General features: G+C 72.4%; 35 protein-coding genes and 4 CRISPR repeat arrays (1 of these 39 running past the window's edge). Of the genes, 23 read left to right on the top strand and 12 right to left on the bottom strand.

What is annotated here, in order from left to right:
- The 8 genes in view from ACFWPI_RS24195 to ACFWPI_RS24160 are tightly spaced (at most 8 nt apart) and all read left to right on the top strand, a layout consistent with a single transcriptional unit that may run on beyond the window.
- Positions 1-2289 carry the 3' portion of a hypothetical protein gene (locus ACFWPI_RS24195; protein WP_380374255.1) on the top strand. Its footprint begins 228 nt before the window's first position, so only the last 2289 of its 2517 coding nucleotides appear in the window; its start codon lies beyond the left edge, outside the window; it ends in the stop codon at positions 2287-2289.
- On the top strand, positions 2286-4619 hold the full coding sequence (locus tag ACFWPI_RS24190) for a lantibiotic dehydratase (RefSeq protein WP_380374258.1): 2334 nt from the start codon (positions 2286-2288) through the stop codon (positions 4617-4619). Before ACFWPI_RS24195 ends, ACFWPI_RS24190 begins: the two co-directional genes overlap by 4 nt.
- Positions 4620-4627: 8 nt before the next feature.
- The gene (locus ACFWPI_RS24185) at positions 4628-6100 is read left to right on the top strand and encodes a hypothetical protein (RefSeq protein WP_380374262.1); all 1473 of its coding nucleotides are present in this window, start codon (positions 4628-4630) and stop codon (positions 6098-6100) included.
- Positions 6097-8430, top strand: a complete 2334-nt coding sequence (locus tag ACFWPI_RS24180) for a lantibiotic dehydratase (RefSeq protein WP_380374264.1) — start codon at positions 6097-6099, stop codon at positions 8428-8430. Before ACFWPI_RS24185 ends, ACFWPI_RS24180 begins: the two co-directional genes overlap by 4 nt.
- The gene (locus tag ACFWPI_RS24175) at positions 8427-9692 is read left to right on the top strand and encodes a metallopeptidase TldD-related protein (RefSeq protein WP_380374267.1); all 1266 of its coding nucleotides are present in this window, start codon (positions 8427-8429) and stop codon (positions 9690-9692) included. Before ACFWPI_RS24180 ends, ACFWPI_RS24175 begins: the two co-directional genes overlap by 4 nt.
- Positions 9685-10782 carry a hypothetical protein gene (locus ACFWPI_RS24170; RefSeq protein ID WP_380374270.1) on the top strand — a complete coding sequence of 366 codons (1098 nt, stop codon included), beginning with the start codon at positions 9685-9687 and terminating at the stop codon, positions 10780-10782. Before ACFWPI_RS24175 ends, ACFWPI_RS24170 begins: the two co-directional genes overlap by 8 nt.
- A complete protein-coding gene (locus ACFWPI_RS24165; protein ID WP_380374272.1) occupies positions 10754-11857 on the top strand; it encodes an NAD(P)/FAD-dependent oxidoreductase in 1104 nt (367 codons plus the stop codon). The genes ACFWPI_RS24170 and ACFWPI_RS24165 overlap by 29 nt, the downstream gene beginning before the upstream one ends.
- Positions 11857-12534 carry a VOC family protein gene (locus ACFWPI_RS24160; RefSeq protein WP_380374275.1) on the top strand — a complete coding sequence of 226 codons (678 nt, stop codon included), beginning with the start codon at positions 11857-11859 and terminating at the stop codon, positions 12532-12534. Before ACFWPI_RS24165 ends, ACFWPI_RS24160 begins: the two co-directional genes overlap by 1 nt.
- A 107-nt stretch (positions 12535-12641) precedes the next feature.
- Here the strand turns inward: ACFWPI_RS24160 and ACFWPI_RS24155 are convergent, their stop codons facing one another.
- On the bottom strand, positions 12642-13865 hold the full coding sequence (locus tag ACFWPI_RS24155) for a M20 family metallopeptidase (RefSeq protein WP_380374278.1): 1224 nt from the start codon (positions 13863-13865) through the stop codon (positions 12642-12644).
- Between the two features lie 188 nt (positions 13866-14053).
- On the opposite strand from ACFWPI_RS24155, the gene ACFWPI_RS24150 reads away from it, so the two are divergent.
- Genes ACFWPI_RS24150 through ACFWPI_RS24140 form a run of 3 tightly spaced genes read left to right on the top strand, consistent with a single transcriptional unit; the run spans position 14054 to position 24834 of the window.
- On the top strand, positions 14054-16561 hold the full coding sequence (locus tag ACFWPI_RS24150) for a lantibiotic dehydratase (protein ID WP_380374281.1): 2508 nt from the start codon (positions 14054-14056) through the stop codon (positions 16559-16561).
- On the top strand, positions 16558-17415 hold the full coding sequence (locus ACFWPI_RS24145) for a class I SAM-dependent methyltransferase (protein ID WP_380338709.1): 858 nt from the start codon (positions 16558-16560) through the stop codon (positions 17413-17415). Before ACFWPI_RS24150 ends, ACFWPI_RS24145 begins: the two co-directional genes overlap by 4 nt.
- Positions 17416-17472: 57 nt before the next feature.
- Positions 17473-24834, top strand: coding sequence for a thioester reductase domain-containing protein (locus ACFWPI_RS24140; RefSeq protein ID WP_380374285.1), 7362 nt, complete (start codon positions 17473-17475; stop codon positions 24832-24834).
- Positions 24835-24966: 132 nt separating this feature from the next.
- Here ACFWPI_RS24140 and ACFWPI_RS24135 read toward each other — a convergent pair whose 3' ends face one another.
- Positions 24967-25515 (bottom strand): flavoprotein, encoded by a 549-nt coding sequence (locus ACFWPI_RS24135; RefSeq protein WP_380374287.1) that lies wholly within the window; start codon positions 25513-25515, stop codon positions 24967-24969.
- Between the two features lie 117 nt (positions 25516-25632).
- Here ACFWPI_RS24135 and ACFWPI_RS24130 point away from each other — a divergent pair, with 117 nt between their 5' ends.
- The 7 genes from ACFWPI_RS24130 to ACFWPI_RS24100 all read left to right on the top strand — a co-directional run bounded on the left by ACFWPI_RS24130 (position 25633) and on the right by ACFWPI_RS24100 (position 32830).
- Complete coding sequence (locus ACFWPI_RS24130) at positions 25633-26817, top strand: helix-turn-helix domain-containing protein (RefSeq protein ID WP_380374289.1); 1185 nt, start codon at positions 25633-25635, stop codon at positions 26815-26817.
- A 117-nt stretch (positions 26818-26934) separates the two neighbouring features.
- Positions 26935-28329, top strand: a complete 1395-nt coding sequence (locus tag ACFWPI_RS24125; RefSeq protein ID WP_380374292.1) for a helix-turn-helix domain-containing protein — start codon at positions 26935-26937, stop codon at positions 28327-28329.
- A gap of 102 nt (positions 28330-28431) precedes the next feature.
- The gene (locus ACFWPI_RS24120; protein WP_380374294.1) at positions 28432-28638 is read left to right on the top strand and encodes a hypothetical protein; all 207 of its coding nucleotides are present in this window, start codon (positions 28432-28434) and stop codon (positions 28636-28638) included.
- 84 nt (positions 28639-28722) lie between these two features.
- Positions 28723-29436 (top strand): hypothetical protein, encoded by a 714-nt coding sequence (locus ACFWPI_RS24115; RefSeq protein ID WP_380374297.1) that lies wholly within the window; start codon positions 28723-28725, stop codon positions 29434-29436.
- A 2-nt stretch (positions 29437-29438) separates the two neighbouring features.
- Positions 29439-30743 (top strand): UDP-N-acetylglucosamine 1-carboxyvinyltransferase, encoded by a 1305-nt coding sequence (locus ACFWPI_RS24110; protein ID WP_380374300.1) that lies wholly within the window; start codon positions 29439-29441, stop codon positions 30741-30743.
- Positions 30740-31774: a serine hydrolase domain-containing protein gene (locus tag ACFWPI_RS24105; protein WP_380374303.1), complete on the top strand. Its 1035-nt coding sequence runs from the start codon at positions 30740-30742 to the stop codon at positions 31772-31774. The genes ACFWPI_RS24110 and ACFWPI_RS24105 overlap by 4 nt, the downstream gene beginning before the upstream one ends.
- A gap of 12 nt (positions 31775-31786) precedes the next feature.
- The gene (locus ACFWPI_RS24100) at positions 31787-32830 is read left to right on the top strand and encodes a UDP-N-acetylmuramate dehydrogenase (RefSeq protein WP_380374305.1); all 1044 of its coding nucleotides are present in this window, start codon (positions 31787-31789) and stop codon (positions 32828-32830) included.
- 377 nt (positions 32831-33207) lie between these two features.
- On the opposite strand, the gene ACFWPI_RS24095 is transcribed toward ACFWPI_RS24100, so the two are convergent.
- Positions 33208-34701: an MFS transporter gene (locus ACFWPI_RS24095; protein ID WP_380374307.1), complete on the bottom strand. Its 1494-nt coding sequence runs from the start codon at positions 34699-34701 to the stop codon at positions 33208-33210.
- An 87-nt stretch (positions 34702-34788) separates the two neighbouring features.
- Between ACFWPI_RS24095 and ACFWPI_RS24090 the strand changes: the two genes are divergently transcribed.
- From ACFWPI_RS24090 to ACFWPI_RS24075, 4 genes are all read left to right on the top strand, one after another.
- A complete protein-coding gene (locus tag ACFWPI_RS24090) occupies positions 34789-35409 on the top strand; it encodes a TetR/AcrR family transcriptional regulator (protein ID WP_063346306.1) in 621 nt (206 codons plus the stop codon).
- A 196-nt stretch (positions 35410-35605) separates the two neighbouring features.
- Positions 35606-35686, top strand: coding sequence for a tryptorubin family RiPP precursor (locus ACFWPI_RS24085; protein WP_224285092.1), 81 nt, complete (start codon positions 35606-35608; stop codon positions 35684-35686).
- A gap of 134 nt (positions 35687-35820) precedes the next feature.
- On the top strand, positions 35821-36879 hold the full coding sequence (locus tag ACFWPI_RS24080) for a cytochrome P450 (protein WP_063346307.1): 1059 nt from the start codon (positions 35821-35823) through the stop codon (positions 36877-36879).
- A gap of 4 nt (positions 36880-36883) precedes the next feature.
- Positions 36884-38203: a cytochrome P450 gene (locus ACFWPI_RS24075; protein WP_380374311.1), complete on the top strand. Its 1320-nt coding sequence runs from the start codon at positions 36884-36886 to the stop codon at positions 38201-38203.
- A 746-nt stretch (positions 38204-38949) separates the two neighbouring features.
- Positions 38950-40135: direct repeats of the CRISPR family, unit length 27 nt; unit sequence TCGGCCCCGCACCCGCGGGGATTGCTC.
- 682 nt (positions 40136-40817) lie between these two features.
- Positions 40818-41938: a CRISPR direct-repeat array (repeat unit 28 nt; unit sequence GTCGGCCCCGCACGCGCGGGGATTGCTC).
- 160 nt (positions 41939-42098) lie between these two features.
- Here ACFWPI_RS24075 and ACFWPI_RS24070 read toward each other — a convergent pair.
- Positions 42099-42857, bottom strand: coding sequence for a GntR family transcriptional regulator (locus tag ACFWPI_RS24070; protein WP_380374314.1), 759 nt, complete (start codon positions 42855-42857; stop codon positions 42099-42101).
- 667 nt (positions 42858-43524) lie between these two features.
- Between ACFWPI_RS24070 and ACFWPI_RS24065 the strand changes: the two genes are divergently transcribed.
- Positions 43525-44040, top strand: a complete 516-nt coding sequence (locus tag ACFWPI_RS24065; RefSeq protein ID WP_380374317.1) for a glycine-rich domain-containing protein — start codon at positions 43525-43527, stop codon at positions 44038-44040.
- A 204-nt stretch (positions 44041-44244) separates the two neighbouring features.
- Here the strand turns inward: ACFWPI_RS24065 and ACFWPI_RS24060 are convergent, their stop codons facing one another.
- The 8 genes from ACFWPI_RS24060 to ACFWPI_RS24025 all read right to left on the bottom strand — a co-directional run bounded on the left by ACFWPI_RS24060 (position 44245) and on the right by ACFWPI_RS24025 (position 57391).
- On the bottom strand, positions 44245-44517 hold the full coding sequence (locus ACFWPI_RS24060) for a helix-turn-helix domain-containing protein (RefSeq protein ID WP_380374319.1): 273 nt from the start codon (positions 44515-44517) through the stop codon (positions 44245-44247).
- 666 nt (positions 44518-45183) lie between these two features.
- Positions 45184-46187: a CRISPR direct-repeat array (repeat unit 28 nt; unit sequence ATCGGCCCCGCGCTCGCGGGGATCGCTC).
- A 1229-nt stretch (positions 46188-47416) separates the two neighbouring features.
- Positions 47417-47944: a hypothetical protein gene (locus ACFWPI_RS24055; protein WP_380374321.1), complete on the bottom strand. Its 528-nt coding sequence runs from the start codon at positions 47942-47944 to the stop codon at positions 47417-47419.
- Positions 47941-49098, bottom strand: coding sequence for a helix-turn-helix domain-containing protein (locus ACFWPI_RS24050; protein ID WP_380374324.1), 1158 nt, complete (start codon positions 49096-49098; stop codon positions 47941-47943). Before ACFWPI_RS24050 ends, ACFWPI_RS24055 begins: the two co-directional genes overlap by 4 nt.
- 775 nt (positions 49099-49873) lie before the next feature.
- Positions 49874-50765: a CRISPR direct-repeat array (repeat unit 29 nt; unit sequence GTCGGCCCCGCGCTCGCGGGGATTGCTCC).
- Positions 50766-51412: 647 nt separating this feature from the next.
- On the bottom strand, positions 51413-52183 hold the full coding sequence (locus tag ACFWPI_RS24045; RefSeq protein WP_380374326.1) for a ricin-type beta-trefoil lectin domain protein: 771 nt from the start codon (positions 52181-52183) through the stop codon (positions 51413-51415).
- Between the two features lie 250 nt (positions 52184-52433).
- Positions 52434-54263 carry a glycoside hydrolase family 15 protein gene (locus ACFWPI_RS24040; protein ID WP_380374329.1) on the bottom strand — a complete coding sequence of 610 codons (1830 nt, stop codon included), beginning with the start codon at positions 54261-54263 and terminating at the stop codon, positions 52434-52436.
- 248 nt (positions 54264-54511) lie between these two features.
- Positions 54512-55867, bottom strand: coding sequence for a M64 family metallopeptidase (locus tag ACFWPI_RS24035; protein WP_380374331.1), 1356 nt, complete (start codon positions 55865-55867; stop codon positions 54512-54514).
- A gap of 163 nt (positions 55868-56030) precedes the next feature.
- Positions 56031-56198: a hypothetical protein gene (locus ACFWPI_RS24030; protein WP_380374333.1), complete on the bottom strand. Its 168-nt coding sequence runs from the start codon at positions 56196-56198 to the stop codon at positions 56031-56033.
- Positions 56195-57391 (bottom strand): FAD-dependent monooxygenase, encoded by a 1197-nt coding sequence (locus ACFWPI_RS24025; RefSeq protein WP_380374335.1) that lies wholly within the window; start codon positions 57389-57391, stop codon positions 56195-56197. Before ACFWPI_RS24025 ends, ACFWPI_RS24030 begins: the two co-directional genes overlap by 4 nt.
- Positions 57392-57671: the final 280 nt, after the last annotated feature.

Below are 57671 nucleotides of genomic sequence, written 5' to 3'. Positions count from 1 at the left end.
GAGCGGGACCGGGCCGGACTGCGCGAACTGTCGAAGCTGCGCGGCCGGGTGGGCCGCCGGCTGCCGGTGGAGCACGACCCGCGCGGCGGCGACGTGGCATCGGCGGTGGCATCGGCGTTGGCGGTGGCATCGGCGGTCGACGGCTACCGCGCGGCGCACTCCGCTCAGCAGCAGGCGGGCGAGCGGCTGACCGCCGCGCTGGGTGAGGAGGTGCTGCGGCGGCCGGAGCGGGTCCGCGACGTGCTCCGCGACGAGCGGGTGTGCGACGCCCTGCTCCAGCTGTCGCCGTCCTTCCACACCGAGGCGGTGCGCTGGGTCGACGGCTGGCAGCAGCAGGACAGCGCGACGGGGCGCAACCGCGCCAAGGACCGGTCCTTCTACCGCCGCGTCTACCTGTACGGCCAGCGGCTCGGCGCGAAGAACGAGACGACCAGCTTCTTCGGTCCGCTGGTGCACGGCAGGGTCGACCGAGGGGCCGAGGGCACCGCACTCGGCCCCGAGACGGCCTGCGGCTACCACGTCCTGGAGGCGCAGACCGCGTTCTGGGCGGTGTGCGAGCTGGCCAAGCTCATCGGCACGGACCCGCAGGTCCGGGACCGCCCGCCGGTGGCCTGGATACCGTCCTGCCGCAGGACACCGAGCGGGGCACCGGGCGGGGCACCGGGGACGGCGCCGGGGTCGGGGACGATCCAGTCCGCCGACGGCCGCCGGATCACCCTGTCCGGGGTGCGCTGGCAGCTCGCCGAGGCCGTCGACGGGCGGCGTTCCCCCGCCGAACTGGCGGCGCTGGCGGGACTCGACCTCGCGCAGACGCGCCGGGTCCTGGACCGGCTGCGGCAGGCCGGGGCCGTCCGGCTCTGGCCCGAGCCGCCGTCCACCGCGGCGCGGCCGCTGGACTGGCTGGTCTCCTGGGCCGACCGCTACGCGCAGGACACCGCCTGGCCGGCACGGCTGCGGGAACTGCGCGACCTGGGCGACGCCTACGCGGCGGCCGACGGCCACCGTGCCCGGGCGGTCGCGCTGGAGCGCGTCGAGGAGTGCTTCACCCGGCTCACCGAGGTCGACGCACGTCGCGCCGGCGGCCGGATGTACGCGGACCGGCTGGTGGTGTCCCTGGACGCCAAGGGCGACCAGAGCCCGGTGGTGGTCGGTGGCGACGTGGCCGGGCGCTGGGAGTCCGAGCTCAGCCCGGTGCTGGACGTGGCCGCCCGCTACGGCGAGCTCCAGCAGCACGCGGCGGCCGAGCTGTGCGCGGGGATCCTGCGCGAGGCGGGCGGCGGCGCCATGCCGTACGACGAGCTGATCCGCCGGATGCGCGCCTCCGTCGAGGCGGGCGGTCTGGACCGGCTCGCCGGGCCGCTGATCGGGTTCAAGCGGGACTACGCGGCGCTGGTGGAGTCCGCCGTGCAGGGCCAGGAGGCCCGGCTCTCCCCCGCCGAGCTCGCGGGGTTCGCGCCCGAGCCCGGCCGGCCCCGTTTCGTCAGCCCGGATCTGATGCTGGAGAGCCGGGAGGACGGCGGCGAGCTGCTGGTGCTGGGCGAGCTGCACCCGTACGTCTTCGCCTGGGGTTCGCAGGGGCTGTTCAGCGACGAACAGGACCGGATGCTGGGCGACTTCGAGGCGGGTCTCGAACCGTGGGGCGGCCCCGAGCGGCTGGCCACGGTGATCCGCCGCAGGCGCCACAAGGGCCTGGTGGCCGACTGGTTCCCGGGCCGCTTCATCGAGATCACCTCGGTGGCCACCGACGACCGGGAGCGGACCGTGCCACTGACCGATCTGACCGTCGTCCTGGTGGACGGCACGCCCCGGCTGCGCACCCCGGACGGTGAACTGACCCTGTACGCAGGCGAGGACGACCATGTGCACCTGCGGGCCTTCGCCGCACCCGGGGTGGGGCTGCCGCTGGTGCGGATCGGGGACTTCGCGCCGAGGATCGTGGTCGGCGACCTGCTCGTGCAGCGGGCGCGCTGGTGGTTCGACCGGGCCGACCTCGGGGTCGACGCGGCGCGCGACCCCGCCGCCGCCTTCCTCGCCGTCCAGTCGCTGCGGGCCCGGCACGGAGTGCCCCGGTTCTGCTTCGCCTCCCTCGCGCACGAGCCGAAACCGGTCGGGATCGACCTGGACAGTCCGCTGGCCGTCGACGCACTGGTGGCGATGGTGCTGGCCGGTGACAGCGCGACGGTGTCGCTGGCCGAGATGAGGCCGGCGCCGGACGCGCTGTGGCTGCGCCACGGCGGGGCCCCCGTGACCTCGGAGTTCCGGATCGCCATGAAGCGAGCATCGTCATGACCCACCGATCCGACCGATCCGACCAAGCCGACCGATCCGAGCTGTCGCCACAGGAATCGACGGCGCGGCGGCACGGCTGGGAGCTGCTGCCCACGGTCGTCCTGCGCAGCGCCGGGTTCCCCTGGCAGATGGTCGAGCGACTGGCCTGTGAACGGACCCGTCTGCTCATCGAGGAGCTGTTCGCCCTGGAGGCCCGGTCGGCCGACGTGGCATCACGGCTGCACCCGGCGGGGCGGCTGTCCCGGGGCCAGCAGGCCAAGTTGCGCGGTCTGCGGCCGCTGCCCGCGTCGGACAACCTGCCCGCCGACTGGCTGGCCGAGTGGAACGCCGCGGCGGAGCGGGTGAGCGCGGTGCGGGAGCGGTTCGCCGCCACCGTCGAGGCCGACACGGCGGCGGTCGACGAGGCGCTCGCCGCCGTCCGCACCGATCCGCGGGTCAACGACGCCATCGTCTGCTCGTCGCCCGCCGTCCACCGCGATCTCGCGCGGGGTGCGGCCGGCGGCCGGATCCGGCGCCAACTCGCCTCCTACGCACAGCGGCTGGCGTCCAAGAGCGAGACGATGAGCTTCTTCGGGCCCATCAACTACGGCAGGCTCAGCCCCGGCTCCGACGCCGCCACGGCGCTGGACTGGGAGGGCCACACCGCGATCCCGGTCCGCCAGGCGCACACCGCGGCCCGGGTCAACGACGCCGTGCAAGGCCTGCTGCTGGGCGATCCGGCGCTGGCCGAGCGGCTGGCGCCGGTGCGCAAGACGATGACGGGGCCGCCCCGCGGCACGGGCGTCGGCGCGGCGCTGCTGCGGGAGGCCGACGGCGTACGGACGGTGGCCCGGATCGCGTCCGGGTGCGGCGCCGGCGCCCTGGAGGCGGTGGAGGCGTTCGCGGCCGCCGTGGCGAAGGGGACGCTGACGCACACCCTGTGCCCGCCGGCGACCGTGGTCGACCCGCTGCGCTGGACCCTGGAACGCATCGACGCCTCGGACACCGAGACGGCCGCCCGCGCGGCCGGGGTGCGGGCGCTGCTGGTGAAGGTGCTCGCACTGCTCGACGGCTACCCGTCGGCGCCGCCTGAGCGGAAGCTGACCGTCCAGGCCGAACTGGAGGCGCTGCTGCCCGTCGCCGACCGCTCGGCGGAACGCGGCCGCTTCTACAACGACCGGGTCATCATCCACGAGGCCGCCGTCGGCACAGCCCGGCTGGAGGTCCGCGGACCGCTGGCCCGCGACATGTGCGACGCCGTCGCGCCGGTGCTCGACCTGCTGGCCCACGAGGCCGAGGCGACCCGCGTACGCACCAACCGGGCGGTCGCGGCCCGGCTGGGAGCGGGACGCATCCCGCTGCTGCGGGCGCTGCGGGAGTGCGCGGACCTCGACATCGAGCCGGGCGGAGAGCTCGGCGCCGAACTGAGCCGGGTGATCGGGGCCGAAGGCGCGGACCGGGCCGAAATCGACGTGGCCGGGCTGCTCGCCGCACCGCCGCCGCCCGCCGCCCCGGTGCTGTGCTCCATCGACGTCCTGATCGCGGCTCCCGACCTGGCCGGATACCAGCCGGGGGTGACCCCGCTCATACTCGGCGACATCCACGACGCGGCGCTGCTCACCCCGTGGGCGCTGCAGTTCCATCCGGACGCCGCGGCGCTGCTCGCCGAGCGGGACGCCGGGGTGCGCCGGGCCCTGGGCGACCAGGTGGCCGTCAATGTGATCTCCCGTCGTACGACCGGGCTGCCGCCGCTGGAGTTCCCCGGGGTGGTGCTCGAACTGGGCGGCATCGCCGGCCCGGACCGGGAGCGGATCGGCCTGGACCAGCTGTGGCTGGAGAGCGACGGCGAACGGGTCGTCCTGCGCGGCGACACCCACCCCGGCCGGAGCCTGCTGTTCCACAACGGCGAGCTCGACACCGCCGTGCACACCGCGCTGGCACTGCCCCGGATCCGCCGCCCGGTGCTGCCGGACCTGCCGCACGTGCCGCGGCTGCGCTGGGGCAACGTCGTGTTCTCGCGGCGCCGCTGGGCGCTGCCGAGCGCGGCGCTGCTGGAGGCGCACGGCAGCCAGCGCGACGCCGAGCGGCTGCTCGCCACGGCCCGGCTGCTCCGGGAACGGGGCCTGCCCGACCGCTTCTTCGCGAAGTCACCGGCCGAACGCAAACCGGTGTACGTGGACACCGCGAGCCCCGAACTCCTCAAGGGCATGGCCCGGCTGGCGGGCACGGCGGAACAGCTCCTGCTGTCCGAGACGCTGCCCGCACCCGAGGACGCCTGGCTGCGGGACGGCGAGCTGCGCTTCGCCTCCGAGCTGCGCTGCGTGTATCTGCGGGGCGGTGGTGAGCGGTGACGCGCCGGGTGGTGCTCCCTCCCCTGTTCGATCCGAGTCTGGAACCGGAGCTCGGGCCGGACGACCAACTGATCGACGTGAACGCGCACTTCGTCGCACGCCTCGCGGACACCGGGGCACTCGCCGCGCTGGCCGACGACTACGACCTCGGCAGGCGCGGCGGGAGCGACCCTGCAGAGAACCGGACCAGGGCGCTGTTCGCTCGGGCCGCCGCGAGGGTCACCGCACGGGTCACCGCACGGGGCGGCCAGGCCGCGGGCCGGCTGCGGGCCATGGGCATGGCGCTACGGCTGGCGGGCGAGGCCGATCCGGCCCTGCGGCTGGCCGCGGACGACGTGGAACTCGTCGGCGGCACCACCGAGTGCGGGGCCGATGTGGTGCTGGCCGCGCAGCGGACCGAGCTGCTGGGGCCCGAGGCGCGGTGGACGCGTGCGGCGGCCCCGGACGGGCGGGTGCACCTGGTGATCGAGACCGACCAGCAACTCCCGGCGGCCGCGGTGCTCCTGGATGCGCTCGGCCCCGCACGGGTCGTGCTGTGCGGGCGTTTCGCCACCGCGCACCGGAAGGCGCTGCGCGCGCTCGCCCCGTTCTCGGCGGCGGCGGGCTTCGACGACTGGGCGCCGGCCTGGCGGCTGGGCAAGGAGTGGTCGGGGGACGGCACGCCGGTCCGCTGGGTCCGCCGCGCGGCCGACTGGCCGGCCGGCGCCCCCTGGGCGGGCTGGCTGGCCCCGGACGAGGCGGCGGCGCTGCCCGCCGGGGCGTGGCGCGAGTGCCGGGGCGCGGCGCTGACCGTGGCACGGCTGGAGTCCTGGGCCGAGGTGACGGGGGCGGACGGCCGCCGTACCGATCTGCGGACCGTCCTGGACGCGGTGGACGGGGCCCTGCTCCGGGTCGAACTGCTCGTCGGGGCGCCCGGGGTGAGTGCCGAGGAGACGGCCGGCACGGCGCGGAGCCTGCTGTCCGGGCCGGGGCCCCGGCTCGCGGGGCTCAGCCCGTTCCGGCTGCCGACGGCCCGGGGCGGCGCGGCACCGCAGGCCTGGGGCGGCGTGCCGCTGATCCGGCACACGACCCCGGGCAACGACCTGCCCCGCTGGGACCGGTTCAGCGGGCCCGGGACACTCGACGAAACGGCGCGCACCGCGGCGATCGGCGCACTCAACGCCGAACTCGGCGCCGTGGCCGACCTGTTCCCCGGCCGGTTCGCCTGCTGCGTGCTCGCCGCACCGGACGGGACGACGGTGTGGGAGCCGTCGGCCGCCGTCGTCGCCGGGGAGGGGCCCGGCCCGGACGGCCAGGGCCCGGGTTCATTCGTGGTGAACCTGCGGACGGGCAGCGCGTTCCGGCTGCATCCGAAGCTGACGCCGGTCGTGGAGCGGCTCTCGTCCGGCGACACCGCCGTCCTGGACCGGATCAGCGACGGTGCCCGAAGGAAACTGACCGACCGGCTGGTCCAGGCCGGTGTGATGCGGAGGAGCCAGTGAGCCGACAGTGGCGCATCGGGCGGGAGTTCATCCTGCGCCATGCGGGAATGCCGTTCGACTGGCTGGAGGAGCTGGGCGCGCCCCACTCCCTGCTGGAACTCGCGGACGAGCTGCTCGACCGCGAGCGGACCGTCCTGGAGTTGGTGGAGACGCAGTTCAGCGGGCCCCGCGCCGAGTCGCTGCGCTCCGACGTGCTGCGCGGACGGGCGCGGCAGCTGCCGGCGTCGTCCGGCGGGCCGCAGTGGAGCCGGGCGGTGAGCGCCTGGGCCGACGCCTGGGAACGCTACGCGCTCGCCTGCCGGCAGGCCGACGACGAGGCCGGAAAGCGACTGCGGGATCTGCTGGCGGATCCGGGGGTCTCCGAGGCCGTGTTCCTGTCCAACCCGGACGCGTACCGCAACATGCTGCTCCCGCTGCTGGCGTACGAAGGCCCGCTGACCTCGCGCTGGCGCCGGGTGCGCCGGCAGATGTTCACGTACGTGCAGCGGTTCTGCGCGAAGAACGAGACGGTGAGCTTCTTCGGGCCCATGGCGTACGGCACGGTGGGCGAGGGCGAGGGCGCCGTGCTGCGCGACGGCGTGCCCCGCGTCCGCCGGGTGTTCTTCTCGCACTGGGCGGCGCGTGCGCTGGCCACGGCGATCGCCCGGGACCCCAGGATCCTTCCGCACCTCGCGTTCCACTCCACCGGACGGGGTGACGCGGCGCGGGAGCCGCTGCTGCCGCTCGTGGCCCCGGACGGAACGGTGTTCCGCGACGTGGTGCGCGCCGCCGGGCAGCCGGCCCGCGACGTGGCCAGGACGCTGATGCGGCTGGTGGCCGAGGAGGCCGTCACCATCGGCCTCGGCGGCGGCGACTACGACCTGGAGCCCCTCACGACGCTGCGGGACCAGCTCTCCGCACTGCCCGCCTCACCGGCCCGCGAGCTGTGGCTCGACCGGGTGGCCGAACTCGCCTCCCTCATCGACGAGTTGGCGCAGGCGCCGCTGGAGCGCAAAGCGGCCGCCGTCGCCGCCCTGGAGGAACGGTTCACCGAGTTCACCGGCAGGCCGGCCAGGCGGGGCGCCGGTGCGGCGTACGCCGACCGCGCCGTGTTCTTCGAGGAGTGCGCGTCGCCCTTCGCGCTGACCCTCGGAGCCGGGCTGGTCGGCGACTGGGAACGGCAGCTCGCCCCCGTGCTGGAGGTGTGCGCCGCGCACGGGCAGGCCGCCCAGCGCGCCGCGGCGGCCGCAGTGCGCGACGCCTTCACGGACGGCGCCGCAGGAGCGGCGGGACCAGCCGGGGCACCGGCGGCCACGGAGTTGGACCTCCTCACGTACGCGACCCGAGCGGCCGCGAGCCGGTCCGACTCGACCAGCACCTTCCAGGCGGCCCACGCACCCGTCTACCCCGGCGCCGGCTGGCGGGCCGAGGTCGAGCGGCTGACCGAGGAGGCCGGGGCGCTGGACGGCGACCGGTACGCGGTCATCGACCTGTGCCCCGCGGCGCCGGACGCCGCCGGGCTCGGCGCGGACGCCCCGCTCGTCCTCTCCCGCGCCCACCACCACCTGCTGGTGCGCAGCTGGCTGGGCACGATGCACCCGGATCCGGACCGACTCGGCGCGGACGCCGCCGCCTGGACGGCCGCGCAGGACGGCACGGTCGTCGGCCTCGACTTCGGGCGCCGCAACAAGGGCTACTACCGCTTCCCCGGCCGTGAGGTCGCGATGCGCCCGCTGACCTGGACCGACCACGACCAGCCGGAGCTGCTGAAGCCGGAGGACCTCACCGTCCGCATCGGGCCGCACGACGTCACCCTGCACGATCCGGACGGCAAGACCGTCAGCGCGTACGTCCCGCTGAGCGACTTCGTCAAGTACGCCCCGATCGCCGCCCTTTCGCATCCGCAGGTGCTCCACCCCACCTTCACCACCGAGGACGCACAGCCCGAAGTGGCCCTGGGATCGGTCGTCCTGCAGCGGTCCCGGTGGCAGGTGCCCACCGCGGCGCTCGCGGCACCGGAGCCCGAGGCGCGGTTCCTCGCGCTGCGCAGGCTGGCCCGGGACACCGGAACGCGGTTCGTCTTCTGCCGCAGCGCCCATGAGCGCAAGCCGTACCTGATCGACCTGGCCTCACCGCTCGCGGCGGACCTGATCAGCCATGTGGCGCGCGGCGCCGAGCAGTTGGGCGTGGAGCGGATGGCACCGGGGCCGGACGAGCTGTGGCTGCGCGACGGCGAAGGCCGGCGCTACACCAGCGAGCTGCGGATGCAGATCATCGGCAGCGACGACAGCAGCAGCGGCAGCAGGAACAGCAACGGCAGCACCAACAGCGACGGGAGCAGCACGCGATGACGCACACCACGCTCTTCGCCGAGCACTCGCTGCGGATGCGGGCCGACGTGCTCCCGGACGGCACCGTCTCCACCGAGCGGACCTCGGTGCGCGGAATGAGCGTCGAACGGCACCTCGACCGGGGCTTCACCGAGCACCGCTTCGCCGACGGCGACGACCTGCTGGCCTCGGGCGCCGCCGGAGCGGCCCCGGAGGCCGCCGACGCGCTGCGCGAGGTGCAGGAACGGCCGCTGTTCGAGCTGACCCCCGAGCTGCGCGCCGAGCTCGCCGGGATCGCCGCCGAGACCGGCGCGGAGCTGACCCTGGGTGTGGCCCAGCAGCACGTCGCCGCCGGCGGCGCGGACCGCGTCGCCACCACCGAGCGGATCGTCACGACCCTGGAGACCAGGCTGACCGGTGACGACGGCACCGTCCACTCCCGGTCGCTGCTGTGCGCCCCTGCGGGGTCCGACCCGGGCGGGCTGCGGGACGCGGCCGTGCGGACGGCCGAGGCGGTGCGCGAACGCCTCGCACTGCCGCTCGCCACCGAACTCCCGGACGGCGCCGACCTCGTGCTGCTGCCCGGCCTCGCCGGGGCGTTCTTCCACGAGATCGTCGGGCACCCGATGGAGGCCGACGTGGTCGCGTCCGGAACGAGCTACCTCGGGGCGTGCGCCGGGCGGCCGGTCGCACCCGCGTGGCTGTCGGTGCTCGACGGCGGTGCGCACGACGGGCCGGGCTACCGCAGCCCGTTCGACGACGAGGGCACCCCGTGCCGCACCCTACGGCTGATCGACCGGGGCACGGTCGGGCGGCCGATGACCGACCGGGCGCTCGCCGCCCTGCTCGGCGGCGGCCCCGGCACGGGCCACGGGCGCAAACAGAACTACCGGCACCCGGCGATCCCCCGGATGACCCACACCGTGGCCCTGATCGAGCCCACGGCCGAGCCGGAGCCGCCCTCGGGCGACTGGATCGCCCCGTACGGGCTGCGGCTGGACATGATGAACATCGCCTCGGGCGCCTTCGTCTTCCACGCCCCGTTCTCCCTGCTGCACCGCGTCGACGGCAGCACCGCCCGGCTGGGCCCGCTGACGGTGACCGGTGACGGAGCGCGGGTGCTCGCAGGCCTGCGGCCCTACGAGCACCGGGTCGCCGCCTACCTGCGGGCCACCGGGGGCTGCGGGAAGCTGGGGCAGTACCCGGTGCCGGTGTCGTTCGCGAACGCCGGGTTCCGGCTGCCGGCCGGGCTCGTCGGGCTGCGGGCGGTGGCCCGTGGCTGAGACCAGGACCCGTGCCTCCGGAATCGTCACGCCCACCCGCGGCGCGCCGCGGCTGACCGTCTCGCTCGACACCCTGCGCCTCGAACGGGACGCGACGGGCCGGGTCACCGGCTCCCGGCGGGTCACCGGGTCGCCGGACCAGGACGCGGGCAAGGAGACCGGGCTGCTGCTCACCGAGGCGGCCGAACGGACGGCGTCGGCCGTCGCCGGGCTCCAGAGCGCGGTGGCGCAGATCCACGAGTGGCGTGACGGCGACGGCCTGCCGGTGTCCCGGCGGGCCGAGTTGCTGGCCCGCGTCGAGACCCCTGGCGGTCCCGTACTGCTCGGCACCAGCGGCCCGGGGGATCCGGCCGGGCTCGTGGACGCCCTGCCCTGGGACGAACTCGGGGCGCTCTCGGGGCCGTTCGTACCGGCCGACCCGCCGGGCGACTGGCGCGAGCGGCCGCTGCTGCTGCGGCCGTCCGCGGCGTCGGTGCTGGTGGCCGGTGCGGCCTTCTCGCTGACCTCGCGCGGGGGGCGCGCGACCGCCGCCCGGCTGGCGGGGCGGCGCATCCTGCCGCAGCTGACCCTGACCGATCTGCCGTCGGCGCTGGACGGGTCGGGGCAGGACGCTTCGGGGCTGGACGACCGGGGCGACCCGGCGCTGCCCACCCTCCTGGTGGACGGCGGCCGGATCTGCCCGCCGCCCCCGCTCGCCGAAGGCATCGCGCGCGGCCGGGCCGTGTGGGACCACGACACCGGCGGGTTCGGCCCGCCGCCGCTGGCCCGGCTCGAACTCGACGGGCCCCGGGCCGAGGTGCCCCCGGACGCGGTGGAACTCGTCTGGTGCGTGGAAGGCCTCCAGCGCTACCACGGCGACGGCACCGTCCGGCTCCAGTGCCTGGCCAGGGTCGCGGACCGGCCCGGCGGCTGGTTCCGCCTCGCCTTGCGGGGCAAACCCGTCCATCTGCTGCGCCAGGCCCGCGGCCTGGCCGGCCCACCCATGGCTGTCCACAGCGACAGCGACGTGACCACCCGCTCGCTGGTACTCGCCGGCGCGGCCGAAATGGAAGGTGCAGGACATGCCGTCGTCACCGTCATCACCCCCTGACTTCACGCTCATCGGCGGAGGGATCGTCGGCGCCTGCCTCGCCGAGGAGTTGAGCGACAGCGGGGCGTCCGTCCGGGTGCTCGACTCCGGTGCCGAACCCGGGCACTCGACCAACCGCGCGGCGGGGGTGGCGGTCCCCTCGCTGCGCTACCTCACCGACCGGGAGTTCTACGACTGGCTGCGGACCGCCAAGCGGGACCTGGACGCCGACGTCGCCCGGCTGGAGCCGGAGTACGGCGCGTTCAGCGTGGCCAGGCCCATCCTGCGCGCGCTGCGCGAGACGGACGTCGAGGCCCACGGCGACGTGCTGAGCGGGCTCGGCGTCGGCGACTGGGTGGAGGGCGACGCCCTCGCGCAGGCCGCGCCCGGGCTCAAGCTGCCGACCAGCAGGCGCTACCTCCTCGACCCGGACGGGCTGATGATCGACGGCCGCCGCTACCTGGACGCCGTACGGCGCCGGTGCCTGGCCCGGGGCGTCGACTGGCAACAGGGCGTCACGGTCCGGGAAGTACGCGAGGAGGGCGCGGCCGTCTCGGTGCTGACCTCCGACGGGACGCTCCGCGCGGACCGGGTGGTGATCACCGCCGGCGCCTGGAGCTCGGGCAAGGGCCTGGCCGAGGCGACCGGAGTCCGGCCGCAGCGCGGGCAGATGGCGGTGCTGCGGACCGGCGAGGAGCTGAACTGCATCCTGTCCTCCGCCTACTACCTCGCGCCCGGGGTCGGTGACGACGTGATCGTCGGTGCGACGGAGGAGGACACGGGGTTCGCCGAGCACGTGACCACCCAGGGCATCGCCAACCTGCTGCGGTTCGCCACGACCGTCATGCCGGGGCTCGCGGACTCGGTACCCGTGGAACTCCGCGCCGGACTGCGCCCGGTGTCCGGCACCGGACGGCCGCTGGCGGGCGCGCTGCCCGGCCACGAGCGGATCTTCCTGTCGGCCGGCCACGCCGGGCACGGGCTGCTCTCGGCGCGCGCCACCGGCAAGGGCATGGCGGCCGGCCTGGTCGGCGACGACTGGGAGACCCTGCCGTACAGCATGTGCCCCTCGCACGCCCTGGGCGGTGCCTCCTGATGCGCATCGACCACGTGATCCTCGGCGCGCGGACCATCGAGCCGCTGCGCGAACTGCTGTGGGACGAGTACGGGTTCGGCATCACCGACGGCAGCCCCAACCCGGACGGCACGGCGAGCTGGGTGGTGCCCTTCGACACGCCCGACGTGCAGTACCTGGAGCTGCTCGTCACCCACGACGAACGGCGGCTGGCGGGCGAGGACTTCGGCCGGCTGTTCCTGGAACGGACGGCGGACGGGCCGGACTTCCTCAACTGGGCGGCGCTGACCGACGACATCGAGTCCACCGCACGCGCGGTGGAGACGGTCACCGGAGCGGATCCGGACCTCTTCCGCGGCGAATCGGTCCGGGCCGACGGAGGGAGCGTGCCGTGGGCGGAGGCGGCGTTCGACCTGTCGTGGCGCAGCCGGGTGCTGCCGTTCTTCCTGAGCTACGGCGACCCGCAGGCGCGCGCGGCACGGGTGCCGGGCGATCTCAAGGCGGCCGGGCACCGGGTCTGCCCGACGTCGCTGCGGCGCCTTGAGACGGGCCCGGCGCGGGAGCCTGAGCGGGCTTGGGCGGACCGGTGGCCCGGACTCGCCGCGCTCGACGTCCTGGTCGACCCCGCGGCCGGTCCCCGCATCTCGGCGGTGCACATCGACACCGCCGAGGGCGAGACGGTGGTGCGGCTTCCGTGACCCCCGCACGCCCCGCACCCGCGGGGGCACCGGGCGGCCTTTGCCGCAGCACCGCCGCGGCCGGGGCGTCCGGGCCTGCCCGGCCGGGCAGGTCCGGACGGCGGCGGTCAGCCGGCCGTGCGGCCCGCGTCAAGACGAGCAGTGCGGCCCGCGTCCCGACGAGCCGCGTGGGCCGTGAGCAGCCGCTCCCGGGCCTGGTCGTCCTCGGCGGCCTGCACCGCCGTCCAGGCCAGCGCGACGGACGCCTGGAGCAGCGCCCGGTCGGCGGCCGGGGCCACGCAGGCCCGGGCGAACTCCGGCTGGTGGTTGACCGCACCGCCACTGTCGATGCCGATGCTGGGGTGCACGCTGGGCAGGACCCGGCTGACGTTGCCCATGTCGGTGCTGCCGGTGGGCATCGCGCGCTCCTCCTCCGGGGACACCAGGGGGCGGCCCAGTTCGGTCGCCGCCGCCCGGTAGGCCGCCACCAGGAACGGGTCGTGGGCCAGTTCGGCGTACGCGGGTGTCGAGCGGACCTCGTGGGTGCAGCCGGTGGCGACGGCGCCGCCTTCGAAGCAGGCTCTGACGCGTGCTTCGAGGCGCCCCAGGGACTCCATGTCGCCGGCCCGCAGGTTGTACAGGGCGCTGGTGTGCGCGGGGACGACGTTGGGCACCTCGCCGCCCCGGGTCACGATGCCGTGCACCTGCTGCCGCGGCTCGAAGTGCTGGCGGCCCACACCGACGGCGACCTCCGCCACGGTCAGGGCGTCGGCGGCGTTGACACCCAGGTGCGGGGCGAGTGCGGAGTGCGACTCCCGCCCGGTGTAGCGGACTTCGAGCTCGACCAGGGCGAGGGGGCGGGGAGCGCAGTTGTCCTCGGGGGCCGGGTGGACGAGCATCGCCATCGACACCTCGTCGAAGACGCCGGCCTCCAGCATGGCGATCTTGCCGCCGCCCTCCTCCTCGGCCGGGGTGCCCAGCACCATGACGGTAATGCCGAGGTCGTCGGCCACGTCCCTCAGCGCCAGGGCCGCGCCCACCGACGAGGCGGCGATGATGTTGTGGCCGCAGGCGTGGCCGAGGCCCGGCAGCGCGTCGTACTCCGCACACAGCCCGACCGTGAGCGGGCCGCTGCCGTAGCGGGCGGTGAACGCGGTGTCCAGGCCGCCGGCGCCGGGCACCACCTCGAATCCCTCGTCCCGCAGCAGGCCGCTCACCTTGGCGGCGCTGCGGTGCTCCTTGAACGCGGTCTCCGGCTCGGCGTGAATACTCCTGGACAGCGCGATCAGTTCGTGTTCGGCGCGTTCGACGCTTTCGCGACAACCGCGCATGATCCGAGACGAGATTCGCATCTTCTCTTTCCCCTCCGCATGACCGGGATCTCCGTCGGCCGGATGGCCGGACAATTCCCTGGCCTTTTCCTTCCTACCGGAGTCTCCGACGAAAAGCGAGACCAGTCTGGAGAATTGACATGGCGTCACCGACAGATTCACTGACAGATTCACTGAAAGACCCACTGACAGCGTCACTGACATGGAACGTGCGGGCGGGCAACGGGGAACTCTCGGTCGAGATGATGCCCTGGTCGCTGCTGCGCGCGACCGGCTTCCCCGCCGGGCTCCTGGACGGGCTCGCGTCCGAGGAACTGCTCGGCACCGCCGCCGGGGTGCTCGCGGCGGAGCAGGCGGTCGCCGCCGAACGTGCGCACTTCCTGGACGTGCTGTGGCCGGGGCTGCGGAAGGCCGTACGGACGGTCGAACCGCGCCAGCGGTCGCTGCGGGCCCTCCAGAGCTGCCGCCGGCTGGTGGACGGCGGCGCGCCCCTGGACGAGCGGTGCGCGGCGGTCCTCGCGGCGACCGGCGCGCCGGACTGGGCGCCCCACTGGAACGCCCTGGTCACCGCGCTCGACGAGCGGCTGGCCGCGGCCGAAGTCGAACTGGAGGCGGCCCTGCTGCGGGCCCGGCTGCACACCGCGCGGGCCGCCGACCGCGAGGACTTCGGGCACGCCGTGTTCGTGTCGAACCCCTCGTTCCACCACACCGCCCTGGAGACGCCGCCGCTGACGCACCCGGGCTGGGCGCGGGCGCGGGACGAGGGCGGCGCCCTGCCGCAGACCCTGCGTCGCCGGGTCGACACCCTGCACCGCTATCTGCGCCGGTTCGCCACCAAGTGCGAGACCGTCTCGTTCTTCGGCCCGGTGCTGTTCGGCCGTCTGGTGCCGGAGCAGGAGGAGACCCTGCTGGTCGGCGCGCCCGGCCGCGAGAGGGTCGTGGTGGAGGCGAGCGCCTGGCTGGTGGAGGAGCTGCGGGAGCAGGCCGCCCGCGAGGTGCCGCTGACGCGGCAGCGCGTGTGGCCCAGTCCGCTGTTCCGCCGGCCCGGCTCGTCCCCGGTGCTGGAACGGGCCGTGGACGGGCGCAGGTTCAAGGTCGCGGCGCCCGCGCTGGCGCTGTGGAATGCCGCCGCCGCGGCGCCGGGGAGCCGGCTCGACTCGCTCGTCAGCGCCGCCGGCCCCGTACCGCCCCCGCACCGGGCGGGGGCGGACGACGCGTACGCCGCCGGACTGGTGAAGGCACTCGGGCCGGCGCTGGTCGTCTCCCCCTGGCGGCTGCCGGCGACCGAACTGCACGCGCTGACCAGGCTCGCGGCCGAGCACCCCACGGACACGGCGGTGAACCTGGCCGAGGTCCGCGACACGTACGCGCGGGCGCCCTGGCCCGAGCGGGCGGCGCACCTCCTCGCCGTACGGGCGGCCCGCGCGGCGGACGGCGGGCGGGTCTCGCAGGACAGCGGACGGCACTACGCCGACCGCGAGCTGTTCCACGAGGACAGGTCGAGTCCACTGAGCGAGCGGGTCGGCTTCGGGGCGCCGGTCGTGGAGCGCATCCGGGAGGTCACCGAGGCGGTGTTCCCGCTGGTGTTCCTCGCGGCGCTGCTGGCCAGGGAGGACGCCCGCGACGCCCTGCGCGCCGAACTGGGGGGCGCCCCGGTGCCGCTCGCCGCACTGGCCGCACGGGAGATACCCGCTCGTTCACCGCGCCGCGACGGGCTGGACGCGGTGCTGCGCCGACTGGTCGGGCGGGCCGTGGAGGCCGCGGGAACGGCCGACGGCCGCCCCCCGGTCGTGGAACTGAGCCGCGGCGAACTGGCCGAGGCGCTGGCGCCGCTGTGGGACACCGTGACGTACGGCCCCGACGACGCCTGCCTGCCGAGCCCCGACCTGATGGTGGCGGGCCCCGACCCGGCCACCGCCGACTGGGTGCTCTCGGAGCTGCACGACGACTGCAGCTCGATCTTCGGGGGGCTGGAGCGTCCACTGCACAGCGACCCGGACGGGCTGTGGGCCGGCTTCACCGAGCGGGTGGCACGAGCCGTGCCGCCCGGGACCGCCGCGACCATCGTCTCGCGCCGGCGCAGCGCCCATGTGACCCCCGAACTCCCCGGTGCCGCCATCGAACTGAGCGGCCTCTCGGGCAAGGACCGGGCCGACGTGGTGCCGATCGCGGACGCCGTCGTGCCCGCTTCGGCCGACGCGGTGGTGGTGGGCGGCCGGCGGCGGCTGCTCTACCCCGGTGACCTGTCGTCGACGCTGCACCGCGCGGTGTCCAGGCCCGCGCTGGTCCCGGTGCCGGTCGACCTCGGCGCGTACACGCCCAGGATCGTGGTGGACGGTGTCGTGGTCCAGCGTGCCCGCTGGCGGCTGAGCATTCCGGAAAGGGCTCCGGAGAAGGCCGCGGACACCGTCGCCCAGTGGCTGTCCGTGCAGCGGCTGCGGGCCGCCCAGGGAATTCCGCGCCACGTCTACGTGAAGCATCCGGCCGAACCGAAGCCGTTGTACGTCGATTTCGCCGATCCGCTGTCGGTGATCGATATCGCGCGACTTCCCGAAGGGGAAGTCGTCGTGTCCGAAATGCTGCCCACCCCGGACCAGCTGTGGTGGCGCGTCGCGGACGAAACGCATTGTGCCGAATTCCGTCTCGGCTGCATCGTGCGGCCGGTGACATCCGACAATCCGCCGACCCCGGAACAACAGGAAGAGAGCGCGTCATGACCGAGGACCTCCGCATCACCTCACTGGTGAGGGACGCTTACGACAAGGCCGCCGAGCAGTACGATTCCGCAGGTCAGATGATCTTCCACCCGCTGGGGAAGATGATCGCCGACACCCTGGAGCTCTCGCCGGGCGAACGGGTGCTCGACATCGGCTGCGGGCGCGGCGCCTGCCTGTTCCCGATCGCCCACGCGGTGGGCCCGGAGGGCTTCGTGCTCGGCATCGACCAGGCCCAGGGCATGGTCGACGCCTGCACGGCCGACATCACGGCCCGCGGGGTCGCCGGCCGGGCCCGCGCGGAGCTGGGCAACGCCCAGGACTTCGCCTTCGCCGAGCCGTTCGACGCGGCGAGCGCCGGGATGGTCCTGTTCCTGCTGCCCGAGGCGGAGAAGGCGCTGTCCTGCGCCGCCGCGGCGCTGCGCCCCGGCGGCAGGTTCGCCGCGACCACCTTCCCCACCGAGAACGGCAGGCTGGCCGCCGGCTGGGAGTCCGCCGAGATCCTCTCCGGGGTGCTCGCCAAGTACCTCCCCGAGGGTGTGGACGACCCGTGGCAGGTGGTCCTGGGCCTCGGCGGCCCGCTGGCCGGTGAGGAGTCCACGGCCGCCGCCTTCCTCACCGCCGGCTTCAGCGATGTACGGATCCGCCACGTCCCGGCGGACTCCCGCTTCGAGACCATCGACGACTACCTGGCGTGGACCAGGACCGTGACCACCCGCGTGCAGTGGGACCTGGTGCCCGCGGAGCGGGTGGCCGAAGCTACCGACGAGGCGCGCGAGGCGCTGCGGGTGCTCGCGGGGCCGGACGGCTCCCTGGAGTTCTCCTGCCCGACCAGGACCGTGCTGGCCGTCCGCTGACGGCACGACCGCAACCGTCTACCAAGCGCTGAACACAGAGCCGAGAGGTGCGATGACATGGCTCCTGACACGACCCCTTCGCTGATCCGTCCGCTGTCCGAACTGCTCGGCGGACACGCCGCCCGGATCGGGGACAAGGTGGCCTTCGCCGACGCCCGGCGGGGCGTCGGCTACCGGGAACTGGATCTGCGGACCTCTCGGCTCGCCGGCCGGCTTGCCGCGCTGGGACTGGAGAAGGGCGGCCGCGCCGCCGTCCTCATGGGCAACAGCGTGGAGATGGTGGAGAGCTGCCTCGCCGTCATCCGGGCGGGCGGCATCACCGTGCCGCTGAATCCGCAGGCGTCCGAGGCCGAACTGGTCCACTTCCTGCGGGACTCCGGGGCGTCGGTGGTGCTGTGCGACCCGGCGCGGCTCGACGTGCTGCTGCGCGCGGTGGCCTCGTCCGGCCTGCCCCGGCCCTCGATCGTGCTCACCGGCGACTCCCCCATGGCACCGGCGGACGCCTCCGGCGCAACCGCGGACATCACCGCGTACGAGACGCTCGCGGCCACCCCCTACGACGGACCGGCGCCCGAGGAGAGCCCGCTCGACGCTCCGGCCTGGATGCTCTACACCTCGGGCACCACCGGCCGCCCCAAGGGAGTGCTCTACTCCCTGCGCAGCTCGCTGTGGCTGGTGGAGGCCTGCCACGTGGGCGTGCTCGGGATGACGCAGGACGACCGACTGCTGTGGCCGATGCCGCTGTTCCACGGCCTGGGCCAGAACCTGTGCGTCATGGCGGTCGTGGCCGTGGGCGCCGGAGCCCGGCTGATGAGCGGCTTCGCCCCTTCCGAGGTGCTGGACGCCCTGCGCAACGACGGGGTGACCTTCCTCGCCGGGGTGCCGACGACGTACCACTACCTGCTGGACCGTGCCCGCCAGGAGCACACCCGGCTGCCTTCGCTGCGGCTCGGGTTCGTCGCCGGTTCGGCCGGCGGCGCCTCCCTCGGCAGCCGTTTCGAGGAGGCGTTCGGGGTCCCGCTGGTGGACCAGTACGGATCGACCGAGACCGGCGCGATCACCTCGAACCGGCCGACGGGCGACCGGGTCGCCGGGGCGGCCGGGCCGCCCGTCCCGGGGGTGGACATCCGCCTGGTGGATGGCGGTTCCGGCGCCGAGGTGCCCGACGGCGAGCAGGGCGAGGTCTGGGTCAGCGGCCCCAACCTGATGCTGGGCTACCACGGGCAGCCCGACGCCACGGCGCAGGTGCTGCGGGACGGCTGGTACCGCACGGGCGACCTGGCCCGCCGGGACGCCCTCGGGCAGGTGACCCTGACCGGCCGTCTCAAGGAGCTGATCATCCGGGGCGGCGAGAACATCCACCCCGTCGAGATCGAGGACGTGGTGCGCACGGCGCCGGGCGTGGCCGACGCGGCGGTGGGCGGGGAGCCCCACGAGGTGCTCGGCGAGGTGCCCGTCGCGTACGTGGTGCCCGGTCCCGAAGGCGTCGACGTCCAGGCTCTGTTCGAGCACTGCCGGACGCGGCTGTCCTTCTTCAAGGTGCCGGAGAAGGTGTACGCCGTCGAGCACGTTCCGCGCACCGCGTCCGGGAAGGTCACCCGGCATCTGCTGGCGGACGCGGACCCCCGGTTGCTCGGCACAGCATCCACCGGCGGGCCCGGGGAGCGCGAGGGCCTCGGGGCCGAGCCCGACCGGGGCGAGTGGGCGGGCCGGCTCGCGGCGCTCACGGCGGCCGAGCGGGCCCGGACGGTACTGGACCTGGTCCGCGCCGAGGTGGCGCTCGCGCTCGGCGTCGAAGCCGAACGGGTAGCGCCCACACGGCCGTTCGTGGACCTCGGCCTCGGCTCCCTCGCCGTCGTGGCGGTCGGGCGGCGGCTGTGCGCGCTGGTCGGGCTGCGACTCCCGGCGACGGCGGTGTTCGACCACCCGACGCCCGCCGCGTTCGCGGACCGGCTGGTCGCGGAGCTGACGGACCTGACGGGGCTGACGGGGCTGACGGAGCCGTCGGACACCCGCGCGCTCTCCGAAGCGTTCCCGGCCGAGCGTACGGCCCCCGCGGGGCCCGACCCGGACGGCGCCGAGCCGATCGCCATCATCGGCATGGCCTGCCGCTTCCCCGGCGGGGTGGAGTCACCCGAACAGCTGTGGGACCTCGTCGCCGCAGGCCGGGACGCCACCTCGGACTTCCCCACCGACCGGGGCTGGGCACTGGACACCCTGTTCGACCCCGACCCCGACCACCCCGGCACCAGCTACGTCTCGCGCGGCGGCTTCCTGACCGACCCGTCCGCGTTCGACGCCGGATTCTTCGGCATAGCCCCGCGCGAGGCGACCGCGATGGACCCGCAGCAGCGGCTGATGCTGGAGATCGCGTGGGAGGTCTTCGAACGGGCGGGCCTCGACCCGACCCGCCTGGCCGGCTCGGAGACCGGCGTCTTCGTCGGCACCAAGGGACAGACGTACAGCACGCTCGCCGCGCCCGGGTCCGAGTACGAGGGCCATCTCGGCTTCGCCACCTCGGGCAGCGTGATGTCCGGCCGGGTGGCCTACACCCTCGGTCTGCACGGCCCCGCCGTCACCGTCGACACGGCCTGCTCCGCGTCCCTGGTCGCCCTCCACCTGGCCTGCGGCTCCCTGCGCTCCGGTGAGTCGCGGCTCGCGCTCGCGGGCGGGGTCACGGTGATGTCCACCCCGGACGACATGATCACCTTCAGCAGGCACCGGGGCCTCGCCCCGGACGGCCGGGTGAAGGCCTTCGCCGGCGCGGCGGACGGCACCGCCTTCGGCGAGGGCGCGGGGGTGCTGCTGCTCGAACGGCTCTCCGACGCGCAGCGGGCGGGCCACCGGGTGCTCGCCGTGATCCGGGGCAGCGCCGTGAACCAGGACGGCGCGTCCAACGGGCTCACCGCGCCCAACGGCCGGGCGCAGCAGCGGGTGATCCGCCGGGCGCTCGCCAACGCCCGGGTGGCCGCCCACGAGGTCGACCTGGTCGAGGCCCACGGCACGGGGACCATGCTCGGCGACCCGATCGAGGCCGAGGCGATCCTCGCCGCGTACGGGCGCGGCCGGGACCCTCAACGGCCGCTGTGGCTCGGCTCGGTGAAGTCCAACATCGCCCACACCCAGGCCGCCGCGGGCATGGCCGGTGTCATCAAGCTGGTGGAGGCGATGCGGCACGCCGTCCTCCCGGCGACCCTGCACGTGGACCGTCCGTCGCCGCACGTCGACTGGTCGTCGGGGAACGTACGGCTGCTCGACGAGGCGCGGCCGTGGACGGCCGCCGACGGACGGCCCCGGCGCGCCGGGGTGTCCTCCTTCGCCATCAGCGGCACCAACGCCCATGTCGTCCTGGAGGAGGCGCCGCACTCCCCCTCGCCCGAGGAAGCCCCGGCCTCGGGCTCGTCCGAGGAGGCCCCGGCCCCGGTCCGGGCGCTCACCGCCGTGCCGTGGCTGCTGTCCGCGAAGTCCCCGGCCGCGCTGCGCGACCAGGCCCGTCGGCTGGAGTCGTTCCTGCGCGCGGCGCCCGGGCGGGACGCCGTGGACGTGGGGCGCACCCTGGCACTGTCCCGGGCCGGGCTCGAACACCGGGCCGCCGTCGTCGCGGACCGCGGTCGCGGTGCGGACGGGGCGGACAGCGCGGAGGGTCTGCTGCGCGCACTCGGCGCGCTCGCGGAGGGCGAGCCCGCGGCCGGACTGACCACGGATCACGCCGGTGCCGCCCGGACCACGGCATTCCTCTTCACCGGCCAGGGCTCCCAGTGGGCGGGCATGGCCCGTGAACTGTACGAGGCGTTCCCGGTGTTCGCCGAAGCGCTGGACGCGGTGTGCGAGCATCTGGCGCCGCAGGTACGGCAGTTGCTCCTTGCCGCCGTCGGCGACGACGCGGCGGAGGACGGGCGCATCCACCGCACCGGTATCGCCCAACCCGCCCTGTTCGCACTGGAGGTCGCGCAGTTCGCGCTACTGCGGTCCTGGGGGGTGCGCCCCGACGCGCTCGCCGGCCACTCCCTCGGCGAACTGGCCGCCGCGCACGTCGCCGGGGTGTTCTCGCTGGCGGACGCGGCCCGGCTGGTCACCGCCCGGGGCGAGCTGATGCAGGCGCTGCCCGAAGGCGGCGCCATGATCGCACTGGAGGCCACGGAGGAGGAGGTCCTGCCACTGCTCACCGGCCGGGAGTCCCGGCTGGGGATCGCCGCCGTGAACGCGCCCCGCTCCGTCGTGGTCTCGGGCGACGAGGACGCCGTGGCGGAGGTCGCCCAGCTGGTGGCCGAACTGGGCTGCAGGACCAAGCGCCTGACGGTCAGTCATGCTTTCCACTCGCCCCGGATGGACGCGGTGCTGGAGGAGTTCGAGGCCGTGGCCCGGACCGTCACCTACCGTGCGCCGGACCTGCCGATCGTCTCCACGGTCACCGGCGCCCTCACCGGTGCGGAACTGCTGACACCCGCGTACTGGACCGGGCAGCTGCGCTCGGCCGTCCGGTTCGCCGCCGCGGTGCGGACCCTGCGGGAGCGGGGCACCGACACCTTCGTCGAACTCGGCCCGGACGCGTCCCTGACGGCCCTGGTGCGCCAGATCGCCGACGACGCCGACGCCGACGCCGACGCCGGCGGGGGTGACGGGGGTGACGACGCCGACGGGGGTGACCGGACGGGCGGCCACCGTGCGCTGCCGGTCTCCCGGCGCGACCGACCCGGTGCCGCGACCGCCGTCGCAGTCGCCGCCGCGCTGCACACCGCCGGTGTCCCGGTCGACTGGGCGGCGTTCTTCGACGGCACCGGCGCCCGCCACGTCACGCTGCCGACCTACGCCTTCCAGCGCAAGCGTTACTGGCTGCCCGCACTCGCCGGCCCCGCCCCCGCCCCGGCACCGACCGCGATCGCCGAGGCGGAGGCGGAGGCGGAGGCGGAGGCGGAGGCCGCAGCCGAGGAGGCGGCCCCGTCCGGGCGGGTGCTCAAGCCGGGTGAGCGCCCGGAGGTCGCCGCCCGCCTGGCCGGCGTGCTCGCCGGACTGGACGAGGAGAAGCAGCTCCTCCACATGATCGACCGGATCGCCACCCGGGTCGCGGCGGTGCTCGGCCACGACAGCGCGGACGCCATCGACCCCGACGTGCCGTTCCTCGAACTCGGCGTCGACTCCCTCATGGCCGTGGAGATGCGCAACCAGTTCAGCGACTTCTGCGGTGTGAGCCTGCGACCGACGCTCGTCTTCGAGCACCCGACCCCGGCGGTGCTCGCCGACCACCTGCTCGCGAAGGTGCTGGCCGCGGTGTCCGCCACGCCGGACGTCGACGAGGACGCGGTGGACTTCGCCGCCGAGGTCGTCCTGGCGGCGGACATCTCCCCCGCCGACGAGGTGATCCGGGTCGCGGACGACCCGCGGGAGGTGCTCCTCACCGGTGCGACCGGGTTCCTGGGCGCGTACCTGCTGCGCGATCTGCTGCGGACGACCCGTGCGACCGTGCACTGCCTGGTCCGCGGGGCCGACGAGGCGGACGCGTGGGCGCGGCTGCGCAAGAACCTTGAGTGGTACGAGTTCTGGGACGGCATCGACCCGGACCGGTTGTCCGTGGTCGTCGGCGATCTCGCCCGGCCGCTGCTGGGGCTGGTCCCCGAACGGTTCGACGCCCTCGCCCGCAGCGTGGACAGCGTCTACCACGCCGCCGCGACCGTCAACGGCCTCTACCCGTACTCGGCGTTGAAGGACGCGAACGTCACGGGCACCGCCGAGATCCTGCGCCTGGCCGCACGGCACCGCACCGTGCCCGTCCACCACGTCTCGTCCACCGGCGTGTTCGCCGCGGAGGCGGTCCCCGGGCAGGCGCTCCAGGTGACCGACCCGCCGGGCCCCGCCGAGGCACTGTCGTCCGGCTACCGGCAGACGAAGCTGGTGGCGGAGCAGATCATCGAACTCGCCAGGGGGCGGGGCCTGCCGGTCTCGGTCTACCGGGTGGACGAGATCTCCGGCGACTCGGAGCGCGGCTTCTGCCAGACCCACGACTTCGTCTGGCTGAGCATGAAGGGCATCGTGCAGGCCGGTGCCGTACCGCAGGATCCCGCCGGAATCTTCCACCTGGTGCCGGTCGACCACGTCAGCGCGGCGATCCTGCGGCTGTCCCGCGACGACCGGGCGGCGGGCCGCAACCATCACCTCGCCAACGGGACGCACCTCCCGTTCTCCGCGATGACGGAATCCCTCCGCTCCCTCGGCTACCGGCTGGACGAACTCCGCTGGGACGCCTGGGTGCGGCGCATCCGCGCCGACCGCGACAACGCGATGGTCCCGATGATCGACGCGTTCGAATCGACCATCTACAGCGGGCGCAACCACTACCTGTCCGTCGACACCTCGCGGACCCGCGAGCTGCTGGCCGGTACCGGCGTCGACTGCCCGCCGATGACGCGTGAACTCTTCGAGAAGTACGTCGGGTTCTTCGTCCGCGTCGGCTACTTCCCCGAGCCGGGCGCCGGCGCCGGGGGCGGCCTCGTCGACACCGGTGCGCAGGCCCTCCGGGTCCGGGAGGCGGCCTGGGAGGACCTTCCGGCGATGGCGGGCATCTGCTTCGAGGCCTTCAACACCCTCAACGCCTCGCTCGGCCTCGCCCCGGAGTGGTCGTCGGTGGACGAGGTGACGGAGATGTTCCGGGACCGGCTCGCGGCCCCGGGCTGCCTCGCCTACGTGGCGGTCGACGGCGCGGACTCCGTGACAGGCTCCAACTTCCTGGTCCTGGGCGAGTCCGTCGCCGCCTTCGGCCCGCTCAGCGTCGCGCCCGGCGCGCAGGGCGGCGGCGTGGGCCGGCTGCTGATGGACGAGGTGATCGGCGCGGCCGCCCGGCACGACCGCGGCTCGGTCCGGGCCGTCCAGGTGACCAACAACCTGGGCGCGTACCGGCTCTACTCCTCGCTCGGCTTCGTCCCGCACGAGCAGCTGTCCCTGGTCGCCGGGTACGCACCGCCCACCCCGGCGAACATGGCCGGCTTCACGGTGCGCGCGATGACCGAGGACGACGTACCCGCGTGTCAGAAGCTGTACCGCTCGGTCAACGGCCATGCACGGGACGGCGAGATCCACATGGCGGCCAAGCGGGCCTTCGGCTGGTCGCAGCCGTACGTGGTCCTGGACCGGTCGAGCGGTACGATCGCCGGCTACACCACGGGCCTGTCCGACCTGGGCCATCTGACGGCGGCCTCGGAGGCCGCGGCACGGGCGCTGTACACGGGCGCCGGCGAGCTGATGCGCCGGGCCGTCCCCGACGGCCCACCGCCCCGGCTGCGCATCCCGGGCCGACTGCTGCCCGAGACCCTGAGCTGGGCCTTCCACACCCGGGGCATCACCCTGGAGCGACTGGAGACGCTGGTGGCACGCGGCTCGTACACGGCGCCGCAGCAGGGGGTGTACTGCCCGGGGCTGTCCTACTGAGGCACCGCCGCAGGCGAGGGACGCGTTGGTCCAAGCCCTGTCGTCCCGACGCGAGTCGGAAGGCCGTTGGCCGGGAGAAATCTCTGGCCAACGGCCCCAGCGGTCACGGCGGCCGGGCTCCGCAGCCGGGTGTCACCGCCCGATGGACTCCTCGGCAGCCCCGAGTGCGGCCTCCCACGGGTAAGCCTCCGGTCTCCCCTGGCCCGGATCGTTCGGGACGAAGCCTCCTTCGCCGAGCAGCACGCGGACGCCGGAGTCACGCAGGGTGGCGACGCTCCGGGGGAACTGAGGGTGCCCGGTGAGCGCCGTGTTCGTACACGGCATCACCGACAGCGGGATTCCCTTGCCGATCGCCTCGGCCGCGAACCCTATGACCCAGGAGGTCGTGAGGCCGAGCGCCAGGCTGTTGATGCTGTTCATCGTCGCGGGAGCGAACAGAACCGCGTCGGCGGGCGGAAGCACGTCCGGCTCGCCCGGCCGACGGTACGTGGACTTCACCGGGTGGCCGGTCAGGCGGTTCAGCTTGGGAAGCTCGTCCTGGAGCCAGCTCGCCGCGGTCGGGGTGAGCCCGAGCGCGACCTCCCACCCCCTGAACTGGGCGTGGCGCACGACCTGCGCCATGTTCAGGACCGGCGGGGCGGCGGAGCCGAAGAGGTACAGGACCGGGCGCGTGGTGGACATGGCAGTCATCGAACCCCGTGGGGATGGCCGGCGGCAAACCCTGCCGAATTCGATGATGCGCCTGACTACTTGGCGCTACCGTCGGACCACCGGGCCGAACTCCTCAAGGAACGCGCCATGACCGACTTCACGCCTGACACCGTAGGCAAGCGGATCAAGCAGACCCGCAAGCTCCGACACATGACCCAGACCGAACTCGCCCTGAAGGCACGGATCTCGGCGTCCCACATGGCTCAGATCGAGCAGGGCAAGCGGCAGGCCGGCCCGGCTGTCCTCGCCTCCATCGCCAGGGCGCTGACCGTGCCCCCGGCCGATCTCGAAGGACGCCCGTACATCGAGGGGTTGCGGCGCGACCAGCTCGACGGGCTGATCCAGCCGATCCGGGAATCCCTCGACATCTTCGACCTCGGAGCCGACCCGGACGTGGCACCGCGTCCGACCGAGGAACTCGTCGACCACACCGACCGGGTCTGCCGCCTGATCCGGGCGTCGGATCTGCGGAGCGCGGCGGCCGAGCTGCCCGGCCTGATCACCGAGACCACGACCGCGGCGCACAGTAGCGGTGATCGACGTCTCTGGCAGGCCCTCGCCATGCAGTACCGCTCCGGCTACGACCTCGCGAGCAAGCTCGGGTTCCAGGACCTCGCGTCGATCTCCCTCGATCGCATGGGCTGGGCGGCGGAGCGGGCGTCCGACGCCGTGACCGCGGCGATCAGGCAGTACAGCCGGGCGCTGGCCTACCTGCGCGCCGGCCAGTACCGGACGGGCATCCGCATTGCTGAGCTTGCCCGCCAGGCGGCCGAGCAGGCCGATCCGGGCGTCGAGCGGGATGCCGTGACCGGCCAGGTACACCTCGGAATCGCGGTCCTTGCCGCCCGGAGTAGCGACACGGAGGCGGTCGACGGGAACCTCGCCACGGCCGAGAGGATCGCGGGGCGAACAGGTGAGGTGCCGGGGGTCTTCTGGTTGTCGTTCGGTCCGACCAACGTCGCGGCCCATCGGGCAAGCTGCCTGATCGATCAAGCGCTCTACCACGAGGCCTTGCAGGTCGCGCGGAGCATCGAGATCCCCGCGTCCTGGCCGGCCAGCCGCGCCGCGCACCACCACGCCGAAATCGCCCGAGCCCTCCTGTGGACCGGCAAGGGCGACGCCGCCTTCCGCCGTCTCCTCGACGCACGCCGCCTCGCCCCACAGCAGTCCCGCCACAGCCCCACCGTGCGCGAGACGATGGCCGGCCTACTCCGAGCGCAGCGGCGGCTCCCGGAGTCGATGTCCAACTTCGCCTCCTGGATCGGGATGTGACGACGAACTGACACAGAGTTGTGTGAGTTCTGGACTTGCGACGGCTCGACCTTGTTCATGACGGATTCACCGACATGACAGGAGCCTTCGCATGCCTCCCTCGCTCGGCACCAGCACATGGGCTCCGCCAGGAGCCCCCGGTTCCTCTGCCACGGGGACAACCCGCGGGTCCCGACTACGAGTACCGGGGGAACGGTGACCGACGGCAGCATCACGTTCGGTAGGTTCGTCTCGCTGCATCGCGCAGCGATGGGCTGGACGCAGCTGCGCCTGGCGACGGAGCTCAACCGCAGCGAGGACTGGATGTCGCAGGTCGAGCGGGACGTCCAGCAGGTCCAGGACGTGCAGCTCCTACGGCGGATGGCCTCGACCCTGGGCGTTGAGATCGACAGGCTGATGACCTTGCCGCAGCCCGCGGCCACGAAGCCGAGACCACCACGACGCCGTGTCAGCTCGGCTACGCTGGCGACGACTTCCGGTGCCGAGGAGGACGATGTGCGACGCCGCCCGTTCCTGTCCCTGGCGGTTGCCGCCTTCGTCACCCCGGCCACGGGTCAGCAGGTCGCGCACGCAGAGGCGGTATCGCCGTTGTCCGGCCTGGAGGACCTGCTGCTGTACGGGCCGGGCAGGGCCCCAGCTCCCCGTCGCGAGCCGACCCTGAAGTCCGTCGCCACTTCTCTCGTGTCCTCGCGCCAGGAGTTCAAGGCGGCCCGGTACGACACGCTCGCGCAGGCACTGCCCGGACGGCTCGCGGCTGCCGACATGGTCGGTACGGCGGAGGAACGTGCCCGAAACGTCGCCCGGTTCTACAACATCGCCACCAGGTTGACCATCAAGATCGGTGACAACAACCTGGTGGCCGTGACCTCGGACCGCGCCCTGACGGCCGCCCGTCTGGGCGGCGATCCGCTGACCACCGCGGAAGCCCAGCGGATGGTCTCCAGCTCGTGGCGCCGCCAGGGCAGCCTGGCTCGGGCGACCGACATCGTGGTGGTAGCCGCCGAAGACCTGCTCGCCGACACCTCGGTGGCCGAGGCCGCCCGTCTGGCCACGCGCGGAGACCTGTACGCCACCGCCGCGTACACCGCGGCCAAGTCCGGAGACCGGTCCTACGCGCACGCCCTCATCCGGGAGGCCGCAGCCAGCGCCGCGGCCGCAGGCCGGGCCTCCGGCCTGGTGGACGGCATCCAGGGTGTCGCCCTGCACGAGCTGTCGGTCCACTACGAGCTCGGAGACGCCGGCCGGGCGATCGAGCTGGCCAGGACGATCGACCCGAGCGCGCTGCCGACGGCCGAGCGGCAGGCCAGATTCTTCACGGACGTGGCCCGCGCGTTCGACCAGTGGGGCAAGCACGAGAACTGCTACCGGGCACTGCTCGCCGCCGAGGAGGCGGCCCCTCAGGAGATCCGTCGGGGCGCCGTCCGCGACCTCGCCGTAGGCCTTCTGCGGTACGACCGCCAGCTTCCGGGCGTTCGCGACTTCGCCGCCCGCGCAGGCGTACAAGGCATCTGATCCGTAGTCGGACTACGGCCCGTAGTCCGACTACGGATCACGGCAACGAGCCGGCAGTTCACTGGGACAGCCAACCCGTCCCTTCGCTGCGGAGGCTCTCACATGCCGACGTCCAGCACCTCGCCGTTCCCCGCCGGTCCCCGGCTCGCCGCCCCGCAGGACCGTGACCGGCTCGGCACCTTCCTGGCCGCCTCCTGGGCTGCCCTGCACCTGCCCGTGCTCGTCCTGCTGGGGTTCGCCGTCCAGCAGCAGGTCGACGCCCGGCCCGAGGCCGCAGTCGCCGCTGCCCCGGACCTGCCCATTCAGTAGGCATCTGGCTCATCACCGCCCCTCCTTCCACTCGCTCGCCCGAGAGGAGCCCCAGCCATGCACCGGCTACCCGAAGCTCCCACGATGAGTGCCGCGTTGGCGCGCATCGACTACCGCACCACCCCCGAGTACTACATCGACACCGAGCAGGTCGCCGACCCCGTCGTCGCGCGGCTGCTGAGCTGCTGCCCGACCGTCTTCGGGCTCAAGAAGGCCATCGTCGACCTGCTGGCCGGACGGTTGGACATCGAGCTGCCGGAGGGAGCCGGGGTCATCGAGCCCGGCGCCGTCGTCCGCGGCGAGGTGACCGTGGCGGCCGGCGCCGTCATCGCCGAGGGCGCGGTCGTCACCGGCCCGGTACTGGTCTGCCCCGGCTCGGTGGTCGACTCCGGAGCCCGCGTCCGGGACCACACCGTCATCGGTCCCGGCTGCCGGATCGGCTGGGGCGCCGAGGTCACCCGCTCGCTGCTCACCGGCGGGGTCTTCATGAAGCACACCAGCTTCGTCGGCGACTCCGTCCTCGGCCTGGGGGTCAACATCGGCGCGTTCGTGTCCACCACCGGCCTGCGTGTCTCCAGCGGCCCGGTCGTCGAGCCGGCCACCGAGGAGGTCTGCGCCCATCTCGACGGCCACCGCGTCGCCACCGGCCAGACCAAGTTCGGCGCGGTCATCGGCGACGGAGTGATCGTCCCCGCCGGCACCGTGCTCCAGCCCGCCACCCTCATCGGCGCCCACTCCACGCTCTACCCCCGCACCCAGATCGGCGGATTCTTCCCCGCCGGAAGCCAGGGAAGGTGACCATGACCGCCACCACGACCCCCGACCGGCTCACCCTCCGGATCACCGGCGGCCACCCGCTGCACGGTACGACGACCGTCCAGGGCAGCAAGAACATCGCCCTGCACCTGTACGCTGCCGCGATCCTCGCCGACCAGCCGCTCACCCTTACCGGCGCCCCCGCGATCCTCGACACCGGTGTGTGCGCGGAGATCCTTCACCGCACCGGCACCCGAGCCACCATCGCCGAGGGTGAGTTCGAGACCCGGCCCGCCGACTCCTACTTCCCGGTCATCCCCGACGACCTCGGACGGTACATCCGGACCACCGCGGTCATCGCCGCCGCCCTGCTGGCCCGCTCCGGCACGGTCACCTTCCCACTGCCCGGCGGCGACGCCTTCTGCGCCCGGTACATCGACCTGCACCTGGCCGCCATGGAAGCCGCCGGCGCCGACGTCGAGGTCAACCGGGGCCGTGTGCGCGCCCGCTTCACCGGAACGAAGCGCCTTCCGTTCATCACCAACGTCAGCACCAAGAAGTGGGGCCCGAGCCTGGGCGCAACGGTCACCGCGATGCTGCTGGCCGCCCGCACGCCCGGCACGTCGTCCATCCTCGGGCCGAGCATCGAGCCCGAGGTCACCGTATCCGCCGAACTCCTGGCTCGCTCCGGCGTCGGCATCACCTGGCAAGGCACGGACGCCCTGCACGTCACCGGCACCGACCACATCGCCGGCGGCGTCTTCCCGGTCCCGTCCGACCGGCTGGAGGCCGCCACACTGGCGCTCGCCGCCGCGATCACCGGCGGCACCGTCCACCTCGACGCCTTCCCGCCCTGCGGCTTCCCGCCAGGCCTGGTCTCGGTCTTCGCCGACACCGGGATCCTCCTGACCGCCGAGCGCGGCGGAACGACGGTCACCGTACCGGCCGGGCTGCATGCGGCGGAGATGGCCACCGGCCCCCACCCGGGTTACCCGACCGACGTCCAGCCCCAGCTGACCGCGGTCCTCACCCAGGCCGCCGGAACGTCCCGGATCGAGGAGCGGATCTACAGCCGGCGCGACACCCACCTCGCCGCGCTGCGCAAGTTCGGCGCGGTCGTCAACGCGGAGGGCCAGCTGATCACCGTCGAGGGGCCCTCCGGGCTCGCCGCCGCTGACGTGGCGGGCGAGGACATCCGGGCCGCGACCGCGCTCGTGCTCGCCGCGCTGGCGGCCGAGGGCACCTCTACGATCCGGGGCATGTACCACCTCCGGCGCGGCTACGGCGACCTGCTGCCCAAACTCGCCGCGCTCGGTGCCAGCCTGACGATCGACCGGGAGATGCCGTGACCAGCACCAAGCCGTTGAGCCCCGACACCGTCGCCGAGCTGCAGCAGTGCCTCGACCTGCTGGTCGACGACGGCGCCCTGCCCGGCGGCGTCCTCGCCCACGGCGCCCGGAACGGCCGGCCCGCGTTCGTCTCCTCCGGCGTCGTCGCGCCCGAGTGCGGGAACGCCGGGCCCGGCCCGGACACGCTCTACGACGCCGCGTCGCTGACCAAGGTGCTGGCCACCTGGCCGCTGATCGGGCTCACCGATGGCATCACCGCCGACACCACGGTGCGGGACCTGCTGCCCGACCTGCCGGACCAGGTGCCCGGCGCGAACGTCACGGTCGGGCAGATCCTCGCGCACACCTCCGGCCTGCGGCCCGAGACCCGCCTCGACCAGTACCGGGGCCGCACCGAACCCCTCGCGGAGCTGATCTGCGGCGAACCGCTGATCGCCGAACCCGGCGTCGGCCACCGGTACATCAACCGCGGGTTCATCCTCCTCGGCCTCGCGCTCGCCCACCTCCACGGCCGCCGCCTGGACGAGCTCGCCGCCGACCTCTGGCAGTCCCTCGGCATGCCCCACACCGCCTACGGACCCGTCAGCCGCTCCGCCGACGTCGCCCCGACCGAGCAGCGTCTCCCCGGCGGCCCGCGGCTGTGGGGCATCCCGCACGACGACAACGCCACCCTGCTCGGCGGCGTCGCCGGCCACGCCGGCGTCTTCACCACCCCGGCCGACCTGGCCACCTTCGCCGACCGGCTCCTCACCGCGTACACCTCCAGCCACGGACTGGGTGCCTGGCTCCGCACCAGCATGGAACCGAAGGCCGAGATCGAGCCCGGGCTCCACCGCGGCCTGGCCTGGATCCTCGCCGACGGCGGCCGGGTCGCCTACCACCACGGCTTCACCGGCACCAGCCTCTACCTCGCCCCGGACACCGGCCGCTACCTGGCCATCTGTACCAACGCCGTCTACCACCACCAGAACAACCGCACCCGGCTCGCCCCGCTCCGCAACCTCGCGCTCAAGGCCGTCGCCGCCGACTGAGAGGACCCTGCCGTGCCCCAGGCCACGCTCGCGTCGCTGACCACCCTCCGGCTCGGCGGGCCCGCCGGCGCCGTGCTCAACCTGTCCGACCCCGCGGACTGGCTCGACGCCGCCCGTGCGATCAGCGCCCAGGAGCAGAACGGTCCCGTCGTCCTGGGGCACGGCAGCAACGTGATCGCGGCGGATGCCGGCCACCCCGGCACCGTCGTGGTCATGAACACCCGCGGCATCACCGCCAAGAAGCTCGACGACACCACGGTGGCCGTCACCGTCCAGGCCGGCCAGCCGCTCACCGACCTCGTCCAATGGGCCGCTGCCGAACGGCTTGCCGGCATCGAGTGCCTGGCCGGGATCCCGGGCACCGTCGGCGCCGCGCCGGTCCAGAACGCCGGCGCATACGGCCAGCAGATCGCCGGCTCCCTCCACAGCGTCACGGTCTGGGACTGGGGCATGGGCTGCCTGCGGACCTTCCCGGCCCAGTCCTGCCGCCTGCGCTACCGCAGCAGCCGCTTCAAGCGAACCCCCGGCCGCTGGACCATCCTCGCCGCCTCGCTCCACCTGACCCACACGCCGGCGGCCCCGATCACCTACCAGCCGCTCGCGGACGAGCTCGGCGTGCCCGTCGGCGCGCGCCCGACCGTTCCGGAGGTCACCGCGGCCGTACTCGCCAACCGCCGTCGGCGCGGCCTCCTCCTCGACCCGAGCGACCAGGACTCCCGGCAGGTCGGATCCGTCTTCCTCAACCCTCGAATCACCACCGCCCAGGCCACGCGCTGGTCCGACCGCGGCTGCCCGGTCCACCAGGACAGCGATGGCGGCCTCCGAGCCAGCGCCGGGTGGCTCCTGGAGCATGTCGGCTGCCGGCCCGGCCAAGCCGTCGCCGACGGCGTGCGCTGCTCGGAACGCCGGACTCTCACGGTCACCGCTCAAGGAGAGGCCACAGCGGCAGCGTTCGTCCGGGCGCTCGCTGACCTCACCGCCCAGGTCGCAGCTGCAACCGGAATCATCCTCCAGCCCGAGCCGACGCGCGTCGGCCAGTGGGTCACCGGCCCCTGATCTCCCGCCGGCCTCAGCTACTTGCCACCTCCGCCACACGCCGGTCGATCAAGGTGGCTGGGCTGGCCGAGCGCACATTGCCGAACAGCTCTTGGCCCGCGAAATGAGGCAGTGCGATCCTCCACCGAGGGCTGGAATCTGATCAGCAGGCTTACCGTCAGCTACATCGTCCGAGTGTCCCGGTTGACCGAGGTCGCAGGCCGGATTGCTGCCCATCGGGGTGAAGGATCGACGAACAGGCTTTAGGCCTACAGCCTTTCGCTGACCTTCTTCACGACTGAGGAGTTGTCCCCCGGCTACGGGAAGTCCGCAGGGCGCTCACCCCGTGGCCGTGGAGGCGGGGTGAGCGCCGTGGCGAGTCCGGACGTCGCCGTTCGTCAGACCAGCGTGACCGGAAGGTCGTCGTGTGCGGGCCGTTCGCCCTTGGGTACGGCCAGCAGGGTGATCAGCACGCCGAGCACGGCGAAGCCCGCCCCGACGGCGAACGCGAGCCGGAAGCCCTCCGTCATCGCGCCGGCCATGGCCGGGCCACCGGCCTGCTTGCCCTCAAGGAGCTCCCTGATCCGGGCGTTGGCCACCGAGGAGAGCACGGCGAGCCCGAGCGCGCCGCCGATCTGCTGGGTGGTGTTGATGAGCCCGGAGGCGAGGCCCGACTCCTGCGGAGTCACACCGGAGACGGCGACGATGGTCACGGGCACGAACGAGAAGCCGAGCCCGAGCGCCGCGACCACCGAGGGCAGGAGCACGTCCCCGGCGAACGTGCCGTCGGCGGGGATGCGGGTGAACAGCAGGAGGCCCACCGCGGTGAGCGCCAGACCGCAGGCGAGGACGGGCCGGGGCCCGACCTTCGTCACCAGCTGGGAGGCGGCGCCGGCGGCGACGATGCTCGCCACCGAGAAGGGCAGGTAGGACAGTCCGGCCTCCAGTGCGGAGAAGCCGAGCACCTGCTGGAGGTAGAGGGAGATGAAGAAGAACATCGACAGCAGCGCGGCGCCCACCAGCAGGGACACCGCGTTGGCGCTGGAGAGGTTGCGGTTGCGGAAGATCCGCAACGGCATCACCGGGTGCTTGACGAGGCGCAGTTCGACCAGGGCGAAGACCAGCAGCAGGACGGCCGCGAGGCCCAGCAGCCCGATGGTCCTGGCCGAGCCCCAGCCCGCCCGCTCGGCGTCCACGAGCGCGTAGACCAGCACGCTGAGACCGCCGGTGACCAGTGCGGCACCGGCGAAGTCGATGCCGGTGCGTTCGTGGCCGCGGCTCTCCCGGACGAACCTCGGTGTGAGGACGGCGGCGACGACGCAGATCGGCACGTTGACGAACATCACCCACTCCCAGCCCGCCCACTGGGTGAGCACACCGCCGAGCAGCACGCCGATGGCCCCGCCCGCTCCGGCGAGCGCGCCCCAGATGCCGAGGGCCTTGTTGCGCTCGGCGCCTTCGGTGAAGGTCGTGGTGACGATGGACAGGGCGGCCGGCGCGATGATCGCGGCGCCGAGGCCCTGCCCGACCCGCGCGGCGATCAGCAGGCCCGCGGTCGGGGCGAGACCGCCGAGCAGTGACGTGGCGGCGAACAGGCCGAGCCCGGTCATGAACACCCGCCGCCGTCCGAGCAGATCGGCGGTCCGGCCGCCGAGCAGCAGGAAGCCGCCGAAGGCGAGTGCGTAGGCGTTGACGATCCACTGGACGTCGGAGTCGGCGAAGTGCAGGTCCCGCTGGATCGAGGGCAGCGCGACGTTCACGATCGAGGCGTCGAGCACCACCGTCAACTGGGCGACGGCCAGGACGACGAGCGCCTTCCAGCGGAGCGGATCCGGGGAGGAGGTCGAGGTCGAGGTCGAGGTCGATAAGGAGGAAGTGGGAGGCACGGCCATGGGAGGGATACGCTCCTGTGGGTTAAAGTGGTAACCGGAATCGGACTCACGGTTCCGGATGGCGACGATACGGAGGTGCGGTTCCCCTTGTCAAACACCCCTTCCCCTCCCCCTTCCCGCTCCAGCACACCCACCGGCGGCAAGCTGCGCTCCGACGCCGCCCGCAACCGGCTCAAGGTGCTCGACGCCGCCCGAGCCGCCTTCTCCGAGTCCGGGCGGGACGCCCAGATGGGCGACATCGCCCGCCGGGCCGGGGTGGGTGTCGGCACGGTGTACCGCCACTTCCCCACCAAGGAATCGCTGGCTGAAGCGATCGTGGAACACCGGTTCCAGCAGACCCTGGACTTCCTCAGGAACGAGGTGCTCCCCGACCCCGACCCCTGGCACGGCCTCGCCCGCTCCCTGGAGTTCTGCGGAATCATGCAGGAACAGGACCGGGGCTACGCGGAGACGGTCACCGCGATGGTCGGCGGCAGCACGTTCGACGCGGCGGCGATCGCCGAACTCAACGAGCTCACCGACAAGGTGCTCAAGCGCGCCCAGGCCGAGGGCTCGGTGCGAGAGGACCTGACCGTCGCGGACGTGTCACCGCTCTACATCGGCCTCTGCCACGTCGTACAGGCCGGGGTCACCGACTGGCGCCGCTACCTCGGCATCATCCTCGACGGGCTGCGCCCGCGGCGGTGCGCGGACTGCTCCCGCGACTGACACCGCCCATCGCCCGCCGCCGGGGGGCGAATCAGGAAATCCGCCGGCAAACCCCCCACCTCCCCAACTCCCTCGACAAGAACTCCCCCCAAAGGTGAACCCGATGGAGACCCGGCCGCGTGTCTACGTCTGTAGGGCGACTGCAGAGTGGCCTTACATTCGCTCAGCCACCTGGTAACGAAAGGGAGACCCAAAGATGAAGATCCTGTTCGCCATCCGTGACGCGTCCTTCGCCAAGAAGAGCCTGAAGGCCAGCGCTTGGTACATCTGGTACTAAGCCGGCTGATCGGTACCTCCGGTACCTGAACAGCTGATCCGCCCCCGCCCCTGCCCCCCCTCGCGGCCTCCGCCGGGAGATCGGGCCCGGGGCGGGGGCGGAGACCGGTCCCGGCAAAGTCTCGGAGACATCACATGGCCCTCTCCCCCGCCTCCGCCCGTTCGCGAACCACCGTGCTCTCGCCCCGACTTGAGGCCCTGCTCAGGGACCATCTGGGCAAGGACGCCGTCCGGCTCGAACCCGACACGATCGGGGTCGCCGGGCCCGAGCTCACCGACCGGATCCTCGCCGCCCGGCGCGCCACCGAGATCGAACGGCCCACCTTCAAACCGCTGCACGGACGTTCGATCACCCGCACCGAGGCATCCTCGGTGACGCGGACGATCGGCAGCGACGTGCGCGAGGCACTGAAGGCTCCGCTGCCGCCGAACATCGACCTGTCCGGTCCGTGGCCGCTCACCGGACACCTCTTCCTGCGCGACCTCATCCTCGGCCGGGACCCGCGCCGACTGCGGATCCTGATGAGCCGCAACCTCGAACTGACGCCCCTGCTCACCTGGTTGGTGATCTCGGCCGGCGCCGCACTGCCCGGCAGGCCCAAGCCCGGCGACGACCTCACCGAACTCGGCAAGCTCACCGCGAAGGCGGCCAACTACCAGGACCGACGGTACGCGCTCGGCATGTACCGCCGAGCCGCCGCACCGGTCTGCTTCACCATCTCCACCCTGGTCGCGAACGCGCTCTGGCTCGGCGCGCCGTTCGACGACAGCACGCCGAACCGGAACATCATCTTCGAGTCGCTGCGCCTGCTGCCGCCGTCCTGGAACATCCTGCGCCGCGCCTCGCCCGAGTACCCCGCAATCGACCCGCGGATCGGCGCCGGCGACGACGTCCTCGTCCTGCCGCTGCTCTCGCACCGCGACCCGGCCCTGTGGGAGGACCCGCACGAGTTCCGCCCGGAGCGCTGGGACCACCTCGACCCGGACAACACTCCCGGCTACCTGCCGTTCGGGCACACCTCCGAACGCTGCTGGGGGCGGCACATGGTGATGCCGCTCGCCGAGCTGCTGCTGGACCAGATCCGTACGGCCGGCCTGGTCGTCGACCCCGAGCAGCGGACCGCCAAGGTGCCACTGCTCGGCCTGCTCGGCGTCAGCGAGATCCGCGTCCTGAAGCCACGCGGTGCACACTGATCACATGCACGATGATCACATACAAACCGAGCACGGGGATTCCGAGCGCGGGGATACCGAGCCCGGGGCTACCGAACACAGCGCCGCCGAACCGGAGTTCGCCGACGGCCAGTTCTACGCCGACCCGCACGCCGCGTACCGCCGCTGGCGCACCGAGGGCGGCGCCCGCAAGGTCCGGTTCGGCGGCGCGGCCGGACTCGAAGGCTGGGTCGTCACCGGCCACGCCGAGTGCCGGGCCGCCCTCGCCGACCCCCGGCTGAGCAAGAAGGCCGTCACCGAGGCGTTCGCCCGACACGTCGGGAACTCCGAGGGCGGCCCGGGCCGCGACCTGATGACGCACATGCTCAACTCCGACCCCCCGGAGCACACCCGACTGCGCAAGCTGGTCCAACAGGCCTACACCGGGCGGCAGGTGGCGACCCTGCGACCGATGGTCGAGCGCCACGTCAACGCACTGCTCGACCAGCTCGACGGGCCCGACCCGGTCGAGCTGATCAGCGAGTTCGCACTGCCGCTGCCACTCGCGGTCGTCTTCGAACTGTTCGGCGCGCCGCAGGCCGAACGGGAGAACCTCCAAGTCCGGGGCAACGCCGTCGATGCCGACCCGGAGGACGACGGCGAGGCGGACGGCGCAGCAGACGGCGGAGCAGACGGCGAAGTCTCGGTGGAGACCGCCGAAGGCATGGCGGACTACCTGCGCGCCCTGGTCGACCACAAGCGCACCCACCCGGGCGACGACCTGATCTCCGAACTCCTCGCCGCCCAGGCGGACGGCGACCGGCTGACCGAGGCCGAGATCACCTCGATGGCGTTCCTGCTCGCGATCGCCGGCCACCAGAGCACCGTCAACCTGATCACCAACGGCATCCACGCGCTGCTCAGCCACCCCGAGCAACTCGCGGCGCTACGTGCGGATCCGGCACTGCTTCCCGGCACGATAGATGAAGTCCTGCGCTACGAGAGCCCGTTCAGCATCGCCTCGCTGCGCCGCACGACCGAGCCGGTGACCATCGCGGGCACCGCGATCCCGGCCGGCGAGTTCGTCCAGATCGCCCTGCTCGCCGCCAACCGCGACCCGGCCGTCTTCACCGACCCCGACCGCTTCGACATCACCCGCCCGGACGCCACCCGACACCTCGCATTCGGCCACGGCATCCACCACTGCCTCGGCGCACAACTGGGCCGCCTCCAGGCCGAGGTCGCATTCACCGAACTGCTGCGCCGCTTCCCCGCCCTACGCCTGGCCGAACCGGCCGAACCCGCGCAGTGGCAGGAGAACCCGAGGCACCGCGGGCTGCTCAACCTGCGAGTGCTGCTGCACTGACGCCGCCAGGCCCCCACCCACCCAAAGCCGGTGGGGGCCGAGCACATCACCTGCTCGGTCCGGACCCGCCCATCCGACGCACCACGTCGAGGACCAAATCCCGCGAACACCTGGGCCAGCCGGACAGCTGAAGCTGCACACAGCAGAACGGTCTCCACCACGGTAAGCGGCAACTCCCCCTGATAACCGTGCTCCCACGCGCCGACTTCCAGGACTCACTGCGGCTCTGAAGCTCTACGACCTTCCTCATGCCCGAGGCCAACTACCCCAAGGCCGGCAACACTCCGCGGCAACCGGCGACCAGCCCCCGCCCCACCTCGCTTCGCCCGGCAGCGCCCACCGCGCACCTGTCCCACATGAACACCACCCGGCGGACAACCTCCTCAGCCGCGCATCCCGCACAACCAGCCGAACAGACGCGGCCCCTAACTGCACCGCCCACAAGACCATCCAGACGGAGCCACGTCACCGGCGGCAGTCGGCGGCCCCGGACAGTCTCGGCCACTGCCTCAGTGTCCAGCATGTACGACAGCAACAGGCTGACCCTAACCTCGGACGGGTACCACTCCCGACGGTCCTCAACCTCCACGTGCGGGTACGCTTCGAGAACTCAGGCCACGACGCCGACAACCATCCCTGGGGCAAGGAGAGATGGCAACAGCGCATCGACTGTTCGACGGGACCCCTACCAATCGAACTGAATCAACCAAGCCCCTCGGCCACTAATCACCCCAGGTCAAAAAGCGTCGGCCCCGCACCCGCGGGGATTGCTCCCGCGGTTCGAGCGCCCGGCAGGACACCAGGGAGTCGGCCCCGCACCCGCGGGGATTGCTCCGAGGTCCGGGCCCGGCTTCTGGGGATCACCGAGTCGGCCCCGCACCCGCGGGGATTGCTCTCGGGCCCGGACGCGGAGGCCGGCCGGGGCATCGTCGGCCCCGCACCCGCGGGGATTGCTCTGCCCATCTCGTCCGCGTACTCGGTGGAGGTGGATCGGCCCCGCGCCCGCGGGGATTGCTCCAGCGACGACACCCTCGACGAGACCGGCGTCGGGTCGGCCCCGCACCCGCGGGGATTGCTCCACCGGCAGGAGCGTGCAGTGGCAGTTGTCGTGGTCGGCCCCGCACCCGCGGGGATTGCTCAAGTGGTACGACGCGGAGCCTTCTCCGGTTCTCATCGACCCCGCGCCCGCGGGGATTGCTCCCGGGCACCGCACCGAGACAAGGGCGGCGGGTAATCGGCCCCGCGCCCGCGGGGATTGCTCCTCGCCGAAGCTGTCTCCACCGGCGGCTCCCGGATCGGCCCCGCGCTCGCGGGGATTGCTCCCGTGCGCGCCAGGTGGTGCCGCGCTTCTCGGAATCGGCCCCGCACACGCGGGGGTTGTTCCCGCCGCTCGATGTCCTGCTCCGCCTTGTACGGGTTGGCCCCGCACACGCGGGGATTTCTCAATTCTGTGGGCGCATACCTTCGCGGCTGCCGCGTCGACCCCGCGCTCGCGGGGATCGCTCCCGCATCGAGCAGAAGGCCGCGCCGTGCAAGCTTTCGGCCCCGCACTCGCGGGGATCGCTCGAGGGACCAGCCGGCCATGCAGGCGGCGGCGGTATCGGCCCCGCGCTCGCGGGGATTGCTCCTCCGCTTCGCTGGCGCGTGGTTCGGATGCCCGGTCGGCCCCGCGCACGCGGGGATTGCTCCTCGCCTTCGTCATCGACGCCACCACCTTCGTAATCGGCCCCGCGCACGCGGGGATTGCCCCTACCTCGCGTTCTCGCTACATGAGGACGAGGAGTCGGCCCGGCGCTCGCGGGGATTGCTCCAGCGTTCCGCAGCGGTGCCAGCCGTACGCCTTGTCGGCCCCGCGCCCGCGGGGGTTGCTCGGGGCTCTTCACCAAGCAAATCGACGCCATGCTGTCGGCCCCGCGCTCGCGGGGATGGTTCAGGAGACCAGCCCGTCGCACCGGTGACCACCGGGAATTGGTCTCGTCGAGGGTGCGAGCAAGGCGGACACGAGCCTGCCAGGGCCGGTCGAAGACGGTGTCCAACCGCCTTCGACCGGCACGCGGGCCCGCGCCACTGGCAACACACCACGGTGCTGCCCGACGCCCGCCGCGACACCGTCGAGTTCGCCGAACCGTCTACCAACGCCCCGCAATCGTCACCTGCACCACCGACCGGAACGGCCTCCAGGACAGCGGACAACACCCCAGAACGCGGCACCGGGACGACGAGCGGCAAGCTGGCGGGCGGGAGGCTGCCGACGGACCTGCCGCTCGGCACCGCACCTCGACCCGAGCGAGAGCATCCAGACGCCCCGACGTCACCAGCGGCAGGAAGCGATCCCAAACGACCTCCATTACCACCACCACGGCACACAGCATCTGCGACAGCAATACGCCGCCCCCGCCCACCCAGCCGCCTCCTGGCCTCGGGCGGATACCAACGCCAGCCGCCCCCAAGCACCGCCCCGAACCTCCCCACACGAGTACGCTTCGGGAGCGCAAGACACAGCTGACAACTCCCCCACCCGCAAGAAGAAGCATGAACTCCTTCACAGACCGCCTGCCTAATCGAACTGAATCAACTGACGGCCCCTGACACGAATCACCGCAGGTCAGGAAGTGTCGGCCCCGCACGCGCGGGGATTGCTCCACGTTCAAGGGCGCGGTGCGGCAGGAGTTCGAGTCGGCCCCGCACGCGCGGGGATTGCTCCGGCAGGGCCGGGTGCTCCGCCAGGTCGAAGCCGTCGGCCCCGCACGCGCGGGGATTGCTCTCGCAGGTCGCCCCGGCAGGGTGCCCGGTCGGTATCGGCCCCGCGCTCGCGGGGGTTGCTCCCGCTGGTGGAGACCGCCGTCCAGGCCCTCGCCATCGGCCCCGCGCTCGCGGGGATTGCTCTGGGACGTCGGTCAGCCCCGATGTTGTTCGGGTATCGGCCCCGCGCTCGCGGGGATCGCTCCTGGCCGATGCTCTTCGGCGTCCGCAGGCGCGGGTCGGCTCCGCACACGCGTGGATTACTCCAGCACCGGCTCACCGGGGAACGGCACGGCCCAGTCGGCCCCGCGCCCGCAGGGATTGCTCCACCTTCGGCACCATCAAGGCGAAGGCCGCGGTGTCGGCCCCGCACACGCGGGGATTACTCCTCCAGACCGGAAGACGAATCCGGACGTGCTTGATCGGGCCCGCGCTCGCGGGGATTGCTCCGCCGGCACCGCCTTCCAGCAGATCGCGGGCATGTCGGCCCCGCGCTCGCGGGGATTGCTCCTTGCTGTGATCGGCCGGCGTGCACTCGGGGCGGTCGGCCCCGCGCTCGCGGGGATTGCTCCGAGCTGCGGAAGTCGACCGGCACCTTCCAGGGGTCGGCCCCGCGCTCGCGGGGATCGTTCCTTGTTCAGTGAAGCGCAGTTGAGCTCTGGAGTATCGGCCCCGCGCCCACAGGGATCGCTCCCGGGCAGCCCGGTGCAGCTTCGTCGACACTTGATCGGTCTCGCGCTCGTGGGGATCGCTCCCGGGATCCGCGCGATGGCGACGTCGATCTGCGATCAGCCACGCACACGCGGGGATTGCTCCCGCCGCTCGATGTCCTGCTCCACCTTGTACGGGTTGGCCCCGCACATGCGGGGATTGCTCCAGCACCGGCTCGCCGGGGAACAGCACGGCCCTATCGGCGCCGCGCTCGCGGGGATCGCTCTGTGGGACACTCCGGCATTTTCCTCGGCCGGGGATCGGCCCCGCGCTCGCGGGGATCGCTCCGCCCCCGCTCGGCTTCGGCCGGGCGGGGGCGCTTCGTCGTTACGGGGTGTCGTGCGTCCACCGCCACACGCTGTCCGCGTCCGGCTCGTACCAGGACCGTCCGTCGGCGTATCGGCCATGCCGCCATCGTGCGACCGGCATCGGACCATGCAGGTCAGGAACGTGGGGCGCGCCCGTACTCAGCAACCCAGCGCGAGGTGAGCACGATGTCTGCGGTCTCAACTGGGCGCCCGGTGGCCTGGTCGTAGAAGGTCCGTTCAATTGCCATCACCGGGACAGCGGGTGCAACGCCGAGGGCCTGAGCCTCAGGTCGCGTGGCAGCCCTGGCACTCACGCGCTCAACGGGCACGCCCACGTCGATGCCGATGATCGCCATGCGGTCGGCGACGCCGATACCAGCGTGTGGACCGGCCTCGGGCAGGACGATCAAGCTACCGCCAGTGGTGGCCATCGGTTCCCAGCTCTCTGCGAGCTGCACCGGGTCTCCGTCGGCCAGGTACACGTAGGTCGTGTGCATCACCGGATCGCCGGGCTGGATTTCCAGCCGGGCCGCGATGCGGGCCTCGGCGGCACGAGGCTGAGATTCGTGCCGCCAAGTACCGGCGACACCCTGTCTGGCGAGGGTGGCCTCCGTCGGGCTGCCGTCGCCGCGGGGTACGCGTTGACGGCGCACCAGGACGGTGGGCGGTTCCTGGCTGCGGACGTAGTAGCCGCGGCCATGGCGGGCGACGACCAGGCCCTCGGATTCGAGTAGCCGGTAGGCGTTCTGGCCGACGCCGTGGGAGTAGCCGAATTCCTCACGCAGTGCAGCGAGAGATGGCAACTGGGCTCCGGCTGCGAGCTGGCCGGTGAGGATCCGTTCGCGGATGTGGTCTGCGATGCGGAGGTAGGGGGATTCGGCGTCGCCTGCCATGCATGTCCTCCTACGTTCCGTGCTCGGTGGGTGACAGAGTATGCGGCCAGGCCCTACTGTATGTGTAGAGCTAATCCTTACATGTACTGGGGGATCGGTGCAGATCGGCATGTGCGCAGGAGCCGTGAAGGCTGCGCTCGGTCAGGCCACAGGCGCCCACGTACGCGTTACGCGCCCCAACGCTGGAGTAGTGCGCCTGAGCGTCCCCGCGCCTGTCGACGAATCAGTCGAACGCTGGGCTGATGTCCTGGCCATCGTGCAGTCCTGCACCTCATGGGGATCCACGGACGCAACTGGCGCGGTGGTCGTTTGGGCCGAACTGGAGGAGCCGCAATGATCTCCAGACCGGACGTCCCCTCCGGCATCGTCATCACTCTGGACACAGCCCAGGCCGGGTGCTACGTCAGCGCCGAGTGCCAACTCGACGCCCACCACGGGTGTCCCGGCGGCCTGTGGGACGAGTGCGGTGCTCGGGTGCTGGTATGCCTCTGCGGCCAGTCGGGGTGCCCCTGCGTTCGCAACCTGCCGAGCGGATCTCCCACCGGTGGCCCGAACCAGCCCCCTCGCGATCAGGTCGAAACGCCCTGATCAACCCTCCGTTTCCTCCCCGGGCCTGACGGTCGGCCCAGGAGGTTGCACCACTCGCCACACCGAGAGGAGCACTACCATGATCACTCCCGAACCCACCCCGGCACTGGCGCCGCCCCCGACCGCTCCGGACCAGTTCGTGAGCGCGGCGACGTTCGACTCCGTCATCTCCACCGTGCTCTCCAACAACGAGGGCATGGACGTCGCGATGGCCACCCGGATCACCCGGGAAGCCATCGCGTTCGTGGTCGTGGGCGCCCGCCGCCCGCACCTGGCCATGGCGCCGTCCAGGATCGTGGACGAGGGCTGGCACGCGTTCCTCGTCCACACCGAGGCGTACGCCGAGTTGTGCGAGCGCGAGGGCCGGTTCGTGCACCACAGCCCGGGATTCGACCCGGGCAACTTCGACCAGGACATCATGGAGCAGACCCAGGCTGCCATCCGGGAGGCGGGCTTCGAGGTCGACCAGGAACTGTGGCGGCCGCCGACGGACGACAGCCTGGTGACCGTAGCGGCGAGCTGTCAGCACTCGCCCAGCTGTTCAATCAGGCCGATGAAGAAACCGGAGAAGCCCTGCACCAAGCCCGCTGAATAGCGGACTCGGAACGCGTACGCTGCCGGCACACGAGTAGGAGGCATCCGATGGAGTGGATCGATCCGCGGTACGCAGACCTGGTCGCGTGCTACCGGCAGCAGGACTTCGAAGCTTTCGGGCCATTGCTCGAACGTCCCGACGGCGAGCCTGTGCCCCCGCGGCTCGGGTTCGTCATGGAGCCGCTTCGAGGCGAGTAGCAGCAGGTCAAGGCCCTGGCCGGCCCGATGGCCGGCCAGGGCTGCTCGTCGCGGACCAGGCGCCAGAGTGGCACGCCGATTGCCCGCGCGATGGCGCCGAGTTGGGCGTCGCAGGTGCGAGGCCGTTCTCGATCCGCCCGATCGTGCGCCGGTCAAGTCCGGAGCGCTCCCCAAGCCGCTCCTGCGTGGGGTCCGCCTGTCGCCTGAGCGAGAGGATCCGGGCCCCGACGCCTCGCCGGTCGCGGATCTGCTGTTCGTCGGGTTGGTACGGGGCGGTCACCCCTTGGCGCTGACCGGATCATGATCAAAAGTCTGTACCGATATGCCGCCACTTATCGATCATCCGTTCGATAGGCTTGACCCACCGCAGCCCGGAGGGACCAACTGAGAGCACACTCTGAGCGCCACCTACGCTCTATCGGCCCCGCGCCCGCGGGGATTGCTCCGAGGCCCACTATGCGGTCTGCGCTCTTCTCGGATCGGCCCCGCGCTCGCGGGGATTGATCCGGTCTGCGGGATCGGGCGGGTACGCTCAGCGCATCGGCCCCGCACACGCGGGGATTGCTCCGACCTGACCCGGCCCCAGCTGCTCGCAGTCTCATCGGCCCAGCGCTCGCAGGGATTGTTCCGCACATTGCCATCGCCGAACTCACGCTGTTGGCAACACAGTTGCGGGGACTGTTCCGCGGCAGATCCCCAACCCGCCCGGCGGACTTACCCCACAGTGCACCCAGCTCCTGATTTCGGGCAGGTACCGATGCCAGCGGTCCTCAATTATCGTCTCAATCTCCACGTGCGGGTACGCTTCGGGGAGTCAGGCCTCGACACTGACAACCAGCCCTGAGGCAAGAAGAGATGACAACACATCGACTGTTCGACGGGACCTCTACCAATCGAACTGAATCAATCAAGCCCCTCAGTCGCTAATCACCGCAGGTCAGAAAGTATCGGCCCCGCGCTCGCGGGGATCGCTCCTCGCCGCCCACATGATCGCCGCGCTGCCCGACATCGGCCCCGCGCTCGCGGGGATCGCTCCATGGTGGTGAACTCCTCTGGTGTGGTCAGTAGATCGGCCCCGCGCTCGCGGGGATCGCTCAGACAGGGGGTGCGGCCACCGATGAGCTCCTTCATCGGCCCCGCGCTCGCGGGGATCGCTCGATGGCCGGGGACTTCGAGGCCTCCATGGTCAAATCGGCCCCGCGCTCGCGGGGATCGCTCCTCCGTCGTGCCGTCCGTCACCGCGGTGGTGACATCGGCCCCGCGCTCGCGGGGATCGCTCCTGTTCCGGGTCGCGGCCGGCAAGCGCGGCTCGATCGGCCCCGCGCTCGCGGGGATCGCTCCTCCATGCCGCGGTGGAAGAAGTCGAAGTACTCATCGGCCCCGCGCTCGCGGGGATCGCTCCTCCGGGTGCCGGGTGCGGCGCCACGTGGACAGATCGGCCCCGCGCTCGCGGGGATCGCTCCGTCATGTCGGCGGCCTGCTCCGGCCCGGGTGCATCGGCCCCGCGCTCGCGGGGATCGCTCCGCCCCCGACCTGGCCTTCCACGCCCGCCGGTTATCGGCCCTGCGCTCGCGGGGATCGCTCTCTACCCTCGCGCGCTGGATGGATGAGCGGCTCATCGGCCCCGCGCTCGCGGGGATCGCTCCCCGCAGACCCTGTGGCAGCACGAGCAGGGTGAATCGGCCCCGCGCTCGCGGGGATCGCTCCTTGAGGCTGTCCTCGGTGGTGTGGCCGACGCTATCGGCCCCGCGCTCGCGGGGATCGCTCCAGCTGGCACCGCCGGGACTCCTTCGACCGGCGATCGGCCCCGCGCTCGCGGGGATTACTCGGCCGCAGGCACCGTGGAGCGGACGATATCGGGGTCGGCCCAGCGCTCTCGGGGATTGCTCCTGTCCGTGCTTCGAGAAGTACCTCGCCGCCATATCGGCCCCGCACACGCGGGGATGGTTCAGGGGACCAGCCCGTCGCACCGGTGACCACCGGGAGTTGGTCTCGTCGAGGGTGCGAGCAAGGCGGACACGAGCCTGCCAGGGCCGGTCGAAGACGGTGTCCAACCGCCTTCGACCGGCACGCGGGCCCGCGCCGCTGGCAACACACCACGGTGCTGCCCGACGCCCGCCGCGACGCCTTCGAGTTCGCCGGCACCGTCTGCCAACGCCCCCGCAATCGTCACTTGCACCACCGACCGGAACGGCCTCCAGGACAGCGGACAACACCCCAGAACGCGGCACCGGGACGACGAGCGGGACGCTGGCGAGCAGGAGGCTGCCGGCGGACCTGCCTCTCGGCACCGCACCTCGGCCCGCGCGCGAGCATCCAGACGCCCCGACGTCACCAGCGGCAGGAAGCGATCCCAAACAACCTCCATCACCACCACCACGGCACACAGCATTTGCGACAGCAGCACGTCGCCCCCGCCCACCCAGCCGCCTCCTGACCTCGGGCGGATACCAACGCCAACCGCCCCCAAGCACCGCCCCGAACCTCCCCACACGAGTACGCTTCAGGAGCGCAAGACACAGCTGACAACTCCCCCACCCGCAAGAAGAAGCATGAACTCCTTCACAGACCGCCTGCCCAATCGAACTGAATCAACTGACGGCCCCTGACACGAATCACCACAGGTCAGGAAGTGTCGGCCCCGCACGCGCGGGGATTGCTCTTTGGGCGCACTATGGCTAAGACGGTTGGCCCAGTCGGCCCCGCACGCGCGGGGATTGCTCCCACCCGTCACCTGCCCGCCACCGCACCGCCTCGTCGGCCCCGCACGCGCGGGGATTGCTCCGGCAGCTGGCTGGCGGGGGTGCACGACAAGTAATCGGCCCCGCACACGCGGGGATTGCTCCCCGGGCAAGCGGCCCGTCCCCGAGGGCGTCAAGTCGGCCCCGCACACGCGGGAATTGCTCCCGCGCACCCGCCGGACCCTCCGGGAGAGTGGGGTCGGCCCCGCACACGCGGGGATTGCTCTGTCTCGGTCTTCGGTGGCCCGGGACGCGCCGCATCGGCCCCGCGCCCGCGGGAATTGCTCCTTGGCCTCCCGGCTGGCGATCCCGGCGGCCCAGTCGGCCCCGCGCCCGCGGGGGCGCTGCCGTACCGATCCGAGTAGGGGTTCGGCGTGACGACGCCGGACGCCGCTGCGCCCCACCCCGGGAGACTCGGGGTGGGGCGCAGCGGCGTGTTCAGCGCATCAGATCATCTGCGGTGGTGGGCAGTCGTATGGACCGACCGTTCGTCACCATTTGCTGGAGGAGGGCGAATCCATCCTGCTTCGAGACGATGAATCCAACGCAGGCGACCGCCATCACGTCCTTGGTGCGCATCGTCGGGATCCCTCTGTGTCGCGCGAGGTCCAGCGACGCCTTGTCGTCGCTGATCCACGTGGCCTCTTTGAACTCCACCCGGGTGCTGATGACGTGCAGGGTCTCGGACTCCCCGAGATGCCTGAGCGGATCCGACGGGCTGCCGAAGAACACGCCCTGTCGAATCCGCTCCACGGCCTCGGGGTCGTCGACTTCGATCGGCTCCCCCAGCCAGCGGGAGACGTCGGGTAGGTCCAGGGCCGGCAGATATCGCGATGATCGCTTGGCTTCGTACGCCACTGCTTCCGTCCATCGACCCCGGCCGCTCAGTACGTTTTCCAGGATGTCGAGCCTGGAGACGGACGCGAAGTTGCACAGGACCGTGTTGTCGGGAAAGCAGCTGATCATGGGCTGAACGCGAGCTCCGTTCCGGGATCGGACGGTGCCGCCTGCTGCTGCTCGGGCTCGAACTGGGCGGGCTCCAGGAGGTCCAGGAGCACGTCCGGGTCGAGGTCCAGGAGGGCTGCCAGCGGCCGGACTGTCGCATCACCCGAAGCATAAGCCTTGATTGCCAGCTCTGTTAGTCGTCGAGGATGCCAACCCCGTTGGCTGCGCTCGGTGTTGACCATGTGCTGCTCCAAGGCCCCCGCGGCACCGGCAATCCTGGCGCCGTCGGCTGTCAACATCGCGCCCCACTGCCTGCACTGATCAGCAGTCAGGACCCCCAGCACCTTCAGCCGGGTTGCCATCGCGCTCGGCGACACGCGGTACTTCCAGGCCAGCTCCGCCACCAGGTCACCGCCGGCCGTTCGGTCCCGGGCGTCGGCCAGGACGGTGGTACACGGCATCAGGAACTCCGCAGCGAATGCGTTCGCCTGCACTTCCATCGCGGTGGTCGACCGGCCCGGCTGCACCTTCTCGACGACCGCCTCGTCATGCGCGTCGCCGGCGAGAATGTGGCCGAGTTCGTGGGCAAGGGTGAACCGTTGGCGTGTCCACACATTGGTTTTGGCAACGAGGATGAGGTCGAAGCTCTCGGTCGACCAGGACAGGCCGTCCAGCTTGTCGGGAAGATCGACGCCCGCGATCTCCACGCCGAAGGCCTGCTCGAAGCTTGAAGCTAGGTTCTGGGTCGAGAGGGTCCAGGGGTCGACTCCCACTGCCGCCAGGGCGGCCTGGGCGAGCTGCGTGCCGTCGATTCCCTCTGGGCGGTTGTGGGCGCGCCTCGGCAGGTCGCTCCCGATCCGCGCCAAGGCGTCGATCACCTGCTCGTACCGGCCCAGGAGTCTGCGCACTTCGTCGGTGGTGTGCTCACAGGCGCCCGTCTTCCGCGCGGCGGCGCCGAGCGCCGAGCGCGGCTCGACGCCGCGCAGCAACCAGTCAACGGTTCTGCCGCCGAAATCGGCGATCAGCGCCAGTTCGAGGGAGGTGAAGCGGCGTTTCCCGCCAAGCGACTTCGACAGCTTGTCTGGGGAGATTCCAATGCGCTCCGCCATGACGGCCTGGGTCTCACCCGTTGAGCCGATGACCTGACGCACGCGTTCAATCAGTCCGGCATCCATGCTGTGACCGTACAGTCGCGTTGCGATTCTCGCAATCGACATGACCAGGTTGTGACCTGGGGTTCACCCGCCCGAGTGAGTGCGCGGCGCGCACTGGCGGCGAAGCCACGACAGGTGCTCTGACCTGCGGAAATGCAATCGCGGCCACACGGTGATTGGGCGCTGCCGGGCGCAGTGGCGAGCCAGGCCCGCAATGACCGCTGCAATCATTGGTACAGACCACGCCACACGTCATTGCTTCGGGAACGTGCCGGCTTGTCGAGCCGATGGCCGCGTCCGCGTCCGCCTAAGGCCTCCCCGCGTAGGCCAGGACAGGGCTGTGCCCCACTGGGGAGGGCCAGTGGGACGCAGCCACTCAAGCGGTCAGGAGAGGCTGGTGATCTGCAGAACTGTGACGCGGCGCGCCTCCTCGTTCGGCAGCAGTCGTCCCCACGCCCACGGGAATCGCTCTCCGCTAGCATCAGTGCCAAGTCAGTTGCACGGGTCGGCCCCACCCTCGCGGGGATTGCTCCACCTTCGGCACCATCAAGGCGAAGGCCGCGGTGTCGGCCTCGCACACGCGGGGGTTGCTCCCCGAACAAGGCCAAGGGGACGGCTTGGGCGAGCTCGGCCCCGCGCTCGCGGGGATGGTTCAGGAGACCAGCCCATCACACCGGTGATCACCGAGAGCTGGTCTCGTCGAGGGGAAGAGGCATGAACTCCTTCACACGCCGCCTGCCTAATCGAACTAAATCAACTGCCGGTCCCTGACACGAATCACCGCAGGTCACGAAGTGTCGGCCCCGCGCTCGCGGGGATTGCTCCCGGACGTCCCAGGAGGCCAGGGCGTACAGGTCGTCGGCCCCGCGCTCGCGGGGATTGCTCCCAGATCTCCTCGGGCTCCGAGCCGTCGCAGAGGTCGGCCCCGCGCTCGCGGGGATTGCTCCTCGGGCGACGCGAACAAAAGGGGGCGCTTGCCGTCGGCCCCGCGCTCGCGGGGATTGCTCCGGCGACGAGATCACCGACATCACGCTCAGCCTGTCGGCCCCGCGCTCGCGGGGATTGCTCCAGGCCGACGTGCTGCCAGCCAGCCGGGACGGTGTCGGCCCCGCGCTCGCGGGGATTGCTCCCTGACCCGGTGGGCCGTCGCGGCGCGCTACCTGGTGCTGGGGTCGGCCCCGCGCTCGCGGGGATTGCTCCACCCTCGCCGCCCGGGGCGTGGACGCTGGCCGGTCGGCCCCGCGCTCGCGGGGATTGCTCGATGACCATGCTCCGCTGGGCCACCGACACGACGTCGGCCCCGCGCTCGCGGGGATTGCTCCCGCATCGTGTTCAGCGACCGGTCTCGTAGCCGGTCGGCCCTGCGCTCGCGGGGATTGCTCTCCAGTTGGAGCCCGGTGCCCCGCCTCCGCTCGGTCGGCCCCGCGCTCGCGGAGATTGCTCCGGCCTTGCCGACGGCCAGCACCACGTCTACTGGGTCGGCCCCGCGCTCGCGGGGATTGCTCCTGGTACCTCCGGGACCCCGAGCAGGACCTGCTGTCGGCCCCGCACATCGGGGATTGCTCCATCAGTCCGTTCTCGTCAGAGACGGACCGGCGGTCGGCCCCGCGCCCGCAGGGATTACTCCTGTGACGCGCACTGTTCCGCCATCATGCGGACGTCGGCCCCGCGCTTGTGGGGATTGTTCCGGGGTGGCGGCCCAGGAGGCGAATCAGGCCTTTCGGCTTCGCGCCTCCGGGCGGGGTTGCCGGCATCAGGAGGAAGTAGGTTGGCTCGCTGCCTGGACGGCGGCTCCCGGCCCTCCTGGTAGTTGAGGGGGACGCCATCGTCGGTGGGGGCCAGGACTTTGTGGGGCTGCCCCTTCGTCCCATGTGCCACGTTCGTGTGGCCCCTGGTTGCCGGGAACGCCCGGTTGGCCTTGGGGCATGCCGTCGTATCCCGCCAGTTCTGGTGCTCGGTCAGTCATGGGCCCGAATCCGGGCCCATGGCGTGATCTCTGGGGAGACATCCGGGTCTTCGGAAACCGTCCTGGTGCCCACACGGGCTCAATCGAACGCGTGCTTCTTTCTCCTTCGGAAAGGTGTCGACCTCCAGGGCGGGGCACGAAACCCCCGTCGCCGGCGTGGGCAACTGGCCTATAGGCGAGACCATTTGTGGCCGACAAGAGGTGGTCCCGTTGTGCGGCGTGCCGCGCAACGGGACCACCGGCCAGCAGCAGCCGGGCTGCCGGCGGGAATCCCACCTCCGGACCCCGTGGCTCCGGAGGTGGGATTCGAGGGGCCCTGTCGGGCCGGCCGTGGGGGGAGATCACGGCCGGGCCGAGGGGGCGGGGGGATCAGTGCGGGAGGTTCCACTTCTGGTTGTCGGCGCCGTTGCAGTCCCAGATGCCGAGCTGGTTGCCGTTGTTGGTGGCGAAGCCCAGGTCGTCCAGGCAGCGGCCGGACTGCGGGTTGAGCAGCGAGCCGTCGGGCTGGGCCTTCCACTGCTGGGCTCCGCTGCCGTTGCAGTCGTAGAGCTGGACCATGGTGTGGTTGGCGGTGTTGCCACCCTCCACGTCCATGCACTTGCCGAGGGCGCGCATCGTCCCGTCCACTCCGACGGTCCACTTCTGGGCGTTCGTGCCGTTGCAGTCATAGATCTGGACCGCGGTGCCGTTCTTGTTCTCGCCGCCCCGGACGTCGACGCACTTGCTCGCGTAGCCGCTGATCTGGCCCTGCGGCCCGGCGACCGGCGGCGGCACCGTCCCGAGGAAGACGATCTGCGGGAACATGATGGTGTCACCGAAGTTGCACATGGCGGTGCTCATCCCGCTCCCGACGACGGCTCCGCCGATCGCCATGCGCATGTACGGGCCGGTGTTGTTGACGTAGTACTGGCACTGCGCCTGCACGCGCCAGATCTGCAGGGGACTGATGCCCGAACAGGTTCCGATGACCTGGCCGCCGCCGGCGGCAATGGCGTTACACCCGCCGGCCAGCGCCGCACTCGAACTCGCCTGCTCTGCCTGGGCGGTGGCGGGCGCGGCCTGGCGCGCGGCGGTGGATGCGGCCTGGGCGGCGGCGGGGACGGTGAGTGCCGCGGCGGAGGCCAGCAGCGTGGTCATCATGACAACAGCGGTACGGCGCATGAGGGTTGGGCCCTTTCCGTGATGACAGGGTGATGGCACTGCTCAGATGTTGCGCAGGTTTGGTCATGAGCATTGCAGTGCCGCCTGGGGTCGTCAACGGATGTGGGCCGACAAGATGTCGCCATTCACCTCAGCTCATCCGCGACCTGCTCGTTCCCGCCGGACGGGAGTCTGAAAGGAGTCGGACGGGAGCCGAACAGGGGCTGGATCCAGCCGAATTGACGCGATCTCAGCCCAGCGCGCGGTCGAGGTTGAAGGCCGCGCTGATCAGCGAGAGGTGGGTGAAGGCCTGCGGGAAGTTGCCGAGTTGCTCGCCGGTCGGGCCGATCTCCTCGGCGAACAGCCCGAGGTGGTTGGCGTAGGTGAGCATCTTCTCGAAGGCGAGCCGGGCCTCCTCCAGGCGGCCGGCGCGGGCCAGTGCCTCGACGTACCAGAAGGAGCAGATCGAGAAGGTGCCCTCGGAGCCGCTCAGGCCGTCCGGGCTGGTGGCCGGGTTGTAGCGGTAGACCAGGGAGTCGGAGACCAGGCCCTTGGTGAGCGCGTCCAGGGTGGAGAGCCACTTGGGGTCGGTGGGCGAGATGAACTTGGCCATCGGCATCATCAGCAGCGAGGCGTCCAGCTCGCCGTCGTCCAGGGACTGGACGAACGCGCCCAGCTCGCTCGACCAGCCGCGCCGCATGATCTGGTGGTAGATCGCGTCCCGGGTCTGCCGCCAGCGGGGCAGGTCGGCCGGCAGGCCGCGGCGGTTCGCCATCCGGATCGCCCGTTCCAGCGCCACCCAGCACATCAGCCGCGAGTACACGTAGTTCCTGCGGCCGCCGCGGGTCTCCCAGATGCCCTCGTCGGGCTGGTCCCAGTTCTCGCAGAGCCAGTCCGCCACCATGCCGACGTCCTCCCAGCCGGCGCTGCTGATCGGCTGCCCCCACTTGTCGTACAGGTAGATGGAGTCGATCATGGCTCCGTAGATGTCCAGCTGGAGCTGGCCGGTGGCGGCGTTGCCGACCCGCACGGGTGCGGAGCCCAGGTGGCCCTCCAGGTGCGGCAGCGCGTACTCGGGCAGCTCGGTGCGACCGTCGATGCCGTACATGATCTGCAACGGGCCGTTCGCGGCGGTGTCGCGCATGCGCTCGAAGAGGAAGCCCATGAACGCCTCGGCCTCCGAGGTGAACCCGAGGCGCAGCATGGCGTAGACGCAGAAGGCGGCGTCGCGGACCCACATGTACCGGTAGTCCCAGTTGCGCTCGCCGCCGACCTGCTCGGGCAGGCTGGTGGTGGGTGCGGCGACGATCGCGCCGGTCGGCGCGTAGGTGAGCAGTTTGAGCAGCAGGGCTGAGCGGTGCACCATCTCCCGCCACCGGCCCTGGTAGCGCGACCCGGCCAGCCAGTGGCGCCAGAACCGGACGGTCGCCTCGAACTGCTCCTCCGCCTCGGCGCGCGGACACGACCGGGCCGGGACGTCGTCACCGATCTGGTCGAGGGCGAACACGACGGAGTCGCCCTCCAGGAGCTTGAAGTGCGACCACACGTCCAGGCCGTCGGTCTCCAGCGGCGCGGTGGCGGTCAGCGCGAGCGTCAGCGACGGGGAGCGGAACACCGCGACGTGGCCTTCGAGGGAGACGGTGTGCGTCTCGGCGCCGTAGCCGAAGCGGGGGGCGATCCGCGCCCGGAACGGAAGGATGCCCCGGACGCAGATGAGCCGCCGGATCAGCCGGTGTCGGGCGACCTCGGGCGACCCCTCGGCCACGGGCATGAAGTCCTGGATCTCCGCCACGCCGTCCGCGGCGAAGAAGCGTGTGATCAGCACGTTCGTGTCGGGGAAGTAGAACTGCCGGGTGCGGGTCGGGACGTCCGCGGCCAGTTCGAACGATCCGCCCCGCTCCGCGTCGAGGATGGCGCCGAACACGCTGGGCGCGTCGAAGCGCGGACAGCAGTACCAGTCGATGGTGCCGTTCGTGCCGACCAGGGCGGTCGTCCGGAGGTCGCCGATCAGGCCGTGCTCGGAGATCGGCAGGTACCGGCCGTTGTCCGCCTGCTCGAACCCCGTCGTGTCGAACGCCATGCCGACCTCCCCGCCGCTGTGGCGCGGGCTTGGAGACGAAGCCTTCCTAGCCATGGTAGATCGCCGTCGGCGCGGGGGCCGGGCCGAGCACCGGCCGGGCCTCCCGGGCCCCAACCGGTGCGGGCCCCAACCGGTGTGGGCCCCGGCCGGTGTGGGCCCCGGCCGGCGCGGCTTCCGCCATGGGCGTGGCCCCTCCCGTCCCAGCCGGACGCGAGGGGCCACGCGACGAGAGGGGCCACGCCCCGTGGTCAGCGGGTGACGCTCCAGACCAGGCTGCGGGTCAGCGCTGGGGTCAGGGCCGGGTCGATGACGGACGAGGTGGGGTCGTTCGCGACGGCCTTGAGCTCGTGGGCGGCGGGCTTGGGGCCGGTGGGGCCGAGGTCGGAAACGGCGATCGCCTTGCGGTCGCGCAGGGCCGTCACCTCCTTGCCGTCGAGGTACCACCGCAGCTTGGTGCCGGAGACCGGGAGGTCGACGGTGAGGCGGTCGGTCGCGGTCAGCCGGGTGGTGACGGGCGTGGCGCTGGAGAGGGTGGAGGCGCGCCGGTAGAAGCCGGCGATCATCGCCTCGCGGCCGGGCAGGTTGAACTCGCGGCCGAGGGAGCGCATCACCGAGTTGTCGGTCGGCCGGTTGAGGCCGGACGGGTAGTTGCTGCCGCCCTGGTAGGCGCCGACGGTGCCACCGTCGGGAGAGGTCTTGCCGAGCCAGCGGTACCACTTGGTCTTGTCCTGGCGCATCCGGTCGGCGCTCAGGGTGGTGATGTTGGGCTGCGTGGGCTCCGCGCCCTTGTAGGGCCCCGCCCCATCGGCCCAGTACTCGTCCGCGAGCTTGCCCAGCGAGTGGCCGGTCTCGTGCACCGCTATCTGGCCGGACGCGCCGTTGCCGCCCGCCACGGTGGCGATGCCCTCGTAGCCGAGCGGCGACTGGGTGCTGCCGTAGCCGGCGCCGCCGTACTTGGCGGTGTTGGCGACGACGATCACGAGGTCGGCCTGCGGGGCCTTGGCGGCGTAGGCGTCGACGGCCTTGACGTCCACGCACAGCAGCCGCTCGATGGAGTTGCACCAGAAGTGCGAGCCGAGGGCGGTCTTGCGGACGGTGTCCTGCTTCGGGTCCCCGGAGACGCCCGACTGTGCGGAGACGGCGCCCACGGCCCACACGTTGAACAGCTTGCGGTAGGTGGCGTAGGGCTCGACGGCGCTGATGTCCTTCCACTTCGCCGCGGCGTCCTTGCGGAACTTGTCCTGCTCCGAGGCCGTGTAGCCGTCGCCGATCATGACCACGTCCAGCTTGCTGTCCGTGCTCCCGTTGTTGACGACCTTCGTGACGGCGCCGTCCCCGGCGGCAGCCCCGGCAGCGGCCGCGCTCATGGACTGCTCGGCGACGAAGGGGGACGCCGAAGGGACCTTGGTCCGGCTGATGGCGCCGTCCTCGGCGAAGACCTCGACGTCCTGGCCGCCCGGGAAGGCGTCCGGGGAGGCGTCCGGGGAGCCGGCGATGGCGGCCGGCTCGGACGGGGCGGCGACCGCCGGGCCGACGCCGACGGCGAGGGCCGCCAGCGTCGTGACACCGGCCAGGAGGACCGAGGTGAACCTGCTGTTGCGCAAAGGAGTTTCTCCGAAATCGACGGGCAGCGAGGGCCGGTGGCGAGCTTTCCGGCAGGGGACGTGCGCGCAGTACCGCACCGTCCCGCGCCGTGACACCACCACCCGCCGCCAACACGGCCACACCAGACCCGAGCTGACAGGGTGACACCGTCCGCTCACCACCTCACCGGTGGATACGTCCGGCTGCCCACGAACGGTTCACACCGACTGCCGCCACGGTGGTGACGGCGTCCTCGAAGTGGTCGACGACGGCCAGGCGGCCGGTGAGGTCCGCTCGTACGATGCCGCCTGCTCGCAGCCGGACGAAGGAGGGAAGCTCGGGCCCGGTCATGAGTAATCCCCGCGCGCGGCACGGGACTTGAGCACACTCCCGGCCCGGGCTGCCGCGAGCACGACCGGCGACAGCCGGGTGGCGAGGTTCCTGGCCAGGATGCCGCCGCGGCCGGCCGGGACGAGCAGCGCGAAGGCCGCTCGTACGGACTGCCGGGCCTCGTCCACCAGCCCCCGGTGCGCGGCCTCGTAGCGGGCCAGGGCCGCGCGGTGGTCGGCGGGATCGGCGGCCAGGGCCTCGACCAGGCTGTAGGCGCCCGCCACGGCCAGGCTGGAGCCGCCGCCGAAGAGCGACACGCAGGACGCGGCATCGCCGAGCAGCGTGACCCGGCCCCGCGACCACTGCGGCAGCCGGACCTGGCTCACCGCGTCGAAGTACAGTTCCTCGCTCTCGCGCACCTGCGCCAGCACCTCGGGCGCGCGCCAGCCCATCCCGGCGAACGCGGCGGTCAGCAGTCGCCGGTGCTGCTCGGTGTCGCGGTGGTCGAAGTCCGGCACGGCGGCGGACCGGATCATGAACGCGGCCAGCGGCCTGCCGCATCCGGGATGCACGCAGAGGGCGCGGCCCGGCGCGTTGTGGATCGCCACTTCCCGCAGGTCGCCCGCCGCCCCGGCCAGCGGCATGGTGGCCACGTACATCCCCAGGTGGCGGACGAACCCGGACTCCGGGCCGAAGGCCAGCCGGCGGACGGCGGAGTGCAGGCCGTCGGCGCCGACCACCAGGCCGAAGCGGCGGGGGCGGCCGTACGCGAAGGTGACGTCGACACCCGCCTCGTCCTGGCTCAGGCTCGCGATCGAGTCGCCGAACACGAACTCGGCGTCGTCCCGGCTCGCTTCGTGGATGATCGCGGCGAGATCGCCGCGCGGCAGCTCGACCGTGTCGGCCCGGGCCGGGCCCGACAGGCCCTGCAGGTCGATCCTGCCCACCCGGCGGCCCGCGGCGTTGTAGAAGCCCACGCCGGTCACCTGGGTGGCGGCCGCCCGGAGGCGGTCCCTGATCCCCATCCGCTCGGCGACCTCCATCGCGCGACCGGCGACATCGACCGGGCTGCCGCTGGAGCGCACGGCCACGGCCCGCTCGACCACGGTCGGCTGGAAGCCGTGGCGGGCCAGCCAGTAGGCGAGCGTCGGTCCGGCGATGCCGGCCCCGGAGATCAGCACGGTGCGATCGACTGTCCTGGTCGAGGCGTTCATGGACGCTCCTTCTGTCATCGCCTGATCGTCGTCGCCTGATCGCAGCCAGGCCGACTCGCGGCAGCCGTCGCCGGTCAGCGGTCAGCGGTCGCGTCGGCGCTCCCGGACTGACCGTCGGTCAGTAATTCGACGCTACGCCCTGACCTTCGGTCAGGCAAGGGGCGGCGGCGGACAGGGCCTAAGCTCAATGCCAGTGACTTTGGTGTGTCTGTCTCGTTGGTTGTGGTGTGGCGAGGGTGGGGCAGGTCAAGTCGTGTGCGGGTGAGCGGTTGTCGGATCG

Origin of the sequence: Kitasatospora sp. NPDC058492, from assembly GCF_042720685.1 — a bacterium.
Classification (GTDB): Bacteria; Actinomycetota; Actinomycetes; order Streptomycetales; family Streptomycetaceae; genus Kitasatospora.
The sequence above is the reverse complement of the archived record's forward strand: the minus strand, read 5'-3'. Positions and strand labels throughout refer to the sequence as shown.

Excerpts from the sequence above, each read along its gene's own strand:
- ACFWPI_RS24165 (WP_380374272.1), top strand. The coding sequence starts at position 10,754 with ATGCCGTCGTCACCGTCATCACCCCCTGACTTCACGCTCATCGGCGGA.
- ACFWPI_RS24135 (WP_380374287.1), bottom strand. The coding sequence starts at position 25,515 with ATGTCCACCACGCGCCCGGTCCTGTACCTCTTCGGCTCCGCCGCCCCG.
- ACFWPI_RS24130 (WP_380374289.1), top strand. The coding sequence starts at position 25,633 with ATGACCGACTTCACGCCTGACACCGTAGGCAAGCGGATCAAGCAGACC.
- ACFWPI_RS24125 (WP_380374292.1), top strand. The coding sequence starts at position 26,935 with ATGGGCTCCGCCAGGAGCCCCCGGTTCCTCTGCCACGGGGACAACCCG.
- ACFWPI_RS24145 (WP_380338709.1), top strand. The coding sequence starts at position 16,558 with ATGACCGAGGACCTCCGCATCACCTCACTGGTGAGGGACGCTTACGAC.
- ACFWPI_RS24110 (WP_380374300.1), top strand. The coding sequence starts at position 29,439 with ATGACCGCCACCACGACCCCCGACCGGCTCACCCTCCGGATCACCGGC.
- ACFWPI_RS24040 (WP_380374329.1), bottom strand. The coding sequence starts at position 54,263 with ATGGCGTTCGACACGACGGGGTTCGAGCAGGCGGACAACGGCCGGTAC.
- ACFWPI_RS24030 (WP_380374333.1), bottom strand. The coding sequence starts at position 56,198 with ATGACCGGGCCCGAGCTTCCCTCCTTCGTCCGGCTGCGAGCAGGCGGC.
- ACFWPI_RS24050 (WP_380374324.1), bottom strand. The coding sequence starts at position 49,098 with ATGGATGCCGGACTGATTGAACGCGTGCGTCAGGTCATCGGCTCAACG.
- ACFWPI_RS24095 (WP_380374307.1), bottom strand. The coding sequence starts at position 34,701 with ATGGCCGTGCCTCCCACTTCCTCCTTATCGACCTCGACCTCGACCTCG.
- ACFWPI_RS24115 (WP_380374297.1), top strand. The coding sequence starts at position 28,723 with ATGAGTGCCGCGTTGGCGCGCATCGACTACCGCACCACCCCCGAGTAC.
- ACFWPI_RS24070 (WP_380374314.1), bottom strand. The coding sequence starts at position 42,857 with ATGGCAGGCGACGCCGAATCCCCCTACCTCCGCATCGCAGACCACATC.
- ACFWPI_RS24140 (WP_380374285.1), top strand. The coding sequence starts at position 17,473 with ATGGCTCCTGACACGACCCCTTCGCTGATCCGTCCGCTGTCCGAACTG.
- ACFWPI_RS24175 (WP_380374267.1), top strand. The coding sequence starts at position 8,427 with ATGACGCACACCACGCTCTTCGCCGAGCACTCGCTGCGGATGCGGGCC.
- ACFWPI_RS24075 (WP_380374311.1), top strand. The coding sequence starts at position 36,884 with ATGCACGATGATCACATACAAACCGAGCACGGGGATTCCGAGCGCGGG.
- ACFWPI_RS24190 (WP_380374258.1), top strand. The coding sequence starts at position 2,286 with ATGACCCACCGATCCGACCGATCCGACCAAGCCGACCGATCCGAGCTG.
- ACFWPI_RS24080 (WP_063346307.1), top strand. The coding sequence starts at position 35,821 with ATGGCCCTCTCCCCCGCCTCCGCCCGTTCGCGAACCACCGTGCTCTCG.
- ACFWPI_RS24065 (WP_380374317.1), top strand. The coding sequence starts at position 43,525 with ATGATCACTCCCGAACCCACCCCGGCACTGGCGCCGCCCCCGACCGCT.
- ACFWPI_RS24045 (WP_380374326.1), bottom strand. The coding sequence starts at position 52,183 with ATGATGACCACGCTGCTGGCCTCCGCCGCGGCACTCACCGTCCCCGCC.
- ACFWPI_RS24160 (WP_380374275.1), top strand. The coding sequence starts at position 11,857 with ATGCGCATCGACCACGTGATCCTCGGCGCGCGGACCATCGAGCCGCTG.
- ACFWPI_RS24025 (WP_380374335.1), bottom strand. The coding sequence starts at position 57,391 with ATGAACGCCTCGACCAGGACAGTCGATCGCACCGTGCTGATCTCCGGG.
- ACFWPI_RS24085 (WP_224285092.1), top strand. The coding sequence starts at position 35,606 with ATGAAGATCCTGTTCGCCATCCGTGACGCGTCCTTCGCCAAGAAGAGC.
- ACFWPI_RS24120 (WP_380374294.1), top strand. The coding sequence starts at position 28,432 with ATGCCGACGTCCAGCACCTCGCCGTTCCCCGCCGGTCCCCGGCTCGCC.
- ACFWPI_RS24055 (WP_380374321.1), bottom strand. The coding sequence starts at position 47,944 with ATGATCAGCTGCTTTCCCGACAACACGGTCCTGTGCAACTTCGCGTCC.
- ACFWPI_RS24155 (WP_380374278.1), bottom strand. The coding sequence starts at position 13,865 with ATGCGAATCTCGTCTCGGATCATGCGCGGTTGTCGCGAAAGCGTCGAA.